Raw genomic sequence first — 57,671 nt, forward strand, 5'->3', positions numbered from 1 at the left:
GACTTCCAGAATCTGCCGTCAAGGGTTAATTACGCTTTTGTTGCAGAAGATGGTTTTTTAGCAATAAGACGGGGAATTCGGCGCGTCACCGGTGGTATACGCAGGACCAGAAGCAGCGCCCCTATAGATGCATAGATAGCCCACTCCTTGAGATCTGCCCGCACGATCCACAGCATATGCAGCAAACCAAGCCCGAGAATCACGTAAACCAAACGATGCAGTTTCTTCCAGCGCACACCAAGGCGACGCTGGCTGTATCGGTTGGAGGTGACTGCCAGCACCAATAGAGAAAGGAATCCCAAGGTACCCACAATAATGTAAGGCCGCTTCCGTAGCTCAACCCCCAACTGCGACCAATCCAACCCAAGGATAAACACGCAGTAAGCAGCGAGATGCAAAACCACATAGGCAAAGCACCACAATCCCAGTTGCCGTCGCACGGCGATCCACCCCGCCCAACCACTGAGCTTCTGCAACGGTGTCATACCCAGGGTTATTAACAACAGAATCAAGGTGCCAAGCCCGAGCCGATCCATCAGCACCTTGCCCGGGTCAGGTCCCAGCGCAAAGCTCCAGGCCTCGTACAGCCAGAACAGCGGCCACACCGCCGCTGCTATAAAGACGCCGATGCGCCAGATCGGATAGCGCATCAATAGTTCTTCCGCAGATCGAGGCCCGTATAAAGAGAAGCGACTTCATCGGCGTAGCCGTTGAACATTTGTGTCTCACGCACATTGGGACTGAACAGCCCGCTGGGCAACCGCCGCTCCCGCGCCTGGGTCCAACGCGGATGGTCGACGGTAGGATTCACATTTGCGTAAAACCCATACTCACTCGCGGCAATACTTTGCCAGGTGGTTTTCGGCTGCTCGCTGACCAGGCTGATGCGTACGATCGACTTGACGCTCTTGAATCCGTACTTCCACGGCACCACCAACCGCAACGGCGCGCCGTTCTGGTTCGGCAGCTCCCGCCCATACATGCCCACCGCAAGGATCGCCAGGGGATTCATCGCCTCATCCAATCGCAGCCCTTCTACATAAGGCCAGTCGATCAAGGCGAAGTTGGACCGCTGCCCCGGCATGCTCTTGGGATCCTGCAGGGTTTCAAAACGGATGTACTTGGCGTTCGAGGTCGGCTCGACGTGCTTGAGCAGTTCCGATATAGGGAACCCTATCCACGGAATGACCATCGACCACGCCTCTACGCAGCGCAGTCGATAGATTCGCTCTTCCAACTGATAGGGCTTCATGAAGTCTTCAAGCGCATAGCGCCCAGGTTTGGCGACCTCACCATCTATCACCACACTCCACGGCTCAGTCTTCAGAGACCCGGCATTGGCTGCAGGGTCGCCCTTATCCGTACCGAACTCATAGAAGTTGTTGTAGTGGGTTGCGTCCTTGAAAGGGGTGATGGCCTCGTCCTTGACGGTAATCGCCTGCCATTTGGTACCCGGGAGCTTTTCGGCAAACCAGCCAGGTGCATTGCCCGGCTCGACATCGGCATAACGTGCCGCATCATCCGCACTGGCCCAACGCGGCAGGCTGCTGGCAGCCAGGCCGGCAAGCGCACCACCGAGCAAGCTGCGGCGAGAGAAATAGAGGGATTCAGGCGTGACATCCGATTCTTGGCAATCAGACGCTTTGGGAAACTTGATTAACATGGCAACTCCGCAGCTTTGGAGGACAGATGCACCAATAGACTGCGGAGTATGGGGGAAATTACATTAAGGCAACGTTTTGCGCTGACGAAGATGCAGAAGGTACTGCACCGGGCCGGACGCGGCATACACAAGGAAAGCCAGCAGCAGGATTCGCGGCGGATCACTGAAGACCACGGCAAACACCAGCACCACTGCCAGGATAGCCACAAACGGCACACGCCCTTTGAGATCCAGCTCCTTGAAGCTGTTGTACTTGATATTGCTGACCATCAGCATGCCGGCCGCCGCAACCATCAAGGCCACCAGGAACGACATCTTGGAACCCTGGATACCGTAGTCGCTGAATGCCCAGACAATACCGGCTACCACACCCGCCGCAGCCGGACTGGCCAGGCCAATGAAGTAGCGCTTGTCGGCAGTCCCCACCTGGGTATTAAAGCGCGCCAGACGCAATGCCGCGCCCGCCACATAGATGAAGGCAACCATCCAGCCAACCTTGCCCATATCACCCAGCGCCCAGGCAAATGCGAGCAACGCCGGCGCCACACCGAAGGCAACCATGTCCGACAGCGAGTCATACTCGGCGCCAAAGGCACTCTGGGTGTTGGTCATCCGCGCAACCCGGCCATCCAGGCCATCAAGGACCATGGCGACGAAGATCGCTATCGCGGCAAAACCAAAGTACTTGCTGGCCCCGGCCGCATCGCCGGCCGCCAACGCACTCTGGGCACTCATGGAATTGATGATGGAGTAGAACCCCGCGAACAGGTTCGCAGTGGTGAACAGATTGGGCAGAAGATAGATGCCACGATGCCGGACTTTACGGCCTTCAGCATCGTGCCCTTCTTCGACATGTTCATCGATCGGTAGCAGGCTTTCGGCGTCAGAGGCCTGGTTTGGCTCTTCGGGACGTTCGCTCATGGACTTTACCTTGCAACGGTGTGAAAAATTTCGACAGAAACTTGCGGCGAGTGTTCGCCCGCAAACGATGCAGCTTTATACCAGAACCTGCCCCGCAAACGAAAAAACGCGGCCTAAGCCGCGTTTTCCCTTGATCCGTACGACTTAGTTTTTGGCTTTGTCGACGATCTTGTTGGCACCGATCCACGGCATCATGGAGCGCAGTTGCTCGCCGATGATCTCGATACCGTGAGCGGCGTTGTTACGACGCTTGGCGGTCATCGAAGGGTAGCCGGTTGCACCTTCGCTGATGAACATTTTGGCGTATTCGCCGTCCTGAATACGTTTCAGGGCGTTGCGCATGGCCTGACGGGACTCGGCGTTGATCACTTCCGGGCCAGTCACGTACTCGCCGTATTCGGCGTTGTTGGAGATCGAGTAGTTCATGTTGGCGATACCGCCTTCGTACATGAGGTCAACGATCAGCTTCAGTTCGTGCAGGCATTCGAAATAGGCCATTTCCGGCGCGTAGCCAGCTTCAACCAGGGTTTCGAAACCGGCTTTGACCAGCTCAACGGTACCGCCGCACAGAACGGCTTGTTCGCCGAACAGGTCGGTTTCAGTCTCGTCCTTGAAGGTGGTTTCGATGATGCCGGTACGACCGCCACCCACGCCAGCAGCGTAGGACAGTGCGACGTTCTTGGCGTTGCCCGAGGCGTCCTGGTAGATCGCGATCAGGTCAGGGATACCGCCGCCTTTGACGAACTCGGAGCGCACGGTGTGGCCCGGTGCTTTCGGCGCGATCATGATCACGTCGAGGTCGGCGCGCGGCACAACCTGGTTGTAGTGGATCGCGAAGCCGTGGGAGAAGGCCAGGGTGGCGCCCTTCTTGATGTTCGGCTCGATTTCGTTCTTGTACAGCTCGGACTGGAACTCGTCCGGGGTCAGGATCATGACCAGGTCGGCAGCAGCGACAGCAGAAGCAACGTCAGTCACTTTCAGGCCGTGGGCTTCAGCCTTGGCAACAGTGGCCGAGCCTTTGCGCAGGCCAACGGTCACGTCAACGCCGGAATCTTTCAGGTTGCACGCTTGGGCGTGGCCCTGGGAACCGTAGCCGATGATGGCGACTTTTTTGCCCTGGATGATCGACAGGTCACAATCTTTATCGTAATAAACTTTCATGAGGTTCCTCTATATATCCAGGCCGTTTAAGGCCATTCGCTAAATTTGAGTTAGATGCTGAGTACTTTGTCGCCACGAGCAATCCCGGTGACGCCACTGCGTACAGTTTCCAGAATCGAGGCCGTCCCGATCGACTGGATGAAGCTGTCCAGCTTGTCGCTTGTACCGGTCAGTTGAACGGTATAAACGCTGGCGCTCACATCGACGATCTGCCCGCGATAAATGTCGGTAGTGCGCTTGATCTCGGCCCGTTGTGCACCCGTAGCCTTGACCTTGACCAGCATCAGCTCACGCTCGATGTGGGCACTCTCCGACAAGTCGACCAGCTTGACCACTTCGATCAGCTTGTTGAGGTTCTTGGTGATCTGCTCGATCACCTCATCATGGCCAACGGTGGTCAACGTCAGACGCGACAAGGTCGGGTCTTCGGTCGGCGCCACCGTCAGGCTTTCGATGTTGTAGTTGCGTTGCGAAAACAGTCCGACCACACGTGACAGAGCGCCCGGTTCGTTCTCCAGAAGCAGGGAGATAATGTGCCGCATGATTAGGTACGCTCCGTCTTGTTCAGCCACATATCGCGCATGGAGCCGTCTTTGATCTGCATCGGGTAGACGTGCTCGCTGGTGTCGACCTGAATATCGAGGAACACCAGGCGGTCCTTCATGGCGAACGCCTCTTCCATCATCGGCTTCAAATCCTTCAGATCGGTGATGCGCATGCCGACATGGCCATAGGCTTCAACCAATTTGACGAAGTCAGGCAGAGACTCCATGTAGGAATGGGAGTGACGGCTGCCGTAGCTCATGTCCTGCCACTGGCGAACCATGCCCAGTACACCGTTGTTCAGGCAGACGATCTTCACCGGCAAGCCATATTGCAGGCAGGTCGACAGTTCCTGGATGTTCATCTGGATACTGCCTTCGCCGGTGACGCACGCAACGTCAGTATCCGGAAAGCTCAGCTTCACACCCATGGCCGCAGGGAAACCAAAGCCCATCGTGCCCAGGCCACCGGAGTTGATCCAGCGGTTAGGCTTGTCGAACTTGTAGTACTGCGCCGCGAACATCTGGTGCTGGCCCACGTCGGAGGTCACAAAGGCATCGCCCTTGGTCACTTCGCACAGGGTTTCGATCACGGTCTGTGGCTTGATGACGCTGCCATCACCCTTGTCGTAAGGGAACAGGCCGCGATCACCGCGCCACTCGTCGATCTGCTTCCACCAGCTGGCAACGGAATCCTTGTTCGGGGCTTCGCCGATTTCCTTCAGCGCAGCGACCATTTCGGTCAGCACGCTTTCCACAGGACCAACGATAGGCACGTCGGCCTTGATGGTCTTGGAGATGGATGCCGGGTCGATATCGATGTGGATGATCTTGGCATTCGGGCAGAACTTGCTCGCGCCATTGATCACCCGGTCATCGAACCGCGCACCGACGGCGAGGATCACGTCAGCATGGTGCATGGCCAGGTTGGCGGTGTAGCTGCCGTGCATGCCGAGCATGCCGACGAACTGACGGTCCGAACCCGGGAACGCGCCAAGGCCCATCAAGGTGTTGGTGACTGGCAGGTTGAGCAGCTTGGCCAGTTCGGTCAGCGGTGCAGAACCGCCGCCCAGAATCACCCCACCACCCGAATAGAGCACCGGACGCTTGGCCGCCAACAGCATTTCTGCCGCCTTGCGGATTTGCCCCGAGTGCCCGCGAACGGCCGGGCTGTAGGAACGCAGCTTGGCTTTCTTCGGGAAGATGTATTCGAATTTTTCCGCCGGGTTGGTCATGTCTTTCGGGATATCGACCACCACAGGACCCGGGCGACCGGACTGTGCGAGGTAGAACGCCTTCTTCATGACTTCCGGGATTTCCGAGGCATGCTTGATCATGAAGCTGTGTTTCACGATCGGCCGGGAAATACCGATCATGTCGGTTTCCTGGAATGCATCGGTACCGACCATGGTGCTCGCCACCTGGCCGGAAATGATCACCATCGGGATGGAGTCCATATAGGCCGTCGCGATGCCGGTAATGGCATTGGTCGCGCCAGGGCCGGAAGTCACCAGTACCACACCGGCTTTACCGGTGGCACGGGCGTAACCGTCAGCCATATGGGTAGCAGCTTGTTCGTGGCGAACCAGGATGTGGGTAACAGCCGGTTCCTTGAACAGTGCGTCGTAGACATGCAGCAGAGCACCACCTGGGTACCCGTAGATATAGTCGACGCCTTCGTCACGCAAAAAGCGGACGAGCATCTCACCGCCAGATAAAAGCTCCACGTTGTTCACCTCTAAAACGCCAGAATACCGTCCGTTAAAAACCGACGGGTCTTAATAGGTTTACTTCTCAGCAGAGCATGAGCGACGGTGGTCGCCGACTACGTCAGCACTGACTGAGCAAGTATTGGGAGCGTCCCAAGTGTTGCGGGATTTTCCCACCCAGCGCGAGGTAACGCGTTGCGGGTGTAACAGGTCGGCGCGGGTATGCGCCTCATGATCTGCTGAGTGGGTCTGCTTCTGGCAGTCCCTCTACAGCGGACTTTGGATTCTTCTGTTTCAGCCCCTCCAAGTCAAGCAATAATTGCGCTTTTTTCCAACTAAGCGCATGAGAACGTAGAAGAAAGGGGCTTGAGGAGGGATAAAACTCGCCTGAATGGCGCAAAGCGGTAGAAATATGCGCAAGACTGCCGGAAAAACCGGCAGCCAGGCAATTAACGAGCGTCGACGATCAGTTGATCGAACTTTTTCAGCGCAGTCCGCAGGCCAAGGCTCTCAAGTGGCCGATCGGCGTAAACCATCTCGGCCATCTCCAGAATCCCCGACGCATTGGGCAATGGCAGGTCCTGTTCGAGGATTTGCTTCATCCGTGTCAGGAAAATCCATTGCAGCCACTGGTGAAAGTCCAGTGTGTCGACGGAAAACGGCTCAACACTGCTCAAGGCTTCAGCACTGGGGGACACTTCGTCCCACCAGCCCTGCAAGCGCAGTTCGCGCTCGATCAACAACAACTGTTCGGCAATCGCCGGAAAGCGTGCATCCATCAGAGGCTTACCTTGGCTTTTTGCCGAGCCTGGGCGGCGCCGGCAGCATCGCCTTGCTTCTCGCGGGCATCACCGATCAAGCTCCACAGGCTGGCCTGCAGGTCTGGACGGCCATTGGCCAGGGTCAGGCCGCGGCGGGCAAATTGTTCAGCTTGTGGGGCATCGCCCTGGGCCATGCGAACCTGAGCCAGGCGGTATAGCACTTGCGGTTCACGCGGTGCCACGCGCTGGGCGCGCTCGAGGCTCGACGACGCGCCGTTCAAATCGCCACCCGACTGCTGCTGTTGGGCAGTGGTGAGCAACGCCAGCACCGGGCCATCCAACTGCTCATCGGCTGACAGACCGCCGGCACTGCTGGCGGAAGGAATTCCACTCGGCGTCGACGGCATGTTGTAGGTGCCCTGGTTGATCGGTGCCGTTTGAATCGGCGTGGCGTCGATCGGGCCCGATGTACTTGGGCCTGGGGTCCACGGCTGAGTACTGATCGGAGCCGAGGTGGCAGCACCGCCACCCGGGATCATCACCACTACACCAGAGTCCTGAGGCACGGCTTGCGCCTGGGGCCGGACCTGGGCAGGGCGGTTGGTAACGGTTTGGCGGAAGCCGCCGTTGGCCGAGATCCGGTCGTTGTTGGACACCGTTGTACTGGAGTCCACCACCGGAATAGAGCCCCGCTCCACGCTGGCGCAACCACCGAGCAATGCCAAAACTGTAATAGCTGGAATCAACAACTTGTTCACGTGAAACCCTCTTTGCTTAATTCATCCAGCCCTTGACCCAATCCATCACCGATTCAGCACTGGCGGGCGCACTGGCTCCGCAGGCTGCACCGGGTGGTGGCTCGCTGCCGCGAATATACGGCATCTGCACCGCGCCCGGACAGTTGGCATCGGAACCCTGGCCGGTGTGCGGATCGATCCAGGCCTGGACGATATTGTCCGGCTGCGGCATGTTCAGCGGCAGTGGATCGGCCTTTTTCATGAAACTGGTCCATACCTGCAACGCGCCGGTAGCACCGGTAAACGGCGTCTTGCCGTTGTCATCACGCCCCAGCCAAACCACTGCCAGCAGGTCCTGGCTGAACCCTGCGAACCAGCTGTCCCGCGAATCGTTACTGGTACCGCTCTTGCCGGCCAGTGTCAGGTTGGCCGGCAGCACGTTGTAGGCCGAGCGTCCGGTACCTTCGCGCATCACGCGCTGCATGGCGTTCTGGATGAGGTAGATCGAGGCCGGGTCAAAGCGTTGCTGAATCTGGAACGGATAACGCTTGAGCGGTTCGCCTTCGGCCGTCAACACGCTCCGGATCCCACGCATCGGCGTATTGAAGCCACCGTTGGCCAGGGTCTGGTACATGGTCGCCACTTCCATCGGGCTCATCGCACCCGCACCCAACAGCATCGATGGGAACGCCGGGAACTCACGTGTGATGCCCAACCGGCCGAGCGTCTTGAGCACGTTCGGCACGCCCAGTTCAAGGCCGAGGCGGGAAGTCGAGATGTTGTAGGAATGCGCCAAGCCCTGGTACAGGAAAATCGTACCGTGGGAGCGACGATCAAAGTTATGCGGCGTCCACATCTGGCCATCAGCCCCTTTGACCGACAGCGGGTCATCGGACAGCCAACTGGTCAGCGTGTACTTGCTCGGTTTTTCCAGCGCGGTCAGGTACACCGCCGGCTTGACCAGCGAGCCAATCGGCCGCACCGCGTCCAGCGCCCGGTTGAACCCGGCAAAGCTGGCCTGGCGACTGCCGATCATGGCCTGGACTTCGCCGGTTTCCGGGTTGGTCACCACCATCGCAGCCTCGACGTCGTCAGAGCCTTTACGACCTGTCAGGCGTTTGAAGGTGTCATTGACCGACGCTTCGGCCTTCATCTGCAGGATCGGGTCGAAACTGGTGAAGATCCGCAGGCCTTCTTCAGTCAAGTCTTCGTCGCGGTAGTCTTCACGCAGTTGGCGTTTGACCAGGTCGATAAAGCCCGGGAAGGAGCTGTCGGCGAGCTTGCCGCGGGTGGTTACACCCAGTGGCATTTTCTTCGCGGCGGCCACTTGTTCAGGGGTGGCGACACCTTGCTGCTCAAGTACATCCAGCACCAGGTTACGGCGCTCCAGCGCCCGCTCCGGGTTGCGACGCGGGTTGTAGTAGGACGGCCCCTTGACCATGCCCACCAGCAGCGCCACCTGGTGCAACTTCAGCTCGGACAACGGCTGGCCGAAGAAGAACTGGCTGGCCAGACCAAAACCGTGGACGGCACGCTGACCGTCCTGGCCAACGAATACTTCATTGAGGTACGCCTCAAGAATTTCCTGCTTGCTGTAGTGCAGCTCCAGCAGCATCGCCATCATGGCTTCGGTCAGCTTGCGGGTCAGGCTGCGCTCGTTGGTCAGGTAGAAGTTCTTGACCAATTGCTGTGTCAGCGTACTGCCGCCCTGGGTCATCTTGCCGCCCGAGGTGTTGACCCAGATGGCGCGCGCGATGGACTTCGGTGATACGCCCCAGTGGCTGTAGAAATCCCGGTCTTCGACGGCGATCAGAGTATCCAGCAGGTAAGGCGGCACCTGATCGATCTTGATCAGGATGCGGTCTTCCAGGTTTTTCGGATAAATCCCACCGATCATTAAGGGTTCCAGGCGCACCACCGGCAACTTCGAGCCGTTGAGCGAGGACAGTTCGGCTACGTAGTCGCCAGAGAAACGCACGCGCACCGGCTGGGGTTTTTCCAGGCCTTCATAGAACTGGAAGCCGCGGGTGTTCAGGTCAACCGTGTTGCCGCTGACGGCAGCGGCGCCGGGGCCATTGCTCACGGGTTCGCGGCGATAGCCCAGGGCATCGAGCTCGGTGAGGAAGTCATCCTTGCTCAGCTTCTGGCCGCTGAACAGTTCCAGCGGGCGCGCGTAGACCTTGGCCGGAATGGTCCAGCGCTTGCCGGAGAACTTCTCCTGGACCACGGCATCGAGGTAAACCGCGAAGCCGGCGATCACGACAAGCCCTACCAGGCTGAGCTTAAGCGCCCAGCCCAGCCAAGGGCGCAGGCCGCGGGAAGGAGGTTTTTTACGGGAACGGGGAGATCGGGTACGAGTCATGGCGGCGGATTATACGCACTTTATTGATGACCAACATGAGCCGGACAGCGGTTTGCACGACCGCCTGTAGGAGCCATAATGCCCGCCATGAATTTTCCCAGACTCTGAAGGATCGCCCGTGAGCCAGTCCCTGATTGCTGCCCTGCAAAACCCGGCCCTGTTTCCCCATCCGGTGGATCAGTTCCAAGTCATCGAGACCCATATTTCCTGGGTCCTGCTCACTGGGCCCTATGCTTACAAGATGAAGAAGCCGGTGAATTTCGGTTTCCTCGATTTCACCACCCTGGAAGCCCGCGGCCACTTCTGCAATGAAGAGCTGCGCCTCAACCAGCGCCTGACCGATGATTTGTATCTTGAAGTGTTGCCGATCACCGGCAGCGCCGAGGCACCGCAGTTGGGCGGCGACGGTCCGGTGGTCGACTACATGCTGAAAATGCGCCAGTTCCCGCAAAGCCAACTGCTCAGCACTCTGCAGGCCAACGGCGAACTGACCAGCGCGCACATCGACGAAATGGCCAGGCAGATCGCGCATTTTCACCTGAATGCCCCGAAAGTCCCGGCCACTAACTCTGCTGGCACGCCGCACGATGTCATGGCACCGGTGCTGCAGAACTTCGAGCAGATCCGTCCGTTCCTCAGCGACAAGGCCGACCTGGCACAACTGGACGCCTTGCAGGCCTGGGCCGAAAGCAGTTTCGAGCGTCTCAAGCCGCTGTTTGAACAACGCAAGCTCAATGGCTTCACCCGCGAATGCCACGGTGATATCCACCTGGGCAACGCCACGATGATTGATGGCCACGTGGTCATCTTCGACTGCATCGAGTTCAACGAGCCGTTCCGCTTCACCGACGTGTATGCCGACACCGGCTTTTTGGCGATGGACCTGGAAGACCGCGGCCTCAAGAGCCTGGCACGACGCTTCATCAGCCAGTACCTGGAGCTGACCGGCGACTATCAAGGCCTGGAAGTACTGAACTTCTATAAAGCCTACCGCGCCCTGGTACGCGCGAAGATCGCGCTGTTCAGCATGCCTTCCGAGGCGGATGCGGTGCAGCGCGCTACCACCCTGCGCCAGTACCGCAACTACGCCAACCTGGCAGAAAGCTACAGCACCATCCCATCGCGCTTCCTGGCCATCACCCATGGCGTATCGGCCGTTGGCAAAAGCCATGTATCCATGCGCCTCGTAGAAGCATTGGGGGCGATTCGCCTGCGTTCGGACGTAGAGCGCAAGCGCCTGTTCGGCGAGCAGAAGGTCGAGAACACGCCGCAGGCCGGGATCTACGCCGCAGACGCCAGCGCCGCGACCTACGCGCGCCTGAACGAAATCGCCGACACCGTACTGCGCGCCGGTTTCCCGGTGGTATTGGACGCGACCTTCCTCAAGCGAGAACAACGCGACGCGGCGGCCAAGATCGCCGAGGCCACCGGCGCGCCATTCCTGATCCTTGACTGCAATGCGCCACCGGCGGTAATCGCCGCTTGGCTGGCACAACGTCAGGCGGACAAGAACGACCCTTCCGACGCTACCCTGGCCATCATCGAAGAACAGCAGGCCACCCGTGACCCGCTCAGCGCCGAGGAGTTGCTGCTCAGCAAACGCGTGGAGACCAATGAAAGCGGGACCCTGGACGCATTGGTGGCACATATTCGCCAGCGTCTGCCGGGGCTGTAAGAAATATTTCTTGGTCGTGCAGCCTTCCGGGGCTCACGGCCGAGAAATAGTGGCACTATAATGGCGCCATAATTCCAACACGGGAGTCGCCATTGTGAGCCAGCCGAAGCTACTTGATACCCCGCTGTACGCGCTTCTGCATAAAGATGATATCCGCGGCTTCAACCAGGAGCGTCCGAAAGACGGCACCATCGATATGCGCGGTGGCGACTTTCGCGGCCTGGACCTGCGCGACCTGAATGCCGAGGGCGTGGATTTCACCGACGCTTATTTCCGCTCCGCCGACTTGCGCGGCCTGGATTTGCGCGACTGCCCCCTGGAAGGCGCGAGCCTGGCGCATGCCCAGATCTCCGGCACTTATTTCCCCCCTGAGTTAAGCGCCGATGAGATCCTGATGTCCGTCAATTTCGGCACACGCCTGCGCTACCGCACTCGCTAAACCGCTACATCGGCTCCCGGCTACGCACAGGGCGTACCGGGGGCTTCACCCTTTCCTACGCTAAAACCCCCGCCTGCCTTAGAAGCTTTTAGGTCGTTGCCGACCAAAGAACTACGCTTTTCCTACTGAGCGCTACACTCCTTTCAGGCTTGCCTGGTCACGATACCCACCGAACCATTCGGCCGTCGCAAGGAGGCTTGATGAATGATGAGCTGCAACACCTGAAAAACCTTGGCAAGACGTCGGCGCAATGGCTGCATGCGGTGGGCATCCACAGTGCGTCCGACCTACGCCGCCTGGGGGCAGTCGACGCGTACCGTGCCGTACGCACCCGCGGTTTCAGGGCATCCAAAGTGTTGTTGTATGCTATTGAAGGCGCGCTGATGGATGTGCACTGGAATGACATTCCCGTTGAACGCAAGGAAGCTTTAAATCGTCAATTGGACGCTCTGACCGCACGCCAAAAGAATTGAGACGCCAACTTGCACCCGCGTTTACGGGGATTCCAAGCAGAAGTTTGAGGAAATTCGCAGAGGCCGCAAAAACAAATGTTGACTCTCAAATGAGAATCGTTATGATTATCACAACTGGTCGCGAGATCAGCCGATAACTGAAAGACCATTGGTTCGGACTCTCAGATTATCTCCTCATCAGGCTAATCACGGTTATTTGACCCGGCTCTTGCCGGGTCTTTTTTTGCCCATAAAAAACTGCGGCGATTTTCAGCGGGCAATGATCAACGGATGGCCGCGCTCCGGATGCGGCTGCACCAACACATCCAGCCCGAATACCGCCTTCAGCGGCTCAGGCCGCAACACCTGTGCCGGTGTGTCCAACGCATGGGGCCGGCCATCCTCCAGCAACAGGATGCGATCACAGTAGCGCGCCGCCAGGTTCAGGTCGTGAAGGATCACCAGCACCGCCGCGCCACGGTCGGCAAAGCGCCGGATCGCCTGCAAGGTGGTGTGCTGGTGCAGCGGGTCAAGCATTGACGTCGGCTCATCCAGCAACAAGGTCTGCCCCGCTTCACCCGGCCATAGCTGCGCCAGCACCCGTGCGAGGTGCACACGCTGCCGCTCGCCGCCCGACAACGCCAGATAGCTGCGCCCGCTCAAATGGCTAACGTCGGCAGCCTGCAAGGCAGCATTGATGATTTCATCGTCACGCACCCGGCCCGTCTGATGAGGCAAGCGCCCCATGCCCACCACCTCTTCGACGCGAAAGGCAAAGTCCAGGGTCGAGGTCTGCGGCAACACCGCCAGCCGCTGGGCACGCTGCGCTCCGCCCCAGTCTTTCAACTCACGCTGATCCAGCCACACACGGCCTTGGTCGGGCTGCAACTCGCCGCATAACGCACCGAGCAATGTACTTTTTCCCGCACCGTTGGGGCCCAATACGCCGAGCACTTCTCCTGGCAACAGGTCCAGGGTGATGTCCGCCAGCACAGTTTTGCGCCCACGGCAGATCTGCAGGTCTTCTACTCGCAGCATCAGGCGCGCCCTCGTAACAACAGGTAGAGGAAAAACGGCGCACCGATAAACGCGGTAACAATGCCGATCGGTAATTCCGCCGGCGCCAAGGCCAGGCGCGCCACCAGATCGGCAAACAACAGCAAACTCGCCCCCGCCAGCACCGAGGCTGGCAGCAGCACCCGATGATCCGGCCCCGCCAGCAGGCGTACCAGATGCGGCACCACCAGCCCGACAAAGCCGATCATCCCCGCAGCCGCCACGGCCGCGCCCACGCCCAGCGCGGTGCAGAACACCAGTTCGCGCTTGAGGCCTTCAACATCAATGCCCAAGTGACTGGCTTCCGACTCACCCAGCAGGAGTGCATTCAGCGCCTTGGCCCGGCGCGGCAGCCACAGTGCTACGCCGGCGCTGACCAGCAGCAGCGGCCATAAGCGCGAGTAGCTGGCGCCATTCAGGCTGCCCAGGTTCCAGAACGTCAGGGTGCGCAAGGTAGCGTCATCTGCCAGGTAGGTGAACAGGCCCACCGCCGAACTGGCGAGCGCCGTCAGGGCGATACCCGCCAGCAACATGGTCGCGACGTTGGTTTGGCCGTTGCGCCGCCCCAGGCGATAGACCAGCGCTGTTACCCCCAAACCGCCGAGGAAGGCACACAACGACAGCAGATAAGGCCCGAGTGCATCCGGCAAACCGCCAAAAAACGAACCACCGACAATCGCAATCGCCGCGCCCAACGCTGCACCGCTGGAAACCCCGACCAAGCCGGGATCAGCCAATGGATTGCGAAACAGCCCCTGCATTGCAACGCCTGAAAGTGCCAGAACCCCACCGACGGCCAAGCCCAGCAACGTACGCGGCAGGCGAATCTGCCCGAGGATCAACTCCGCCTGCTCCAGGCCTTGGGCCTCGATTGGCACACCCATCAAGCGTAAGGCTGCCCGCAGTGTGTCCATTAACGGCAAACTCACCGGCCCCAGGGCCAATGACAACCAGATCGCCAATACACACAGCAGACTCAAGCCGATAAAAAGGGTTCGCGGTTTAACCAGAGTGGTCATGGGGCGGTATTAGCCTGAGACGGATAGAACCCGGCAGACAGCCTCACCAGGCTTTGCGGCAAGCGTGGCCCAAGCCCACCCACCAGCAGCGTCGGGTCCAGTTCATAGACGCGTCCATTCTTGGCCGCTGGCGTCGAAGCCAGGATCGGGTTTTCCTTGAACAACGCGGCGCGGGCCGCATCCCCGGTCAAAGCGCGATCGGCAAACACCAGCACCTCAGGATTGAGCCCCGCCAGCGACTCTACGGAAAACGGCTTGTAACCATCGTGGGTCGCCAGGTTGTGGCCGCCGGCCTGCTGCAACATCCAGTCAGCCGCCGTGTCTTTGCCCGCAATCAGCGGTTTGCCGCCGGCATGTCCCAGCAGCAACAGCACTCCAGGCGCCTTTTGAGTGGCCTGGGCCTTGGCCACCCAGTTCTTTTGTTGGTCAAGTTGTTGCTGATAGTCACTGAACAGTTCTGCAGCCTTCGCTTCGTTACCCAGCAGCTTGCCCAAATGCTGAAGGTTGCCCTGCAGCGTCGGCAGATCCGGCTCGGCTGAAAACAGCTCCACTTTCACACCGGCATTGCGGATTTGCGCCAACACCGGTGGCGGCCCCATTTCCTCGGTGCCCACCAGGATTTGCGGGCGCAGGCTCAGAATGCCTTCCGCCGACAACTGACGCTGGTAACCAATGCTCGGCAACGCCTTGAGGGATTCCGGATGCTGGCTGGTGGTATCCACGCCCACCAGCTTTGACTCACCGCCCAGGGCCGTCACCCATTCCGACAACGCACCACCGGCGCTGACCCAGCGTTGTGGCAGTTCAGAGGCCTGGGCCCCAGCGTTGACCAGCAGTCCGACAACGAGCGCGATAGCACTGGCACTCAGGCGCATAAAAGGGTTTCCTTCCAAGGGGTGAGCCCGCTGAAACACTCGCAATGTGACAGATCAAGGCTGCCCGACATCGTACAGAGCGCCCAGTCAGCTTACGGGCGAAGCCGGCATTTGATAATTGTTTGCATTTGCACGTCAAGCACCGGGCTCTGCGGCAAAAACCAGGATAGCCTTGCAGCCCGCAAACGGCGGCACTTAAGGATCGATATGAAGTTTCTCTGCGCCTCCAGCGAACTCGCACCCAACGCCAGCCTCGGTTTCGATATCGACGGCCGCAAGCTGTTTGCCGTGCGCCGCGAAGGCATTGCCTACTTCTATATCAACCGCTGCCCACATCGCGGGGTGCCGCTGGAATGGCAGCCGCACCAGTTTCTCGACCCCAGCGCCAGCCTGATCCAGTGCGCCACCCATGGCGCGCTGTTCCTGATCGAAAGCGGTGAGTGCGTCGCCGGCCCTTGCGCCGGCCAGAGCCTGACAGCCCTGCCCGGCCGCGAGGACGAACAAGGCCTGTGGGTACAACTCTAGTCGCCGAGCAATACTTCCAGCCGGCGATCGACGCAGATTTCCTCTGACGTCACTCGCACGCCATAGGCCAGCACCTCGACGCCCGCCGCCTTGGCCTCACGCAACGCTGCCGCGTAACCGGCATCAATTTCTTCGGCAGGACGCACCGCATCGATCCCCGAGAGGTTGACGCAGTACAACTGCACTGCCCGTACACCCTCACGCGCCAGATGCGCCAGCTCACGCAGATGCTTGGCACCGCGCTGGGTCACGGCATCGGGAAACGCCGCCGTCGAGGTCCCGTCAAACCCGAGGGTGACGCTTTTGACTTCGACATATGCCACGCCCGCCGGGTAGTCCAGGCGGAAATCGATCCGGCTGTTTTCCTGGCCGTAGGCGACTTCGCGTTTCAAGGCAGTAAAGCCATTGAGCTCGGTGATAACCCCCGCGCGCAGCGCTTCTTCAACCAACTGATTGGCCCGCGCCGTGTTCACACACGCCAGGCGCCCTTGTGGGGTTTCGCTGATTTCCCAGGTGCCTGGCAGCTTGCGCTTGGGGTCATTGGAGCGGCTGAACCAGACCTGGCCACCTTCCACCATGCAGTTGAACATCGAGCCGGTGTTCGGGCAGTGAATGGTCAACAACTCGCCGGTAACGGTTTCGATATCGGCGAGAAAACGCTTGTAGCGGCGGATCAGCCGGCCTTCTTCAAGGGGAGGATTAAAGCGCATCAGCCTTGCCAACTCCGCAGGCCGCGGGCAATCCGTTCAACGGCTTGCTGTAGGCGATCAAGGTTTTGCGTGTAGGCAAAACGCACATGGTGACCGGCTTGATAACGGCCGAAATCCAGGCCCGGCGTGAACGCAACGTGCTCGGTTTCGAGGAAGTGCCGGCAGAACGCGAAGGCATCGCCGCCGAATGCGCTGATATCGGCATACAGGTAGAACGCGCCTTCCGGCTCCACGGCAATACCGAAACCCAACTCGCGCAACGCTGGTAGCAGGAAGTCGCGACGCCGGCCAAACTCGGCCCGGCGATCTTCAAGAATGTTCAATGTTTGCGGGGTGAAGCAGGCCAGGGCCGCATGCTGGGCCATGCTCGGCGCGCTGATGTAGAGATTCTGCGCCAGTTTCTCCAGCTCACCCACCGCAGCAGGCGGCGCCACCAGCCAGCCCAGGCGCCAGCCGGTCATTCCGAAATACTTCGAAAAACTATTTAGAACGAAGGCTTCATCGTCAACTTCCAGCACGCTGGCGGCATCGGTGCCGTAGGTCAGGCCGTGGTAGATCTCATCCACCACCAAATGCCCATTGCGCGCCTTGATGGCGCTCGACAACCCCGCCAACTCGTCCCGCGTCAGGATGGTGCCGGTAGGGTTGGCAGGCGACGCGACCAACGCGCCCACGCTGTCCTGATCCCAATGGCGCGCCACCAGGTCGGCGGTCAGTTGATAACGCACCTCGGGGCCGACCGGGACCAGTTGGGCCGCGCCCTCCACCAGCCGCAGGAAGTGGCGGTTGCAGGGGTAGCCTGGGTCTGCCAGCAGCCAGTGCTTGCCAGGATCCACCAGCAGGCTGCTCGCCAGCAACAAGGCTCCCGAGCCGCCGGGAGTAATCAGAATTCGCTCGGGATCGATGCTCAACCCGTAGCGCTGCTGGTAGAAACCGCTGATGGCTTGCCGCAACTCCGGCAGCCCGCGGGCCGCGGTATAGCGGGTCTTGCCATTGGCCAGCGCCGCCTGCCCGGCCTTGATGATGGGCTCGGCGGTGGTGAAGTCCGGCTCGCCGATTTCCAGGTGAATCACGTCGTGACCGGCGGCCTGCAATTCATTGGCCCGCGCCAGCAACGCCATGACATGGAAAGGTTCGATAGCGCGGCTGCGCGCACTGTAGGGCTGAGCCATTAGCCTTCCTTAACTCTGAGGACAAACCCCGATTCTACCCAACCCGCCGCGCAAAACCTGCTCTATTGCCCCAAGACATGTAGCAAGCACGGCAAGCAACTACCTGCAAAACAGCTAAAATCAACATTCGAGACCGTACAAGCCCGCCCTGCTGGGGCCTGCGGCGGTTTGCAAGCCTCAGGAGACGGTGCCTCGACAACCGGGAGTGGCGCACCCCGAATCTATCTGGTAAGTTCGCCCGCTTGCAGCCGCAGGGCCGGCAGGTGTCGGTGATGTTGCAATCCTGCGCAATGGATTAGAAGAGTGAGAGGCGGTCCATTCATGCCCACCCAAGCAAAGCAACAGAGCATCAGCGGCTTCCAACCCTACGTCGAGGCGAAGGGTGAGGAATACATGGGCAAGCCCATGCGCGAACACTTCTCCAAGATCCTGAAGCAGTGGAAACAGGACTTGATGCAAGAGGTTGACCGTACCGTTGACCATATGAAGGACGAAGCGGCCAACTTCCCGGACCCGGCAGACCGTGCCAGCCAGGAAGAAGAGTTCGCCCTTGAACTGCGCGCCCGTGATCGCGAGCGCAAGCTGATCAAGAAGATCGACAAGACCCTGCAACTCATCGAAGACGAAGAGTACGGCTGGTGCGAGTCCTGCGGCGTCGAGATCGGTATTCGCCGCCTGGAAGCGCGTCCTACCGCCGACCTGTGCGTGGACTGCAAGACCTTGGCTGAAATCAAGGAAAAACAGGTCGGCAAGTAATCATTGCCGGGCTGAACAAATGGGGCGTGCGAACGCCCCATTTTTGTTTCTGGCGTTTGCTGGTTTTCCAGTAATATCCGGCCCATGACAGCCTCCTCCTATATCGGGCGTTTCGCCCCCACGCCCAGCGGACACCTGCACTTCGGTTCCCTGGTCGCCGCCCTCGCCTCCTACCTCGACGCCCGTGCCAACCAAGGCCGCTGGCTGATGCGCATGGAAGACCTCGATCCGCCACGGGAAGAGCCCGGCGCCCAGGCCGCCATCCTGAATGCCCTGGAACGCTATGGTTTTGAATGGGACGGGGAGTTGGTCCGACAAAGCGAGCGGCACGATGCCTACGCTGACGTGCTCAACCGCCTGTTCAATCACGGCCTGGCCTACGCCTGCACCTGTTCGCGCAAACAACTGGAACCCTACAACGGGATTTATCCCGGCCTGTGCCGCAATGCCGGGCATGACCAGCAAGATGCTGCCATTCGTCTGCGGGTGCCGGAGTTGGAGTACCACTTTACCGACCGTGTACAAGGCGAATTCCGACAGCATCTGGGTCGCGACGTAGGCGACTTCATCATCCGCCGTCGCGACGGCCTGTATGCCTACCAACTGGCGGTAGTCCTCGATGATGCCTGGCAAGGTGTGACCGACATCGTGCGTGGCGCCGACCTGCTCGACTCCACGCCACGCCAACTGTATCTGCAAGAATTGCTGGGCCTGCGCCAACCGCGTTACCTGCATGTGCCGTTGATCATCCAGCCGGACGGTAACAAGCTGGGCAAATCCTACCGCTCACCGCCCTTGACCACTGACCAGGCCACGCCTTTGCTGTTAAGAGCACTGCGCGCCCTGGGCCAGCCGGCGGGCGACGAACTGCACCACGCCAGCCCACGGGAACTGCTGGATTGGGGCATTCAACACTGGGATGCCACACAGATCCCGCGCACACTCACGCTGGCCGAAGCGCAATTGCGCTGAAGGCGCTTGCAGCTTGCGAGCCATCCGTTACCATCGCCGCAGTTTTTCAATCAGAGGCCAACATGTACATCTATCGATTGGTCCTGCTGCTGGTCGTCGGGATCTACCTGTTTTCTCCCGCCATCATGGATTGGTGGATCGACGCCACAGGCGCCTGGTACCGGCCCTATCTGCTTTGGCTGATTCTGATCGTCGTGACTTTCATCCTGCAGAGCCAAAAAGATGCCGATGAGCTTTAGCCTGACCGAGATGCTGCTGATCAGCGCCGCCTACCTGGCCGCGTTGTTCGGGGTAGCCTGGATCAGTGAACGTGGGATGATTCCGCGGGCGATCATTCGCCATCCGTTGACCTACACCTTGTCGTTGGGCGTGTACGCGAGTGCCTGGGCGTTTTATGGCACCGTGGGCCTGGCCTATCAGTATGGATACGGCTTTCTTTCGAGTTATCTCGGGGTGTCCGGCGCGTTCTTGCTGGCGCCGGTGCTGTTGTATCCGATCCTGAAAATCACCCGCACCTATCAGTTGTCGTCCCTGGCCGACCTGTTTGCGTTCCGTTTTCGCAGTACCTGGGCCGGTGCGCTGACCACGATTTTCATGCTGATCGGCGTGCTGCCGTTGCTGGCATTGCAGATCCAGGCCGTGGCCGACTCCATCAGCATCCTCACCCGCGAGCCGGTGCAACACCGCGTGGCATTGAGCTTCTGCGCGCTGATCACTCTGTTCACGATTTTCTTCGGCTCACGGCATATCGCCACCCGTGAGAAACATGAAGGACTGGTGTTTGCGATCGCGTTTGAATCGGTGATCAAGCTGATCGCCATCGGCGGTGTCGGTCTGTATGCGTTGTATGGCGTATTCGACGGCCCGCAACAGCTGGAACTGTGGCTGCTGCAAAACCAGACCGCCCTGGCCGCACTGCACACGCCGTTGCAGGAAGGCCCATGGCGCACGCTGCTTTTGGTGTTCTTCGCCTCGGCGATTGTGATGCCGCACATGTACCACATGACCTTCACCGAAAACCTCAACCCGCGCTCGCTGGTCAGCGCCAGCTGGGGCTTGCCGCTGTTCCTGCTGTTGATGAGCCTGGCGGTGCCGCTGATCCTGTGGGCCGGCCTGAAACTTGGCGCCACCACCAATCCCGAATACTTCACGCTGGGCGTGGGTATTGCCGCCAACAGCAAATCCCTCGCATTGCTGGCCTATGTCGGCGGATTATCGGCCTCCAGCGGGCTGATCATCGTCAGTACCCTGGCGCTGTCGGGGATGGCGCTGAATCACCTGGTGCTGCCGCTCTACCAGCCGCCGGCCGAAGGCAATATCTACCGCTGGCTGAAATGGACCCGCCGGGCCCTGATCGTCGCGATCATCATGGCCGGCTATGGCTTCTACCTGTTGCTGGGTGCAGAACAGGACCTGGCCAACCTGGGCATCGTTGCCTTCGTTGCCACCTTGCAGTTCCTGCCGGGCGTGCTGTCGGTGCTGTACTGGCCGACCGCCAACCGCCGAGGCTTTATCGCCGGTTTGCTCGCCGGGATCCTGGTATGGACCGTGACCATGCTGCTGCCGCTGGTGGGCAACCTGCAGGGCTTCTACATCCCGCTGCTGAACATGATCTACGTGCTGGATGACACCAGTTGGCACATGGCGGCAATCGCCTCGCTGGCGGCCAACGTGCTGATGTTCACCCTGATCTCGCTGTTCACCAACGCCAGCCCCGAAGAAACCAGCGCCGCCGAAGCCTGCGCAGTGGACAACGTACGTCGCCCGCAACGCCGCGAACTGCACGCCGCCTCACCCCAGGAATTCGCCACGCAACTGGCCAAGCCGCTGGGCGCCAAGGCCGCACAAAAGGAGGTCGAGCAGGCCCTGCGCGATCTCTACTTGCCGTTCGACGAGCGCCGGCCTTATGCCCTGCGCCGCCTGCGGGACCGTATCGAAGCCAACCTTTCCGGCCTGATGGGCCCGAGCGTGTCCCAGGACATGGTCGAGACCTTCCTGCCCTACAAGGCCGGCGGTGAAAACTACGTGACCGAAGACATCCACTTCATCGAGAGCCGGCTGGAGGATTACCACTCCCGCCTCACCGGCCTTGCCGCCGAACTCGATGCCCTGCGCCGCTATCACCGCCAGACGTTGCAGGAACTGCCGATGGGCGTCTGCTCCCTGGCCAAGGATCAAGAGATCCTGATGTGGAACAAGGCCATGGAAGAGCTCACCGGCATCGCCGCCCAACGTGTGGTGGGCTCGCGCCTGAACACCATTGGCGACCCGTGGAAAGAATTGCTCCAGGGCTTCATCAACCTGCCCGACGAACACTTGCACAAACAGCACCTGGCGCTGGATGGCCAGACCCGCTGGCTCAACCTGCACAAGGCCGCCATCGACGAGCCACTGGCGCCCGGCAACAGCGGCCTGGTGCTGCTGGTGGAAGACCTGACCGAAACCCAGATGCTCGAAGACAAGCTGGTGCACTCCGAGCGCCTGGCCAGCATCGGGCGCCTGGCCGCGGGTGTGGCCCATGAAATCGGCAATCCGATCACCGGTATCGCCTGCCTCGCGCAAAACCTGCGGGAAGAGCGCGAAGAAGACGGCGAAATCATCGAAATCAGCGGGCAGATTCTCGAGCAGACCAAGCGTGTTTCGCGCATCGTGCAGTCGCTGATGAGCTTTGCCCACGCGGGCGCCCATCAGAATCACGACGAAGCGGTGTGCCTGGCCGAAGTGGCCCAGGATGCCATTGGGCTGCTGGCCTTGAACCGGCGCAATTTCGAAGTACAGTTCTTCAACCTGTGCGACCCGGAACACTGGGTCGACGGTGATTCACAACGCCTGGCCCAAGTGCTGATCAACCTGCTGTCCAACGCCCGCGACGCATCGCCGGCCGGCAGCGCAGTACGGGTCAAGAGCGAGGCTTTCGAGCACACGGTCGATCTGATCGTCGAGGACGAAGGCAGCGGCATTCCACAGAACATCATGGATCGATTGTTCGAACCCTTCTTCACCACCAAGGATCCGGGTGAAGGTACCGGTCTGGGCCTTGCACTGGTCTATTCCATCGTTGAAGAGCATTATGGACAAATCACCATCGACAGCCCGGCTGACACCGAAAGCCAACGCGGCACCCGTATTCGGGTGACCTTGCCGCGTCATGTCGAAGCGACGTCCGCTGTGAACTGAGACCGTCGAGAGAGTTGAATCAATGCCGCACATTTTGATCGTCGAAGACGAAACCATTATCCGCTCTGCCTTGCGTCGCCTGCTTGAACGTAATCAGTACCAGGTCAGCGAAGCCGGCTCGGTGCAGGAAGCCCAAGAGCGTTTCAGCATTCCCACGTTCGACCTGATCGTCAGTGACCTGCGTTTGCCAGGCGCCCCCGGCACCGAGCTGATCAAGCTCGGCCAAGGCACTCCGGTGCTGATCATGACCAGCTACGCCAGCCTGCGCTCGGCCGTGGACTCCATGAAGATGGGCGCGGTGGACTACATCGCCAAGCCCTTCGACCACGACGAAATGCTCCAGGCCGTAGCGCGCATCCTGCGTGACCGTCAATCGGCCAGCAGCGCACCGGCTGAACGCCCGGCAGCGGGCAAGGCCGCCAATGGTTCTGAAAAACCCGGCATTGATAACAGTAACGGCGAAATCGGCATCATCGGCTCCTGCCCACCCATGCAGGACCTTTACAGCAAGATCCGCAAAGTGGCGCCAACCGACTCCAATGTACTGATCCAGGGCGAGTCCGGTACCGGTAAAGAACTGGTGGCCCGTGCCCTGCACAACCTGTCCAAGCGCGCCAAGGCACCGATGATCTCGGTGAACTGCGCGGCGATTCCCGAATCCCTGATCGAATCCGAATTGTTCGGCCATGAAAAAGGCGCCTTTACCGGCGCCAGCGCTGGCCGTGCGGGTTTGGTTGAGGCCGCCGACGGCGGCACGCTGTTCCTCGACGAGATTGGCGAACTGCCGCTGGAAGCCCAGGCACGCTTGCTGCGGGTACTCCAGGAAGGCGAAATACGCCGCGTCGGTTCGGTACAGTCGCAAAAGGTCGACGTACGACTGATTGCGGCCACTCACCGTGACCTGAAGAGCCTGGCCAAGATTGGCCAGTTCCGTGAAGACCTTTATTACCGCCTGCACGTGATCGCTCTCAAACTGCCGGCCCTGCGTGAGCGCGGCGCTGACGTCAACGAAATCGCCACGGCCTTCCTGGCGCGCCAGAGTGCGCGCATCAACCGTACCGACCTGAAGTTTGCTGCCGATGCCGAGCAGGCGATTCGTCACTACTCCTGGCCGGGTAACGTGCGGGAGCTGGAAAACGCGGTAGAGCGTGCGGTGATTCTGTCGGAGAGCCCGGAAATTTCCGCCGAGCTGCTGGGGATCGATATCGAGCTCAGCGACCTGGATGATGATGACTTCATCGGTTTGCCACCGCAGCAAGGTGGCGGCAGTAACAACAGCCACGAGCCGACGGAAGATTTGTCACTGGAAGATTACTTCCAGCATTTCGTGCTGGAGCACCAGGACCACATGACCGAGACCGAACTGGCGCGCAAACTGGGCGTCAGCCGTAAATGCCTGTGGGAACGGCGCCAGCGCCTGGGTATCCCGCGGCGCAAGACCGGGGTTGCCAGCGAAAGCTGAGTGGGTCGCCCCCACAGGTAACACCCGCAGATGTGAAAAAACTGTTACCGCTGATTTTTCACGTAACAAAAGCCGGGGCTTACGGTAACGAAGCCCCGGCTTTTTTTCGCCTACAAAAAACCCGAAAACGCCCCAAACCCCTTATTTTGCTGGGCCTCGCAAAAGTTGGCACGCACCCTGCTATATGCTTAGTACAAAAACAATAACAAGCAAATGTACAAGACAATAAAAATAAGACGAATCGACTCACGCATAACAAAAACAACACGGCGGAGGCGCAGCTAACTGATTCTTTTGGAGAGGCGTTGCATTTGGGGCTTGCCCCGCAACCAGGCCGAGAACAACAAAAACTGCCCTAAGGCAGAGCCTGAACTGGTTGGATCGTAGATCAGCAACACAGCGACCAAAGCAATCCGTTTGCTCTTGGCTCCCGATTGGGAGTGTCATGAAGGTGAAGCTTCATGGCGAGGGCGATCAACAAAAACAAGAAGCCCGAAACCAATAATAAAAATAGAGCACGCAACTACTTCTGGGGGAGCTTCGGCTCCCCTTGTAGTTTCTGCGATTTGGCACTTGCCACCCTTCTTTTAAGCTTCTGGCTCAAGCCTTGCAGCTAGTTCCTACACCATCCCCTGACTAAATGCTAGAATCCCGGCCCATCATGCGGTCATTCTTCGTTATGGCCGAACATTCCTTCAAACAGTGCATCCCATGCTGAAGAAGTTGTTCCAGTCATTCCGTTCTCCCTTGCGTCGTACGCAACACAAACGCAGCACGCCTGAAGTGCTCAATAGCAGCCAGCATTCGCTGCAACGCGCCCAGTTCAGCCGTTATGCGGTGAACATCGTCGAACGTTTGCAGAACGCCGGCTACCAGGCCTACCTGGTTGGCGGTTGCGTGCGCGACATGTTGCTCAATATCACTCCCAAGGATTTCGACGTCGCCACCAGCGCCACGCCGGAACAAGTGCGTGCCGAATTCCGCAATGCGCGGATCATCGGCCGGCGCTTCAAGTTGGTGCACATCCACTTTGGTCGCGAGATCATCGAGGTCGCGACCTTCCGCGCCAACCATCCGCAAAACGATGAAGAAGAAGACACTAACCAGTCTTCCCGCAACGAAAGCGGGCGCATCCTGCGGGACAACGTCTACGGCACCCTGGAAGAAGACGCGCAGCGCCGCGACTTCACCATCAATGCCCTGTATTACGATCCGGTCAGCGAGCGCATCCTCGATTACGCCAATGGCGTACACGACATCCGCAACAACCTGCTGCGCCTGATCGGCGACCCGACGCAACGCTACCAGGAAGACCCGGTGCGCATGCTGCGGGCCGTGCGTTTCGCCGCCAAGCTGAACTTCGGCATCGAGAAGCACACGGCCGCGCCGATTCGCGACCTGGCGCCGATGCTGCGGGAAATCCCCTCGGCCCGGTTGTTCGAAGAGGTGCTCAAGCTGTTCCTCTCCGGCTATGCTGCCGACACCTTCGAAATGCTGGTAGACCTGCAGTTGTTCGACCCACTGTTCCCGGCCAGCGCCGAAGCACTGGAGTACAACCCTACCTACACCCACACGCTGATCAGCGAAGCCTTGATCAACACCGACCTGCGCATCAAGCAGAACAAACCGGTAACCCCGGCGTTCCTGTTTGCCGCCCTGTTGTGGCCAGCGCTTCCAAAACGCGTCATGCGCTTGCAAGACCGTGGCATGCCGGCAATTCCGGCCATGCAGGAAGCCGCTCACGAGCTGATCGCCGAGCAATGCCAGCGCATCGCCATCCCGAAACGCTTCACCATGCCGATCCGCGAGATCTGGGACATGCAGGAGCGCCTGCCACGCCGCAGCGGCAAACGCGCCGATCTGCTGCTGGACAACCCGCGCTTCCGTGCCGGCTATGACTTCCTGCTGCTGCGCGAAAGCGCCGGCGAGCAGACCGACGGCCTGGGAGAATGGTGGACCGACTACCAGGACGCCAACGACAGCCAGCGCCGCGAGATGATCAAAGAGCTCAGCAGCAAAGGTGAAGCCACCGGCGATGGCCCGAAAAAACGTCGCCGCAGCAGTGGCAGCAAGCGCAAACGCAGCGCTGGCGATTCATCGAGCGCGTCGGGCGAGTAAGCACGTGGAACGTATCTACGTAGGCATGGGCAGCAACCTGGCTGCCCCTGAACAACAATTGCGCGACGCCATCGAGGCCCTCGCGCAATTGCCGGACACCACGCTGGCGGGCGTCTCCGCCTTCTATCAAAGTGATTCCCTGCTCCCGGGCCAGCCGCGCTATACCAATGCGGTCGCGGCCCTGGACAGCGCCCTGGCACCACTGGAACTGCTCGATGCGCTGCAAGCCATCGAGAATGACCAGGGCCGCGAGCGTCTTGAGCGTTGGGGCCCGCGCACCCTGGACCTGGATATCCTGGTGTTTGGCGACCGGCTGATCGATGAGCCGCGCCTGAAGGTGCCGCACTATCAAATGCACCTGCGTGCATTCGTGCTTTACCCGCTGGCAGAACTGGCCCCGGCCAGCCTGCAACTGGCCGATGGCCGCCTGCTCGGCGACCTGCTGGATGCCTGCCCGTTTGTCGGCCTGGAACGCCTGGCGCCTGCTGAATCGCATCAGTAACAGCGGTAACACCACCGCCGTAACAATGCGGTAACACATCCAATTGACTTCCAGAGTCCTCCTCACGACTATAGGCGTCCCGCTGCCGCCTACCCGGCGCTAAAGGGCGCAATCCAGGCCTTATAAGCACTGATCCTTAAGAAAGTGCGCCTGTATAAACGAAGACTCACGCGCGTTACTCGCTGTTTCCAAGCGCCTGAATGAGGACCCTTTTCATGCCAAACGTTACCCTGAGCACCTTGCAGAGCCTCAAGCTCAAAGGTGAAAAGATCACCATGCTGACCTGCTACGACGCCACTTTTGCCCAGGCCAGCAGCCAGGCAGGAGTTGAAGTGTTGCTGGTGGGGGACTCCCTGGGCATGGTTCTACAAGGGAATGACAGCACCCTGCCCGTCACCAATGATGAAATCGCTTACCACACGGCCTGCGTCAAGCGCGGCAACGAAGGCGCCTTCATCATTGCCGACCTGCCCTTCATGGCCGATGCCACCATCGAACAGACCCTGACCAACAGTGCTCAACTGATGCGTTCCGGTGCACACATGATCAAGGTTGAAGGTGCCGCCTGGCTCGCCGAGTCGATTCGTTTGCTGGCTGAACGCGGCGTGCCGGTTTGCGCGCACATGGGCCTGACGCCACAGTCGGTGAATATCCTCGGCGGCTACAAGGTACAAGGCCGCGGCGAAGCCCAGGCGCGCCAGATGCGGGCCGATGCCATCGCCCTTGAACACGCCGGGGCGTGCATGATTCTGCTCGAATGCGTGCCAAGCGAGCTGGCAGCGGAAATCACCCAGGCCGTTAAAGTACCGGTGATCGGTATCGGCGCCGGTTCTGCCACAGACGGCCAGGTATTGGTACTGCATGACATGCTGGGCCTGTCCCTTACCGGCCGCGTGCCCAAGTTCGTGAAGAACTTCATGGCGGGCCAGGACAGTATCCAATCAGCCCTCGCCGCCTACGTCAGCGAAGTCAAAGCCGTCACCTTCCCGGGCGCCGAACACGGATTCTCCGCATGAACACCGTCAAGACCGTGCGCGAACTGCGCGCCGCCGTCACCCATGCCCGCAGTGCGGGCAAGCGCATCGGCTTCGTGCCCACCATGGGCAACCTGCACAGCGGCCATGCCACGCTGGTCACCAAGGCTGCGCAACAAGCGGACTTCGTGGTGGCGAGCATTTTCGTCAACCCGCTGCAATTTGGCGCCGGCGAAGATCTGGACAAGTACCCGCGCACCCTGGCGGCTGACCAGGAAAAGCTGCTTCAAGCCGGTTGCAACCTGTTGTTCGCCCCGACCGTCGAGGAGATGTACCCCGACGGCATGGCCGGCCAGACTCGCGTCAGCGTGCCGCAACTGTCCGAAGGCCTGTGCGGCGCCAGCCGGCCCGGGCATTTTGAAGGCGTGGCCACGGTGGTCAGCAAGCTGTTCAACATGGTCCAGCCGGACCTGGCGATCTTTGGCCAGAAGGACTACCAGCAACTGGCGGTGATTCGCGCCATGGTCCATGACCTGAACATGCCGATCCAGATTATCGGCGAGCCGACCGTGCGCGCCGACGACGGCCTTGCGCTGTCGTCGCGCAATGGTTACCTCACCGACGAGCAGCGCGCGATCGCACCGGTGCTGTACCGCAGCCTCAGCCAGATCGCCGCCGCCATTGAAGCGGGCGACCGCGACTTCGCCAAACTGCGCGCCGCACAGGTCCAGCAGATCGAAGCGGCAGGTTTTCGCATGGACTACCTGGAGGTTCGCCAGGGCCTGCACCTGCGTCCGGCCACCGCCGAAGACAAGGACCTGGTGATCCTGGTCGCCGCCTACCTGGGCGCCACCCGGCTGATCGACAACCTGCATCTGCACCTGAACTGACCCCGCCGCACACCCCGCCTGTTGCACTGCCTGATCGGCCGGTATAAAAAAGTACCGGCCACAGCGCAGACAAAGCCAAGACAGATCGACACGCTAGGTTTAATGTATTCGCCCTACGCTCTTCGTTGGCGTTGACCGGAGCCTGTCATCTTCACAAAGACAGGACATTCCCGGCTTTCAAGTGTCCTAAAAGCAGTCCCAGCAATAAAAAGGAAACCCGCAGCGATGGCGTACTACCGCACTCCTCATGACGTTACCGCTCTGCCCGCCTGGCAAGCGCTCAATCAACATCGCCAAGCCATGCAGGATTTCAGCATGCGCGAAGCCTTTAATGCCGATCCCCAGCGCTTTACCCAGTTCACCTTGAGCAGCTGCGGACTTTTCCTCGATTACTCGAAAAACCTGATCACCAGCGAAACCCGCGACCTGCTGGTAGGCCTGGCCAAGGAAGTCGACCTTCAGGGCGCGATCAAGTCGCTGTTCAACGGCGAGCCGGTCAACTCCTCCGAAGGCCGCCCGGCGCTGCACACCGCACTGCGTCGCCCGGTGGGTGACAAGCTGTCGGTCAACGGCGTGAACATCATGCCGGACGTGCACAAGGTGCTGAACCAGATCACTGACCTGGTCGGCCGCATCCACGACGGCCTGTGGCGTGGCTACACCGAGAAGCCGATCACCGACGTGGTGAACATCGGTATCGGTGGCTCGTTCCTCGGCCCGGAGCTGGTGTCTGAAGCGCTGTTGTCCTACGCCCACAAAGGCGTGCGCTGCCATTACCTGGCGAACATCGACGGCAGCGAGTTCCACGAGCTGACCATGAAGCTGCGCGCCGAGACCACGCTGTTCATCGTCTCGTCAAAATCCTTCAACACCCTCGAAACCCTGAAAAACGCCCAGGCCGCCCGCGCCTGGTACCTGGCCCAGGGTGGCTCGGAAGCCGAGCTGTATCGCCACTTCATCGCCGTATCGAGCAACAACGCGGCGGCCGTGGCCTTCGGTATCCGCGAAGAGAACATTTTCCCGATGTGGGACTGGGTGGGCGGTCGTTACTCGCTGTGGTCGGCCATCGGCCTGCCCATCGCGCTGGCCATCGGCATGTCCAACTTCAAGGAACTGCTGTCCGGCGCCTACACCATGGACCAGCATTTCCAGACCGCTCCATTCGAGGCGAACATGCCGGTGCTGCTCGGCCTGCTGGGCGTGTGGTACGGCAACTTCTGGGGCGCGCAGAGCCACGCAATCCTGCCGTACGATCACTACCTGCGTAACATCACCAAGCACCTGCAACAGCTGGACATGGAATCCAACGGCAAGAGCGTGCGCCAGGACGGTACGCCGGTTTCCACCGACACCGGCCCGGTTATCTGGGGCGGCGTAGGCTGCAACGGCCAGCATGCTTACCACCAGCTGCTGCACCAGGGCACCCAACTGATCCCGGCCGACTTCATCGTGCCGATCGTCAGTTTCAACCCGGTCTCCGACCACCATCAGTGGCTGTACGCCAACTGTCTGTCCCAGAGCCAGGCCCTGATGCTCGGCAAGACCCGCGCCGAGGCTGAAGCCGAGCTGCGCGACAAGGGCATGGACGAAGCCGAAGTGCAGAAGCTGGCACCGCACAAGGTGATCCCGGGCAACCGTCCGAGCAACACCATTGTGGTTGAACGCATCAGCCCTCGCCGTCTTGGCGCACTGGTGGCGATGTATGAACACAAAGTGTTCGTGCAAAGCGTCATCTGGGGCATCAACGCGTTCGACCAGTGGGGCGTGGAGCTGGGCAAGGAGCTGGGCAAAGGCGTCTACAACCGCCTGACCGGCACCGAAGAACAGCCTGCGGACGATGCGTCCACCCAGGGGTTGATCAACTACTTCCGCGGCCGTCACCGCGGTTGATGGTATCGGCACTACAATGAGGGTCTGAACCTGCGGGAGCGGACCCTTGTAGGAGCTGGCTTGCCAGCTCCTACGAGGGTCGCAAAGCTCCCCTCTTGTCGCAAAAAACAAGAATAAGGATCCCTCATGTTCGATATCAGCACGTTCCCCGCCGCCGATGCCGTCCGCCGGGCTGCGCAACTCAGTCAAGAGGACTACCAGCGCCTCTACCGCCAATCCGTCGAGCAACCCGATACGTTCTGGGCCGAACAGGCCAAGCGTTTTCTCGACTGGAGCACGCCCTGGCAGACCGTCCAGAAATCCGACATCAAGACCGGCGCCGCGCAATGGTTTGCCGGAGGCCAACTGAACGTCAGTTACAACTGCATCGACCGTCACCTCGCGCAACGCGCTGATCAGCCGGCCTTCATCTGGGAGGGCGATGATCCTGCGACGTCTTCCAAAATTACCTACCGCCAGCTCCACCAAAACGTCAGCCGCCTGGCCAACGTGCTGAAAAGCCGTGGCGTAAAGAAAGGCGACCGCGTGTGTATCTACATGCCGATGATTCCCGAGGCGGCCTACGCGATGCTGGCCTGTACGCGGATTGGTGCGGTGCATTCGGTGGTGTTTGGCGGATTCTCGCCGGACGCCCTGCGCGACCGCATTCTCGACGCCGATTGCCACACGGTGATCACCGCCGATGAAGGCGTGCGCGGCGGCAAGCCGGTGGCGCTGAAACAGAATGTCGACAAGGCTCTGGCCAGTTGCCCGGGTGTCAGCACGGTACTGGTGGTGCAGCGCACTGGCGCGGCAGTCAATTGGACTGAAGGGCGCGACCTCAAGTATCAACAGGCCCTGGATGCAGCCAGCGACGACTGCCCGCCCGAGCCGATGGATGCGGAAGACCCGCTGTTTATCCTCTACACCTCCGGCAGCACCGGCAAACCCAAAGGTGTGTTGCACACCACCGGCGGTTACCTGCTGCAGGCTGCGATGACCTTCAAGTACGTGCTCGATTACCGTGACGGCGAAGTGTTCTGGTGCACCGCCGATGTCGGTTGGGTCACCGGCCACAGCTATATCGTGTACGGGCCACTGGCCAATGGTGCGACCTCGCTGATGTTTGAAGGCGTGCCGAGCTACCCGGACAGCTCGCGGTTCTGGCAGGTGATCGACAAACACAAGGTCAACATCTTCTACACCGCGCCGACCGCGTTACGCGCGCTGATGCGGGAAGGCCACGGCCCACTGGAAAACACTTCCCGCGCCAGCCTGCGTCTGCTGGGCAGTGTCGGCGAGCCAATCAACCCGGAAGCCTGGGACTGGTACTTCAATGCCGTGGGCGAACAACGCTGCCCGATTGTCGACACCTGGTGGCAGACCGAAACCGGCGGCATCATGCTCAGCCCGCTGGTCAGCGCCCAGCGGATCAAGCCTGGCTGCGCCACCCAGCCGATGTTTGGCGTGGTGCCGGTGCTGCTCGATGAGCAAGGCAAGGAAATCAGTGGCGCCGGCAGCGGCGTGCTGGCGATCAAATCCAGCTGGCCGGGGCAGATCCGCAGCGTGTACGGCGACCCTCAGCGGATGATCGACACCTATTTCAAACCCTACCCCGGCTGCTACTTTACCGGCGACGGCGCGCGGCGCGACGAGGACGGTGACTACTGGATCACCGGCCGCATCGACGACGTGATCAACGTTTCCGGGCACCGCATCGGCACCGCCGAAGTCGAAAGCGCCCTGGTGCTGCATGATCAGGTCGCAGAAGCCGCGGTGGTCGGTTATCCACACGACGTGAAAGGCCAGGGCATCTATGCCTTCGTCACGCCCATGAATGGCGTCGAGCCCGACGACGCGCTGAAAAAACACCTGCTGGACCTGGTCAGCAAGGAAATCGGCAGCTTCGCCAAGCCCGAGCTGATTCAATGGGCGCCGGCCTTGCCGAAAACCCGCTCAGGCAAGATCATGCGGCGGATCCTGCGCAAGATTGCCTGCAACGAGCTGGACAGCCTGGGAGATACATCCACACTGGCCGACCCGAGCGTGGTGGACGGCCTGATCGACAAGCGCCTCAACCGCTAGGAACCCATGGAATTCATTCGCAGCCGCATCGAAAACCAGCTGATGAGCCTGACCGGCTTGTCGCTGGGCCAACTCGACCTGGAGAACCCCAAGGGCGATCCGGGTCTCTTTGGGCCGAACTCGGTGAGCTGGAAGGTCCATGGCGACTTCAGCAGCATGTTGATCGGCGGCATCAGCGCGTTGATGTTGCAGGCATTGCACCCGCTGGCGTTGGCCGGCGTGTGGGACCACTCGAACTTTCGGCAGGACATGCTGGGGCGGTTACGACGCACCTCGCAGTTCATTTCCGGCACCACGTTTGGTTCGCGGCGTGACGCCGAATGGCTGATCGAGAAAGTGCGCACCATTCACCTGCAAGTGGTCGGCCATGCACCGGACGGCCGACCGTATGCCGCCAGTGATCCCGAGTTGCTGACCTGGGTGCATGTGGCGGAGGTCAGCAACTTTCTCGCGGCCCACCTGCGTTATCGCAACCCGGATTTATCTGCGAGGGATCAAGACCGGTACTACAGCGAAATCGCCCTGGTGGCCGAGCAATTGGGCGCGCGCCATGTGCCGCGTTCGCGCCAGGAAGTTTCCGATTACCTTGAGCGTATCCGCCCGCAACTGCTGTGTGACCAGCGCAGCCACGAAGTCCTGCGCCTGCTGCTCAATGCGCCGTCTCCCAGCACCCTGGCCAAGCCGTTTGGCTCGCTGATGATGCAGGCCGGTATCGACCTGCTGCCGGACTGGGCCAGCGACATGCTCGGGCAGAAGCAAAGCCCGATCCAGCGCCAGATGATTCGTGCCGGGGTCAGGCGCAGCGCGCCGTTGTTGCGCTGGGCCATGCGCAATGGTTCGGTGCAGCGGGCCCACAGGCGAATGGGCCTGCTGGAGCCATAACTGTTAAACTCCCGCGCCCCAATTACTCTGCAAGGCGCGCACTATGTCTTCCTTGAATCAGGCGCTGCGCGCCGCCCTCGATCATCGCCAGGACCTGCTCGCCGAGTTGCATGCACAAGGTACCGATTGCTATCGCCTGTTCCACGGCAGCCAGGAAGGCGCCGGCGGCCTGACGATCGACCGCTACGGCCCGCAACTGCTGGTGCAGAGTTTTCACCAGTCGCTGGAAAGCGACGACCTGTTGCACCTGCATCAAGCAATCAACCAGCACCTGGGGCTTGAACTGCTGCTGGTCTACAACGACCGCTCCCGGGGCAACTCGCGCATCGACCGTGAAGACACGGTGTACCGCGCCGAGCCCGCAGCCCTGGAAGATCTGGTCGGCCACGAATGGGGCCTCAATTACCGCGTGCGCGGCCGCCATGCCGGGCAAGACCCGCTGTTGTTCCTGGACCTGCGCAACACCCGTGGCTGGGTCAAGGCACACAGCGCCGGCAAAAGCGTGCTGAACCTGTTTGCCTACACCTGCGGCGTAGGCCTGAGCGCCGCTGCCGGTGGCGCTCGTGAGGTGTGCAACCTGGACTTTGCCGGGGGCAACCTGGCGGTCGGTCGCGAAAACGGCCAGCTCAACCCGCAATTGCCGACGATGGAATTCATCCAGTCCGACTACTTCCCGGCAATCCGCCAGCTGGCCGGCCTGCCCATCAGCCAGCGTCGGGGGCAGAAGCTGCCGAGTTACCCGCGCCTGGAGCAGCGTCAATACGATCTGGTACTGCTCGACCCACCCGCCTGGGCCAAGAGCGCCTTCGGTACCGTCGACCTGCTGCGCGACTACCAGAGCCTGCTCAAGCCGGCGCTGCTGGCCACGGCCGACAACGGCGTGCTGATCTGCTGCAACAACCTGGCGAAAGTCGGCATGGACGACTGGCGTGACCAGGTCCTGCGCTGCGCGGAAAAGGCCGGGCGCCCGGTGCGCGACTGGCAGGTCATGACACCCGGCGCAGACTTCCCGTCCCACGACCAGCAACCACCGCTGAAGACCCTGATCCTGCAACTGTAGGACTTGTCCCAAAAGGGCCAGGGCGCAGTAATAAAGGCCCGGCTCTTCGGAACCGTAAACCCGTGCCATACTCCAAGGCACTCTTGATTGACATAGATGGCGTCACATATGCCCAAAGGATTGATTCGCGCCGCTGGCGCCTTGCTGACCGCCCTTGCCCTGTACAGCTTGCTGGGCTTCCTGATTCTCCCCGGTATTGCCCTTCGCGTGGCCAACCAACAGTTGGCCAACTACGCCACGGTGCCGGCGCGTGTCGAGCGTATCGAGCTCAACCCGTTCAGCCTCGAACTGACCGTGTGGGGCCTGAATATCGGTGAGCCGGGCAAGGAGCAAGTGGCCTTTGAACGCCTCTATGCCAACCTGCAGATCGACAGCCTGTGGACCCGCGCCCTGCACCTGGCCGACGTACAACTCGACAAGCCCAAGACCGAGCTGCTGTTCGACAAATCCGGCCAGCTCAACCTGGCGCAGCTGTTCAAACTCCCGGCCAGCGAACCGACACCAACCGATCCGAACGCCAAGCCATTCCCGCTGCGCATCGATAACATCAAGCTGGCAGGCGGCTATGTGCACTTCCAGGATTTGCGCCCGAGCGAGCCGATCGAGTTTCTCTACGACAAACTCGATTTCGAGCTGAAAAACCTCAGCACGCTGCCCGATGACAACGCCGACATGACCCTGGTGGCAGCCGGCCCTGAAGGCGGCCAGATCGACTGGACCGGCAACTTCAGCCTGATCCCGATCGCCTCCGAGGGCAAACTCAAGGTTACCGACGGCAAGATGAAAGTCTGGTGGCCGTATGTACGTGATGCGGTGCCGCTGGTTCTGGAAGACGGCATCCTCAACTTCAGCACCGACTACAAGCTGAGCCTGGCCAAGGAAACCGAGCTGAACCTGACCAACGTCGCCCTGAGTGTCGCGCCGTTTGCGATCAAGGCACCGGATGGCCGGCCGCTCGCGCGCCTGCAGAAGCTGGACGTCAGCGAAACCACCGTGGACCTGGCCAAACAGCAAGTGATCGTCGGCAAGATCCGCAGTAATAAACTCGAAACCTGGGCCGCCCTTGAAGCCGACGGCCAGCTGGACTGGCAGAAGCTGTTTGCCAGCCAACCGAGCAAACCTGCAACTGCACCCGCAGCCGAGCCAGCCACCGCACCCGCTACCGCCGACTCGCCAAAACCTGCACCGGCAGCGCCGAGCAAGCCTTGGCAAGTGCTGCTCAAGGACGTGCAGCTGCGCGACTATCAAGTGCATCTGGCTGACCGCTCGGCCAAACCGGCAGTCGCCCTGGAAGTCGGGCCGCTGAACCTTGACCTGCAGGGTTTCGACAGCCTTAACCAGAGCCCTTTTACCCTCAAGCTCGATACCGGCGTAGGCAAACAAGGCAAGCTCGAGGCGACCGGCCAGGTCAACCTGAGCCCGGTCAGCGCCAAGCTGAAAGTGGACACCAAAGACATCGACCTGCGCGTCGCCCAGTCGTATATCAGCCCGTTTATCCGCCTGGAACTGCGTAGCGGCATGCTCGGCAGCAACCTCGACGTGAACCTGAAAAGCACCGCCCCCCTGGCATTCCAGGTGACCGGCCGGGCCCAGGTCGACCAGTTGCACACCCTGGACACCATGAAGACCCGGGACTTCCTCAAGTGGCAGCGCCTGGTGCTGGAAGGCGTGAATTATCAACATGGCGACAGCCTGTCGATCGACAAGGTCAACCTGTTGCAGCCCTATGCGCGCTTCATGATCAACGATGACCGCACCACCAACATCGATGACCTGCTGATCCCGCAGCCGGCCAACAGCCCCGGCAAGTCCGCGGCGAAACCTGCGGCCAGCAAAGAGAAGCCCCTGGGCATTCATATTGGTCAAATTGCGATCAACGACGGCTCGGCCAACTTCGCCGACTTCAGCCTGACCCCGAACTTCGCCACGGCCATCCAGCAGCTCAACGGCCAGATCGGCACCATTGACAGTCGCCAGGCCAAACCGGCGAGCGTCGACGTCAAGGGCAAGGTTGACCGTTATGCACCGGTCACCATCAAGGGCAGCGTGAATCCGTTTGACCCGATGGCCGCACTGGATATCGCCACCAGCTTCAAACGCGTCGAACTGACCACCCTGACGCCATACTCGGGCAAGTTTGCCGGGTTCCGCATCCGCAAGGGTCGGCTCAACCTTGACCTGCATTACGTCATCACCAAGGGCCAGTTGAAGGCCGAAAACAAGGTGGTGGTCGAGCAACTGCAACTGGGTGAGAAGGTCGACAGCGCCGACGCCGTGGACCTGCCGATTCGCCTGGCGATAGCCCTGCTCAAGGACTCCGACGGCAAGATCTCGATCGAACTGCCGGTGACCGGCGACTTGAACAACCCTCAGTTCAGCGTCATGCCGATTGTCTGGCAGACCCTGCGCAACCTGGTAGTGCGTGCGGCCACGGCGCCATTCAAGTTCATTGGCGGCCTGATCAGCGGTGGTGGTGCTCAAGACCTTGGCAACGTGTCGTTTGCGGCAGGCTCCAGCGAACTGAGCAAGGATTCCCAGTCGGCCCTCGACAGCCTGGCCAAAGCCCTCAAGGAGCGCCCTGCGCTGCGCCTGGAGATCGAAGGCACCGCCGCTGCCAGCAGTGACGGCCCGCTTTTGGCCGCACAACGGCTGGAACGCGAATACCAGTACAACTACTACAAGATCCTCCAGCGCCGTGGCGACAAGGTGCCGGCCCAGGCGTCGCTGCTCGAAGTACCGGAAAAGGAAAAGGCGCCGCTGCTGGAAGGCATCTACCGCACCCGCCTGAAACAACAGCCTCCGGCCGAATGGAAAGACCTGAGCAATGACGAGCGCACCGCCAAGCTGCGGGACGGTGTGATCAAGTTCTGGAGCGGCAGTGACGTGTTGCTGCGCCAACTGGGCCAGGACCGCGCCAGCGCGATCAAGGACTACCTGGTAGACAAGGCGCAGCTGGAAGATGAGCGGGTCTACTTTATCGATGCAAACCTTGGGGAAGCAGAGAAAGATGGTCGGGTGGTAACACCGATGCATCTGGATGCCGAATAAACCGGCACCCGGTGAGCACCTGTGGCGAGGGGGCTTGCCCCCCGTTGGGCTGCGTAGCGGCGCCAATGAGGGCGTCGCGGTCATTCAGGCGGATCACCGTAGTCATACCAAGGGGCCGCTACGCAGCCCAACGGGGGCAAGCCCCCTCGCCACAAGAGCCGCGCTGACCTCCCCACTTTTCTACCCACAATAGAACAGGCCCCGACACAAGTGCCGGGGCCTGTAATGACCACATCCGTGTGGTCGGTCGCATGAACCTGTGAGGTGCATTGAGCGGATATCTAACTCGCTCGTGGCCGCCTCCGCCTAGCTCAGGCGATTCGTTAAGCGTTACTCTGCTTTCAGGCCGTCGGCCGATACAGCTTTAACGCCTTTGATTTTCTTGGTGATGTTCACCGCGGTAGTTTTCTGCGCTTCAGTCACTGCGACGGTCGACGACAGGGAAACTACACCTTTGTTGGTTTCGACTTTGATGTCGGTGCCAGGAATACCTTTCTCGGTTACCAGGTCAGCTTTCACTTTGGTGGTGATCCAAGTGTCCGAGGTGGACTCTTTGGCACCAGCAGCTGCGCTTTTGGTTTTGTCGACGTTATCAGCCTTGGTAGCGCCGCCAGCCATCAGGCCGTCAGCCGAAACTGCGGTTACGCCTTTGATTTTCTTGGTGATCGCTACAGCAGTAGCTTTCTGAGCGTCGGAGATAGCAACTGTCGAGGACAGGGAAACCACACCTTTGTTGGTCTCAACCTTAATGTCCGAACCAGGAATACCTTTCTCGGTCAGCAGGTCAGCTTTGACTTTGGTGGTGATCCAGGTATCCGAAGTGGACTCTTTAGCCTTGGTGACTTCACCGGCCGCCAGCGTCATAGGGGCTTGGGAAGTCTGAGCAAAGGCTACGTTAGCACCCATGGCCAGGGTCAGAGCGGTAGCAGTAGCGAGAGCGAACTTCTTCATACGAGTAACTCCTGTTTTATTAAAAGTCTGCAGTACGTAAACCTTGATGCTGCAGCGTTAACAGGGGTATTGCAGACAGTGTGCCAACTCGATGCGACCAATTAAATCCTTATAAAACAATACGTTATGAAAACAGGTGATTTTCGGAATCGTGCAACTTGCATGAAGACGAACGTGCCTGCATGCAAGTTGCGGCTTTTGGGGTATGGCTAAACGCCTGATTTCGCGACACTTTCCCGCAGGCATAAAAAAAGGACTCCGAAGAGTCCTTTTTCAGCTTGCAGCGACGGGGTGATTAAACGCCCGAAGCCTTGGCTGCTGCTACGTCCTTGATGGACAGCTTGATACGGCCGCGGTTGTCCACGTCCAGTACCAGCACTTCCACTTCCTGGCCTTCTTTCAGGATGTCGGTCACTTTCTCAACGCGAGCATCGCTCAGCATGGAGATGTGAACCAGACCGTCCTTGCCCGGCAGGATGTTGACGAATGCGCCGAAGTCGACGATGCGCTCAACCTTACCGACGTAGATCTTGCCGATCTCGGCTTCAGCAGTGATACCCAGCACGCGCTGACGTGCCGCTTCAGCCGCTTCCTTGGTTTCGCCGAAGATCTTGATCGAGCCGTCGTCTTCGATGTCGATCGAAGCCTTGGTCTCTTCACAGATCGCACGAATGGTCGCGCCGCCTTTACCGATAACATCACGGATTTTGTCGGTGTCGATTTTCATCGCGATCATGGTCGGAGCATTTTCCGACAGTTCGGTACGGGACTGGCCAATGATCTGGTTCATCTGACCGAGGATGTTCAGGCGCGCTTCCAGGGCTTGGCCCAGAGCGATTTCCATGATTTCTTCGGTGATGCCCTTGATCTTGATGTCCATCTGCAGCGCGGTAACACCTTTGGCGGTACCGGCTACTTTGAAGTCCATGTCGCCCAGGTGGTCTTCGTCGCCCAGGATGTCGGTCAGGATGGCGAACTTCTCGCCTTCTTTAACCAGGCCCATGGCGATACCGGCAACCGGTGCCTTCATCGGAACGCCGGCATCCATCAGAGCCAGGGAAGCGCCGCAGACCGAAGCCATGGAGCTGGAACCGTTGGACTCAGTGATTTCCGACACAACGCGAATGGTGTACGGGAACACGTCGGCGGCAGGCAACATGGCTGCAATCGAACGACGGGCCAGACGGCCGTGACCGATTTCGCGACGACCAGCGCCACCCATGCGACCACACTCACCTACCGAGAACGGAGGGAAGTTGTAGTGCAGCATGAACGGGTCTTTTTTCTCGCCTTCCAGGGTGTCCAGCAGCTGTGCGTCACGGGCAGTACCCAGTGTTGCAACAACCAGTGCCTGGGTTTCGCCACGGGTGAACAGGGCCGAACCGTGGGTTTTTGGCAGAACGCCGACTTCGATGTTCAGCGGACGTACGGTGCGGGTGTCGCGGCCGTCGATACGTGGCTTGCCGTTAACGATGTTTTCGCGAACGGTGCGGTATTCGATTTCGCCGAAGGCTGCTTTGACTTCGCTGGAAGAAGGCTGGCCTTCTTCACCGGAAAGCTTGGCAACAACCTGGTCCTTCAGTTCACCCAGGCGAGCGTAACGGTCGGCCTTGATGGTGATGGTGTAGGCGTCGGAGATAGCGGTGCCGAACTCGGAGCGGATAGCGCCCAGCAGTGCGGTAGCTTCTGGCTGAGGAGCCCAGGTCCAGGTTGGCTTGGCAGCTTCAGCGGCCAGTTCCTTGACAGCGTTGATCACAACCTGGAACTCGTCGTGAGCAAACAGTACAGCGCCCAGCATCTGGTCTTCGGTCAGCTCTTTGGCTTCCGATTCAACCATCAACACGGCTTCCGAAGTACCGGCAACGACCATGTCCAGGCTCGAAGCTTTCTGCTGTTCGTAAGTCGGGTTCAGCAGGTAGCCGGTGCTTTCGTGGAATGCAACACGGGCAGCGCCGATCGGGCCATCGAAAGGAATACCGGAGATGGCCAGGGCCGCCGAGGTACCGATCATCGCAGCGATGTCCGGATCGGTCTTCTTGCTGGTGGAAACGACGGTGCAGACAACCTGCACTTCGTTCATGAAGCCTTCTGGGAACAGCGGACGGATCGGACGGTCGATCAGTCGGGAAGTCAGGGTTTCTTTCTCGGAAGGACGGCCTTCACGCTTGAAGAAACCACCAGGGATCTTACCTGCAGCGTAAGTCTTTTCCTGGTAGTGAACGGAAAGAGGGAAGAAGCCTTTGCTTGGGTCAGCGGTCTTGGCGCCTACAACGGTCACCAATACGGTGACGTCGTCGTCAACGGTAACCAGCACTGCACCGGAGGCTTGACGGGCGATACGGCCTGTCTCGAGGGTAACGGTCGACTGACCGAACTGGAATTTTTTGATAACCGGGTTCACGGTGTCCTACCTTCTTTGTGGCTCTTGGGGAACTTGTCTTCTTGCGAAATTCTTGGGCAATGTCGGGAATCGGCCCAACGCCTGTCCAGGGTAAAACGTGTATCCAGATAAAACTTGAGGCTGGAAGCCTGCCATGGGCCAGCGGGAAACCCACTGACACACGACAGCCAACCAACCTCTAGCGCAATCGCTTATTAGCGACGCAGACCCAGGCGACCGATCAGAGTCTGATAACGACCCAGATCCTTGCCTTTCAGGTAGTCCAGCAGCTTACGGCGCTGGTTTACCATGCGGATCAGACCACGACGGGAGTGGTGATCTTTACCGTTGGCCTTGAAGTGACCTTGCAGCTTGTTGATGTTGTGGGTCAGCAGTGCAACTTGCACTTCTGGCGAACCAGTGTCACCAACAGCTTGCTGATAGTCAGCAACGATTTGTGCTTTTTCTTGAACGTCGAGAGCCATGAGGCAATCCTTTTTTCAGGAAACCACCCAAAGGGCAGTTTCAACAGGCCAGGGACAAATCCCTGTATCTAAAAATGAGTAGTGACCATGCCTGCTAACAGCCACCCTCGTTCCAGTTTGAGTAAAAGCTACTGCGCTTTTACCACAAACTGGTTTCGGTCATTCTGACCGAATCAGTCGACGCGGCGCGATGCGCCCGTCTTCGCTCACTTCACCGATACCGATAAAGCGACCGTTGTGATCTTGTACCCGCACCATGCCGAACTTCGGGGCATCCGGTGCACGTACCGGCTGGCCGTTAAGCCAGTAGAACGCGCTGTGCTCCGAGAAGTGCAGCAATGGCCAATCCAGTAAACCGCTGTCCGATGGCATCAGGAAGCGATCAACCGCTTCGTTGCCGCCTTCGGCATGCACTGCTTCCAGCTCTTCCAGCGTGACCGTCTGGGCCAGAGTGAAAGGGCCTGCCTGGGTGCGTCGCAGTTCTGCAACGTATGCGCCACAGCCTAGTTGCTCACCGATATCTTCCACGAGGGTACGGATATAGGTGCCTTTGCTGCAGTCCACCGCCAACCGGGCAGTGTCGCCTTCAGCGGCGAGCAATTCCAAGCGCGCAATAGTAACAGAACGCGGTTCGCGCTCCACCACTTCCCCTGCACGTGCCAGCTTGTAAAGAGGCTGGCCATCACGCTTGAGAGCCGAGTACATCGGCGGTATCTGACTGATTTGCCCACGAAAAGCAGGTAAGGCAGCTTCGATATCAGCACGACCAACGGTCACCTCGCGGACCTGCAAAACATCACCTTCGGCGTCTGCCGTGGTGGTGGTCTTGCCCAGTTGCATCAGGGTCTCGTAGCCCTTGTCGGAATCGAGCAGGTATTGCGAAAACTTGGTGGCCTCGCCGAAGCACAACGGCAACACGCCGGTGGCCAAGGGGTCGAGGCTGCCGGTGTGCCCTGCCTTCTCGGCATTGAGCAGCCAGCGAACCTTCTGCAACGCCGCATTGGAGGTAAAACCAATGGGCTTGTCGAGCAGAATGATGCCGCTGACATTACGACGGATACGTTTGACCTGAGCCACCGATTACTCCTTGGCGTCTTCAGGCGTGGCGGATTCCGGGTGCTGATTGTCTTCAGCCACGGCCCGCTCGATCAGTGCCGACAGGTGCGCGCCACGCACGACGCTTTCGTCGTAGTGGAAGTGCAACTGAGGAACGCTGCGCAGCTTCATTTCACGGGCCAACTGCATACGCAGGAAACCTGCGGCGGAGTTGAGCACCTTGATGCTTTGCGCGATTTCTTCGCTGTTGTCCTGGCCCATCACGGTGATGAAGATCTTGGCGTGACCAACGTCACGGCTGACTTCAACGGCGGTGATGGTGACCAGGCCAACACGTGGGTCTTTTACTTCACGACGGATCAGCTGTGCCAGCTCACGCTGCATCTGATCGCCGATACGTTGGGTACGGCTGTATTCTTTTGCCATGTCTTGTTACCTGTTGCTGCCACACGGTGAAACCCGTGGGGTCTGAAAGCGGCAAACGCCCGGCCTGACAAAAGCCAGACCGGGCGTTGCGTTTAGAGTCCGGACACAGCGCCGGGCATTTGCATGCCCGGGCGCTGCGTGGCCCTTGAAGTACGCGAGTTAGAGGCTGCGAGCAACCTGGACCTTCTCGTAGACTTCGATCTTGTCACCCGCCTTGACGTCGTTGTAGCTCTTGACGCCAATACCGCATTCCATGCCGGCACGTACTTCGGAAGCGTCATCCTTGAAGCGGCGCAGGGATTCCAGCTCGCCTTCGAAGATAACGATGTCTTCACGCAGTACACGGATTGGACGGTTACGGTGCACAACACCTTCGATAACCATGCAACCGGCGATCGCGCCGAATTTCGGCGAGCGGAACACGTCACGCACCTCGGCCACACCCAGGATGTTCTCCCGGACGTCGCTGCCAAGCATGCCGGTGAGGGCTTTCTTGACGTCTTCGATGATGTCGTAGATGACGTTGTAGTAACGCATGTCCAGGCCTTCCTGCTCGACGATCTTCCGTGCGCCAGCATCGGCACGCACGTTGAAGCCGAACAGTACAGCGTTGGAGGCCAGCGCCAGGTTGGCATCGGATTCGGTGATACCACCGACACCGCCGCCGACCACACGCACTTGCACTTCGTCGTTACCCAGGCCATTCAAGGCGCCGTTCAACGCTTCGAGGGAACCACGAACGTCAGATTTGAGGACGATGTTAAGCGTCTTCTTCTCTGCCTGGCCCATGTTCTCGAAGATGTTTTCCAGCTTGCCGGCGTGAGCACGGGCCAGCTTGACTTCGCGGAACTTGCCTTGACGGAACAGAGCCACTTCACGGGCTTTCTTCTCGTCCGACAGCACGCTCATCTCGTCGCCAGCGTCCGGGGTACCGTCCAGGCCGAGGATCTCGACAGGGATGGAAGGACCGGCTTCCTTGATTGGCTTGCCGTTCTCGTCGAGCATGGCACGTACACGGCCATAGTTCGAACCGACCAGGACCATGTCGCCTTGGCGCAGGGTACCGTCTTGAACCAGAACGGTTGCAACCGGACCACGACCCTTGTCGAGACGCGATTCAACCACAACACCACGACCCGGGGCCGATGGAGTTGCTTTCAGTTCGAGAACTTCGGCTTGCAGCAGGACAGCTTCGAGCAGTTCGTCTACACCGGTACCGACTTTCGCCGAAACCGAGACGAATGGCGTATCACCGCCCCACTCTTCGGAAGTCACGCCGTGAACCGACAGTTCGCTACGGATGCGATCGAGATCGGCGCCCGGCTTGTCGATTTTGTTCACTGCAACAACCAGAGGAACACCAGCGGCTTTAGCGTGCTGGACAGCTTCAATGGTCTGCGGCATTACGCCGTCGTCCGCTGCAACTACCAGGATCACGATGTCAGTCGCCTTGGCACCACGGGCACGCATGGCGGTAAACGCGGCGTGACCAGGAGTGTCGAGGAAGGTGACCATGCCGCGTTCGGTTTCAACGTGGTATGCACCGATGTGCTGGGTGATGCCGCCGGCTTCGCCTGCAGCTACCTTGGCACGACGGATATAGTCGAGCAGCGAGGTCTTACCATGGTCAACGTGGCCCATTACGGTCACGACTGGCGCACGGGAGAAAGTCTCGCCTTCAAACTTCAGGGACTCGGCCAGGGAATCTTCCAGGGCGGTGTCGCTGACCAGGGTCACTTTGTGGCCCAGCTCTTCAGCAACCAGTTGGGCAGTTTCCTGGTCCAGTACCTGGTTGATGGTCGCTGGGGTACCCAGTTTGAACATGAACTTGATGATTTCAGCAGCCTTGACCGACATCTGATTGGCGAGGTCGCCAACAGTGATGGTCTCGCCGATCTGCACGTCACGCACGACAGGGCCGGTTGGGCTCTGGAAACCGTGGGCGTTGCGCTTCTTCAGCTTGGCCTTGCCGCGACCACCGCGACGGAAGCTGTCGCTTTCTTCGTCGGTAGTACGTGGGGCAACGCGTGGCGCTGGCGCCTTCTCTTTGACCGAAGCACGATGTGGAGCGTTTTTGCGCTCACCATCGCCACTGCCACGACGATTGTTATCGTCGGCACGTGGTTTGTCCGGGCGGCGAGGTTCTTCGCGTTTGCGAGCGTCGGCTGCAGGAGCTGGCGCGGCGGCAACCGGAGCGGCCTCACGAACAGCTTCAACAGGCGCGCTAGGCGCGGCAACGGCCTCAGTGTTAGCAGGTTGCGCAGCAGCAGGCTGGCGACGCGCTTCTTCTTCGGCGCGACGCTTGGCTTCTTCTTCAGCCTTCTGACGAGCAGCATTTTCTACTGCGCGACGTTCTTCCAGTTCGCGTTTGCGCTCGGCTTCGATTTCTTCCGGGCTGCGCTGTACGAAGACTTTCTTCTTGCGTACTTCAACGCTGATGCTCTTGCTGCCAGCAACACGCAGGGTGCTGGTGGTTTTGCGCTGCAATGTAATCTTGCGCGGTTCTTCCACTTTCGCCTTGTGGCTGCTCTTCAAGTGAGTCAGCAAAGACTGCTTCTCACTATCGCTCACACCTTCATCGGCGGCGGTGTGCGGCAGACCTGCCTCACGCATCTGCTGCAACAGGCGCTCTACCGGTGTTTTGACCTCATCGGCCAGTTGTTTCACCGTGACTTGCGTCATGCACTTCTCTCCTCAGGCCGCGCCTAATTACTCGAACCAATGGGCTCGGGCGGCCATGATCAACTTGCCGGCACGATCATCGTCAATGCCGTCGATGTCGAGCAGGTCGTCAATAGACTGCTCGGCCAGGTCTTCGCGGGTAATTACGCCGCGCACCGCCAGTTCCATCGCCAAATCCTTGTCCATACCCTCAAGCGAGAGCAGGTCTTCGGCCGGATGGGCGTCTGCCAGCTTTTCCTCAGTAGCGATGGCTTTAGTCAACAAACGATCCTTGGCCCGAGCGCGAAGCTCGTTGACGGTGTCTTCGTCAAAGCCGTCGATGTTGAGCATTTCTTCCAACGGTACGTAGGCAATCTCTTCCAGGCTGGTGAAGCCTTCATCTACCAGCACCTGTGCCAGGTCTTCGTCGACTTCCAGCTCGTCGATGAAGTTGCGCAGGATGTCACCGGTTTCTGCTTGCTGCTTAGCCTGGATGTCCGATTCGGTCATCACGTTCAGGGTCCAGCCGGTCAACTGGCTGGCCAAACGTACGTTCTGACCACCGCGACCGATGGCCTGAGCCAGATTGTCTGCGCCAACGGCGATGTCCATTGCATGGGCATCCTCGTCAACGATAATTGCCGCCACTTCAGCAGGCGACATTGCGTTGATCACGAACTGCGCAGGGTTATCGTCCCACAGGACGATGTCCACACGCTCACCGCCCAATTCGCCCGACACTGCCTGGACGCGCGAACCGCGCATACCAATGCAAGCGCCTTGCGGGTCGATGCGTTTGTCCTTGGAGCGGACCGCGATCTTGGCGCGTGAACCCGGATCGCGGGACGCAGCCATGACTTCGATCAGGCCTTCGGCAATTTCCGGCACTTCGATGCGGAACAGCTCGATCAGCATTTCCGGCGCGGTACGCGACAGGATCAACTGAGGGCCGCGGTTCTCGGTGCGGATTTCCTTGAGCAGCGCACGCAAGCGCACGCCAACCCGGAAAGTTTCGCGGGAAATGATGTCTTCGCGGGCCAGCAACGCTTCAGCGTTGTTACCCAGGTCGACGATCACGTTGTCGCGGGTGACTTTTTTCACGGTGCCGGAGATGATTTCCCCCAGGCGCTCGCGATAAGCGTCAACGACTTGAGCGCGCTCGGCTTCGCGGACCTTCTGCACGATGACTTGCTTGGCAGTCTGTGCAGCGATGCGGCCGAACTCGATGGATTCGATCTTTTCTTCGACGACATCACCGACCTGGGCGCCCGGATGCGTTTCAGCAACCTTGCTCGGCCAGGTTTCGATGGCCGGATCATCAAGATCGGCTTCTTCGACGACCGTCCAGCGACGGAAAGTCTCGTAGGCACCGGTGTGGCGGTTGATTTCCACACGCAGATCAACTTCGTCTTCAAAACGCTTTTTGGTAGCAGTGGCCAGGGCCAGCTCCAGCGCTTCAAAAATCACGTTTGCCGGTACGCCCTTTTCATTGGATACCGACTCAACAACCAGCAGTACTTCTTTGCTCATCGTACGCCTCGCCTTTCGCAAGCCATTGGATCCGCGGGATCCGCGTCTCAGTCAAAACTGGGAATAATGTTGGCCTTGTCGATCATATCGATCGGCAACAGGAACTCATGGTCTTCTACCTGCACCACGACGTCCTGCTCTTCTACACCGCGCAGAAGGCCCTGAAAGTTGCGTCGCCCTTCAAAGGGAGAGCGCAGCTTGATCTTCACTTGTTCACCGGCAAATTTTGCAAACTGATCAATAGTGAACAGTGGGCGTTCCATGCCAGGCGAGGAAACTTCGAGGGTGTATTCAACGGAGATCGGATCTTCAACATCCAGGACACCGCTGATCTGACGGCTGACAATGGCACAATCGTCCACCAGCACGCCGCCCTCTTTATCGATATAAACGCGCAACATTGAGTGGCGACCTTGAGCCGAAAACTCAATACCCCAGCATTCATAGCCTAGGGCCACGACCACCGGGGCCAACAAGGCCTGCAACTCTTCTAGCTTGCTCGACACCTGAACCCCCTCGTGCATGTATGTGCATGCTGTGCAAAATAAAAAAATGGGCGAAACGCCCATCCTTGAAACGCCGTCGAACAGCGGCGTTGAAAGTGTCCAGCTAACAAAAAGCCCCTTAAAAGGGGCTCCGCTAAAACTGGTTGCGGGGGCCGGATTTGAACCGACGACCTTCGGGTTATGAGCCCGACGAGCTACCAGACTGCTCCACCCCGCGACAAAGCTGGGGCGGAAGTATACGACCGATCCCTTACAGGGTCAATGTAACCTTCCACCTACAAGAAAGCCCGCAACAGCGGGCTCTCCTGATAATTGGTACCGAGAAGGGGACTCGAACCCCTACACCCTATGGGCACAACCACCTCAAGGTTGCGTGTCTACCAATTCCACCACCTCGGCAATACAGCGTTTACAACCTTCTTACTTCTGCTCTTGAGCTGGAGGTACGTCAGTCGCTGGAGTAGCCGACTTTTGCTCTTGAAGCACCGGGACATCATCAGAAGCCGGTTTTGCTTTTGGTACTTCCAACACTGCTGGGTTTGGGAGACCTACTTGAGTCAGCACATGAGCTTTCTCTTTAGCAAAGTAACCTAACCCCAAGCTGGTTATGAAGAAACCGGCGGCAAGTATAGCAGTAAACTTACTAAGAAAGGTAGAGGAACCTTGGCTTCCGAACACAGTATTTGAAGCACCTGCCCCGAAAGACGCACCAGCGTCCGCACCTTTACCCTGCTGCAGCAAAACCAGAGCAACTACGCCCAGTGCACCCAGCAGATGAAAAACAACGATGACTGTTTCCAGCATTTTTTCAGTTTCCCGCGGCGCGACAAATCGCACCGAACTCATCTGCATTCAGGGAAGCCCCACCAATGAGCCCCCCATCGATATCCGGCATGCCGAACAGTTCGACCGCATTGGCCGCCTTCACGCTGCCGCCGTATAGAAGCCGCACACCTCGTGCGACCTCAGAATTCTCTGCCGCCAACTGCGCGCGGATGGCTGCGTGCACATCCTGCGCCTGTTGCGGCGAAGCAGTCAGCCCGGTGCCAATGGCCCAGACCGGCTCGTAAGCAATTACTGCATTTGCAAAGGCACCGACTCCCAGCTCCTCGATGATGCTGCCCAGCTGACGCCCGACAACCTCAAGAGTTTTACCGGACTCACGCTGCTCAAGGGTCTCCCCTATGCACAACACCGGAACCAAGCCGCAAGCCTGTGCCGCCGCGAATTTGCGATTGAGTGTCCCATCACGCTCGCCCATGATCTGGCGGCGCTCGGAGTGCCCAACAAGCACCAGGGAGCAACCCGCATCAACCAGCTGACTCGGTGCAATCTCACCGGTCAACGCACCTTGCATGGATTCCACCGCAGAGTTCTGCGCGCCGACCTGGATCGACTTGCCTTTCAAGCCATCAATCACTTGATTGATATACAAGCAAGGCGGGAATACCGCGACATCAACACCGCTAGGCAAGGCCAAATGACGAAGGCCATTGATCAGCTCAGCGACACTGGCGCGGGTACCGTGCATCTTCCAGTTACCAGCTACCATAGTGCGACGCATGCTGTACCTCGTCGGTCAAAGTGGGCGCAGATGTTACCCAACCACATCATCACTGGCAAGCCGAATTCAGGCGCAAACTTCAGTTACCAGTTTTGCCAGCTCTTCGGCATAGCCGCGAACCTGTGTTTCGTCCTCGCCCTCGACCATTACACGCACCAAAGGCTCGGTACCCGACTTGCGCAGCAAGACCCGGCCACGCCCCGCCATGGCGGCAGTCACGCGCTCACTGGCCTCTTTGACAGCCGGATGCTCGATAGGGTTGTCACCGCCTGCAAAGCGCACGTTGAGCAGCACTTGCGGGCACTTGCGCAACGCCTGCCGCGCCTGGGCCAGGCTTTCTTCACGGCGACGCAGCGCCAGCAGCACCTGCAGCGCCGCAATGATCGCATCCCCGGTAGTCGTGTGCTGGAAGCAGACGATATGACCGGAATTTTCGCCACCCACCTGCCAATTACGCTCCAGCAGGTCGGCAATCACGTAGCGGTCACCGACATTGGCGCGCACAAACGGGATCCCCAGATCTGCCAGGGCCAGCTCCAGGCCAAGATTGCTCATCAAGGTACCGACGACGCCGCCTTGCAGCTTGTTACGCTCATGCAGGTCACGGGCGATGATGAACAACAGGTCGTCGCCATCGACGATCGCGCCAGTGTGGTCGACCATCAATACGCGGTCGCCATCACCATCGAACGCGATGCCCAAGTCGGCATGCTCAGCCAGGACAGCCGCCTGCAACTGCCCCATGTGGGTTGAGCCGCAGTTGTCGTTGATGTTCAGGCCGTTCGGCTGCGCCGACAGTACAGTAACGTCTGCGCCAAGCTCCTTGAACACACTCGGTGCGACTTTGTACGTCGCGCCGTGGGCGCAGTCGATGACGACCTTCAACCCGGCAAAATTGGTGCTGCTAGGCACGCTGCTTTTGCAGAATTCGATGTAACGGCCGGAAGCGTCGTTAATCCGCGATACCTTGCCCAGCTTGCTCGATTCGACGACGGTCATCGGCGCATCCAGCAACTCTTCGATCATGTGCTCGATCTCATCCGGCAGCTTGGTGCCCTGGCCCGAGAAGAACTTGATGCCATTGTCATCGTGGGGATTGTGCGAAGCGCTGATCACGATACCGGCTTCAGCATGAAAGGTACGCGTCAGGTAAGCGATCGCCGGCGTAGGCATCGGCCCCAACAGCATCACATCAGCGCCGGCAGCAGACAGACCTGCCTCCAGCGCAGACTCAAACATATAACCCGAGATACGCGTGTCCTTACCCACCAGGATACGGCAGGCCCCCATGCTGCGGAACGCCATGCCGGCGGCCCAGCCCAGCTTGAGCATGAAATCGGGAGTAATCGGGAATTCGCCGACCCGACCGCGAATGCCATCGGTGCCAAAATACTTTTTAGTCATAAGTGCTCCATCATTCTTATTCGGCTGATTCAACCGCTGCGATCATCCGCACTACATCTATCGTCTCGGCCACGTCATGCACGCGCAAGATGCGCGCACCCTTGACCACGGCAAGTGCCGCAAGTGCCAGGCCGCCATGCAGCCGCTCACCCACCGGACGATTCAACGCCAGACCTATCATGCTCTTGCGCGAAACCCCGACCAACAAGGGGCGACCAAGGGCATGCAGGGATTCCATATGCTTGAACAGGCTTAAATTGTGCTGCAAGGTCTTGGCAAAGCCAAATCCCGGGTCGAGGATTATCCGCTCGGGAGCAATCCCCGCCGCCGCGCATTGAGCCATGCGCTCGGCAAGGAAGCCTTTCACTTCACCGACCAGATTGTCGTAATGCGGGTCGTCCTGCATCGTGCCCGGCTCGCCAAGCATATGCATCAGACAAACCGGCAGCCCCGTCGCGGCGGCCGCATCCAGAGCGCCATCGCGCTGCAAAGAGCGCACATCGTTGATCAACCCTGCACCCAGCCGCGCAGTTTCGCGCATAACGGCAGGGGTCGAGGTGTCGACAGAGATGATGACGTCCAGTTCTTGATGGATGCGCTCGACAATCGGAGCAACCCGCTCCAGCTCCTCCAGGGGAGAAACTGCGCGCGCGCCGGGCCGGGTTGATTCGCCACCGACGTCAATCAGAGTCGCACCGGCAGCCACCATCGCTTCCGCATGGCGCAACGCAGCATCAAGCTGACTGAAGCGACCACCATCGGAAAAGGAATCAGGGGTTACATTAAGAATGCCCATAACGTGTGTATGGGCCAAATCAAGAACCCGGCTGCCGCAAGGCAACCGGGTCGAGGACAACGCAGAAGTCATTTCAAACCTTAATGGTCAGCAGCCGGGCCGCCGATCGGGGCTTCAGGGCGTTCGTTCTGTACCACTGGCGGCGTGCCCGAAGTACCCGAACCACCTTCCCAATCGCGAGGCTCGCGAGGCGTACGACCGGCCATGATGTCGTCAATCTGCTCGGCATCAATGGTCTCGTACTTCATCAGGGCATCAGCCATGGCGTCGAGCTTGTCGCGGTTGTCGGTGAGGATCTGCTTGGCCGTGCCGTAGCACTGGTCAATGATGCTGCGCACCTCGGAGTCGATCAGCTTGGCTGTCTCGCCGGAGAAGCTGGCAGCTTGACCACCACCACCGCGACCCAGGAATACTTCGCCTTCTTCCTCGGCATACATCAAAGGACCGAGTTTCTCCGACAGACCCCACTTGGTCACCATGTTCCGTGCAATCTGGCTGGCACGCATGATGTCGTTGGAGGCACCGGTGGTAACACCGTCGAAGCCCAGGGTCATCTCTTCGGCGATCCGGCCGCCATACAGCGAGCAGATCTGGCTGATCAAGGCACGCTTGGAGAGGCTGTAGCGATCCTCTTCCGGCAGGAACATGGTGACGCCCAGCGCCCGGCCACGAGGAATGATCGATACCTTGTAGACCGGGTCATGCTCAGGCACAACGCGACCAACAATGGCGTGACCGGCTTCATGATAAGCGGTGTTCTGCTTCTCTTTCTCGGACATGACCATGGATTTGCGCTCGGCGCCCATCATGATCTTGTCTTTCGCCAGCTCGAACTCCTTCATTTCGACGATGCGCTTGCCGGTACGGGCGGCAAACAGCGACGCCTCGTTCACCAGGTTGGCAAGGTCGGCACCGGAGAAGCCTGGAGTACCACGGGCAATCACGGCCGGAGCCACGTCGTCGCCCATTGGCACTTTGCGCATGTGCACTTTCAGGATCTGCTCACGACCACGGATGTCTGGCAACCCGACAACGACCTGACGGTCAAAACGGCCCGGACGCAGCAAAGCGGGGTCGAGTACGTCTGGACGGTTGGTTGCAGCGATCACGATGATGCCGTCGTTCATTTCAAAGCCGTCCATCTCAACCAGCAACTGGTTAAGCGTCTGCTCACGCTCATCATGACCGCCGCCCATGCCGGCGCCACGATGACGACCAACGGCGTCGATTTCATCGATGAAGATGATGCACGGAGCGTGCTTCTTGGCCTGTTCGAACATATCGCGAACACGGCTGGCACCTACACCGACGAACATTTCGACGAAGTCGGAACCGGAAATGGTGAAGAAAGGTACTTTGGCTTCGCCGGCAATGGCCTTGGCCAACAGGGTTTTACCGGTACCTGGCGGGCCAACCATCAGCACACCGCGAGGAATACGGCCACCCAGGCGCTGGAACTTGCCCGGATCGCGCAGGAATTCAACCAGTTCGCCCACTTCTTCCTTGGCTTCGTCGCAACCGGCAACGTCAGCCAGGGTGGTTTTCACCTGATCTTCGGAAAGCAGGCGTGCCTTGCTCTTGCCGAAGCTCATCGGCCCGCCCTTGCCTCCCGCACCACCTTGCATCTGGCGCATGAAGAACATGAACACGGCGATAATCACCAGTATCGGGAAGCTGGCCACCAGGAGCTGGGTCCAGATGCTCTGCTGCTCAGGCTGCTTGCCTTCAACAACCACGTGGTTATCCACCAGGTCGCCGATCAGGCCGTTGTCCTGAATTGCCGGACGGATGGTCTTGAAGCTGTCGCCATCGTTGCGCTTGCCGGTAATCACGTAGCCATCAACTGCTACGCGCTCGACCTTGCCATCCTTAACTTGCTGGATGAAGTCGGAATAGTTGAGGGTCTGCGGCTCGTTAGGGCTGGAGAAGTTGTTCATCACCGTCACGAGGACAGCCGCGATGATCAACCACAGGATCAGATTCTTTGCCATATCGTTCAATTAACTACCCTCTGAAGCAAGCTCCGCTACTGGCGCGTGCTTCGCATGATATTCACCGGCCTAACTTACTACATTACCTACAACTCTGGCAGGCGCCGTCTGTAACCCTTTGTGAAACTTTGACTACACAATATTCGTAAAGCTTCGTGACGAAAGCGATATAAAAAAACCTATCGCCTCCGTCAAATTTCTCAAAAACGCTCTTCACTGGCAGCGCCTTCAATGCCACGGAAGCCGCGACCCAGCAAATACTGCTCGCGAGACCTGTCCCGGGAAGAGTCAGGCTTGCGTGTCTGTACCTTGTCGAACAGTTTGCGGATGTTCTTGTGATACTCGTCGAAGCCTTCACCCTGGAAGACCTTGACCAGGAAGTCACCACCCGGACGCAGTACCCGTCCTGCCAGGTCCAGTGCCAATTCGCACAGGAACATGGCTCGCGGCATATCAACAGCCGGTAATCCACTCATATTGGGGGCCATATCGGAAATCACAAGGTCTACCTGCGAATTTCCGACGGCCTCAAGGATCTGTGCCAGCACTTCGTCCTGGGTAAAATCGCCGTGAACAAAGGTCACGTCAGGGATGCTGTCCATTTCCAGGATGTCGGAAGCGATCAAACGGCCTTGTCCACCAATCAGACGACTGGTCACCTGGGACCAGCCACCCGGGGCGGCACCCAGGTCGATAACGCTCATGCCAGGACGGATCAACTTGTCCTTTTCCTGGATCTCCAGCAGTTTGTAGCTGGCCCGGGAACGGTAGCCATCCTTTTGCGCCATTTTGACGTAAGGGTCGTTGAAATGCTCTTGCAGCCACTTAAGGCTAGTTTTGGAACGGGCCACGGGCCACCTCGAAAATAAAACGGGTCGTGATTAACTGGGCGGTCCCGGACTCGCTCGGGTAAACTGGCCGCCGCTTTTTACAAGATCAGACGCAGGGGTCAGATTATGCCGCTCACTCAAGAGCAGAAGAAACAGTACAAATCCATTGGCCACCATCTGAAACCAGTTTTGATTGTGGCTGACAACGGTTTGACTGAAGGTGTGTTAGCCGAACTTGAACGCGCATTGGGCGATCACGAGCTAATCAAGATCAAGGTCAGCATCCTTGATCGCGAGGCGCGCCTGGCAGCTATTGCAGAACTGTGCAAGGCTGGCAAAGCGGACCTGGTTCAGGTCATCGGCAAGATGGCGCTGCTGTATCGCAAGAACTTCAGCGCCAACAAGCAACTGTCGAACGTACACCGCTTCAAGTGAAACAAGGGTCACGGGCGTGCTTCGCACGCCCTGCCACTCCATCCTGGCGCCGGCTGTACAACCAGCACCAACCCGGAAAACCCTAGCACAAGATAGCTGAACAGCTGCCAGCGCAACGCCTCCGGCAGAAAGATACGCACCACGCAAAACATTGCGCACGCATACAGCGCCATCAACAGCAGTTGCCCGCGAATATCCCGCCACAGACTCCCCAAGCCTTCGGCCTTGATCAGCACCAGCGCCTGAAGCGTCACGCACGCTGCTGCAAAACCTACCAGCAACGCGCTTAATAATCCGCTGACCTCATCGATCAGCAACGGTGCCAGGCCAATCAGGCCCAGCGCCGGCAGCACACCAATATGTAACAGCCATAGGCCGCCAACCCAAAGCATCTGGGCAAACTGCCAAAGCATGGCGCCCGCACGAAGCGGGCGCCGTCTTTCAGATGTGACGAACTTCGACAATCTCGTACTCGATCACGCCACCAGGCGTCTTGACGGCCACCACGTCACCCTCTTCCTTGGCAATCAAGGCGCGGGCCAGCGGCGAACCGACGGAGATCTTGCCGAGTTTGAAGTCGGCCTCGTCTTCACCCACGATGTGGTAAACCACGCTTTCGTCAGTCTCGACGTTGGCGATTTCCACGGTGGTGCCGAAAATCACCTTGCCGGTATGCGGGATAGTCGTGACGTCGATAACCACCGAATTCTGCAGGCGGCCTTCGATGTCACGGATCCGCGCCTCGACCATACCTTGCTGCTCGCGGGCAGCATGGTATTCAGCGTTTTCCTTCAGGTCACCCAATTCCCGGGCCGTACCGATGTCCTGGCTCAGCTTTGGACGGACGACCTTGGTCAGGTGGGCGTGCTCTTCTTCCAGGGCTTTTGCGCCCTGGACGGTCATTGGGTATTTGATCATGCCTTCAATCCTGCGTGTAGATCCTGCAAGCGACGCACGGTTTTTTCAGGACCGAACTTCAGCGCTTCGCAGATAGCTTCGCCAGCAGCAATGGTGGTGGTGCAGTAGATCTTGTGCTGCAAGGCGTTACGACGAATGGAGTAGGAGTCCGCGATCGACTGGCGACCTTCGGTGGTGTTGATGATCAGGGTGACTTCGTCATTCTTGATCATGTCGACCACGTGTGGACGGCCTTCCGTCACCTTGTTCACGCGACGCACTTTCAGGCCGGCAGCCTCGATCAGCTTGGCGGTCCCGGCAGTGGCCACGACTTCGAAGCCCAAGTTGATCAGATCACGGGCCACACCTGCAACCAGCGGCTTGTCATCATCGCGCACGCTGATGAACGCAGTACCGCCGGTAGGCAGCACTTCGCTGGCGCCCATCTGGGCTTTGGCGAACGCTTCACCGAAGGTATCGCCCACGCCCATCACTTCACCGGTGGACTTCATCTCCGGGCCCAGGATCGGGTCCACACCAGGGAATTTGGCGAATGGGAACACCGCCTCTTTCACACTGTAGAAGTTCGGAATGATTTCCTTGGTGAAGCCGATTTCCTTCAAGGTCTTACCGGCCATCACACGGGCAGCAATCATTGCCAGGGAAACACCGATGCACTTGGAAACAAACGGCACGGTACGCGAGGCGCGCGGGTTGACTTCGATGACGTAGATGTCTTCGCCTTGCAGCGCCAACTGTACGTTCATCAGGCCGACCACGCCCAGTTCCAGCGCCATTTTCTTGACCTGTTCGCGCATCTCGTCCTGGATGTGTGCAGGCAGCGAGTATGGCGGCAGCGAGCAAGCGGAGTCACCGGAGTGAACGCCAGCCTGTTCGATGTGCTGCATGATCGCGCCGATCACCACGTCGGTGCCGTCGCAGACCGCATCCACGTCCATCTCGATGGCGCAGTTGAGGAAGTGGTCCAGCAGCACCGGGCTGTCGTTGGACACTTTCACCGCATCACGCAGGTAGCGCTTGAGTTCGTCTTCTTCGTAGACGATTTCCATCGCCCGGCCGCCCAGCACGTAGGACGGACGCACCACCAGCGGGTAACCAATCTTGCTGGCCGCGCGGATCGCTTCGTCTTCGCTGCGCACAGTGGCGTTTGGCGGCTGACGCAGGTTCAGGCGCTCAACCATCTGCTGGAAGCGCTCACGGTCTTCGGCGCGGTCGATAGCGTCAGGGCTGGTACCGATGATCGGCACGCCAGCAGCTTCAAGTGCGCGAGCCAGTTTCAACGGGGTTTGGCCGCCGTACTGGACGATCACGCCTTTTGGCTTCTCGACACGGCAGATTTCCAGTACGTCTTCCAGGGTTACCGGCTCGAAGTACAGACGGTCGGAAGTGTCGTAGTCAGTAGAAACAGTTTCCGGGTTGCAGTTGACCATGATGGTCTCGTACCCGTCTTCGCGCAGGGCGAGAGCGGCGTGTACGCAGCAATAATCGAACTCGATGCCTTGGCCGATACGGTTTGGACCGCCGCCCAGGATCATGATCTTGTCGCGGCCCGACGGCGCGGCTTCGCACTCTTCCTCGTAGGTGGAGTACATGTATGCGGTGTCGGTGGCGAACTCGGCCGCACAGGTATCAACGCGCTTGTAGACCGGGAAGATGTCCAGCTTGTGGCGATGGGTGCGCAGGTTCTTCTCGGTCACGCCCAGCAGCTTGGCCAAACGCATGTCGGAGAAGCCTTTGCGCTTGAGGCGGAACATCAGGTCGCGGTCGATGGAGGACAGACCGAGGGTCTTGACCTTCTCTTCTTCCTTGATCAGATCTTCGATCTGCACCAGGAACCACGGGTCGATCATGTTCATGCCGAAGATGTCTTCGACGGTCATGCCGGCGCGGAAAGCATCGGCCACGTACCAGATACGCTCGGCACCCGGCACGGTCAGCTCGCGCTTGAGCACGCTCATGCTTTCCGGGTTGCTCAGGTCGAGCTTCTCGTCCAGGCCGCAAACGCCCACTTCCAGGCCGCGCAGGGCTTTCTGCAGGGACTCCTGGAAGGTCCGGCCGATGGCCATGACTTCACCGACCGACTTCATCTGAGTGGTCAGGCGGGCGTCGGCTTTCGGGAATTTCTCGAAAGCGAAGCGTGGCAACTTGGTGACGACGTAATCGA

50 protein-coding genes and 2 tRNA genes (1 of these 52 running past the window's edge) are annotated in these 57,671 nt (G+C 59.5%); 19 read left to right on the top strand and 33 right to left on the bottom strand.

Going from position 1 to position 57,671, the window contains the following annotated elements:
* Positions 1 to 29: 29 nt before the first annotated feature.
* The 9 genes from msrQ to mrcB form a co-directional block, all read right to left on the bottom strand.
* Positions 30 to 650 carry a protein-methionine-sulfoxide reductase heme-binding subunit MsrQ gene (gene msrQ / locus HX821_RS28245; RefSeq protein WP_177021513.1) on the bottom strand — a complete coding sequence of 207 codons (621 nt, stop codon included), beginning with the start codon at positions 648 to 650 and terminating at the stop codon, positions 30 to 32.
* Positions 650 to 1,663 (bottom strand): protein-methionine-sulfoxide reductase catalytic subunit MsrP, encoded by a 1,014-nt coding sequence (gene msrP / locus HX821_RS28250; RefSeq protein WP_003212121.1) that lies wholly within the window; start codon positions 1,661 to 1,663, stop codon positions 650 to 652. Before msrP ends, msrQ begins: the two co-directional genes overlap by 1 nt.
* Positions 1,664 to 1,726: 63 nt before the next feature.
* Positions 1,727 to 2,584, bottom strand: coding sequence for a CDP-diacylglycerol--serine O-phosphatidyltransferase (gene pssA / locus HX821_RS28255; RefSeq protein WP_003212123.1), 858 nt, complete (start codon positions 2,582 to 2,584; stop codon positions 1,727 to 1,729).
* Between the two features lie 144 nt (positions 2,585 to 2,728).
* Positions 2,729 to 3,745: a ketol-acid reductoisomerase gene (ilvC, locus tag HX821_RS28260; RefSeq protein ID WP_177037043.1), complete on the bottom strand. Its 1,017-nt coding sequence runs from the start codon at positions 3,743 to 3,745 to the stop codon at positions 2,729 to 2,731.
* Between the two features lie 50 nt (positions 3,746 to 3,795).
* Complete coding sequence (gene ilvN, locus HX821_RS28265) at positions 3,796 to 4,287, bottom strand: acetolactate synthase small subunit (protein ID WP_003176102.1); 492 nt, start codon at positions 4,285 to 4,287, stop codon at positions 3,796 to 3,798.
* Between the two features lie 2 nt (positions 4,288 to 4,289).
* Positions 4,290 to 6,014, bottom strand: a complete 1,725-nt coding sequence (locus HX821_RS28270; RefSeq protein WP_008436892.1) for an acetolactate synthase 3 large subunit — start codon at positions 6,012 to 6,014, stop codon at positions 4,290 to 4,292.
* A gap of 431 nt (positions 6,015 to 6,445) precedes the next feature.
* Entirely contained in the window at positions 6,446 to 6,775 is a 330-nt protein-coding gene (locus HX821_RS28275; RefSeq protein ID WP_003212129.1) for a YqcC family protein, read from the bottom strand.
* Positions 6,775 to 7,515, bottom strand: a complete 741-nt coding sequence (locus tag HX821_RS28280; protein WP_177037045.1) for a hypothetical protein — start codon at positions 7,513 to 7,515, stop codon at positions 6,775 to 6,777. Before HX821_RS28280 ends, HX821_RS28275 begins: the two co-directional genes overlap by 1 nt.
* Before the next feature lie 16 nt (positions 7,516 to 7,531).
* Entirely contained in the window at positions 7,532 to 9,856 is a 2,325-nt protein-coding gene (mrcB, locus tag HX821_RS28285) for a penicillin-binding protein 1B (protein WP_102604517.1), read from the bottom strand.
* Positions 9,857 to 9,974: 118 nt separating this feature from the next.
* Here mrcB and HX821_RS28290 point away from each other — a divergent pair, with 118 nt between their 5' ends.
* From HX821_RS28290 to HX821_RS28300, 3 genes are all read left to right on the top strand, one after another.
* Positions 9,975 to 11,531: a bifunctional aminoglycoside phosphotransferase/ATP-binding protein gene (locus HX821_RS28290; protein ID WP_177037047.1), complete on the top strand. Its 1,557-nt coding sequence runs from the start codon at positions 9,975 to 9,977 to the stop codon at positions 11,529 to 11,531.
* A 94-nt stretch (positions 11,532 to 11,625) separates the two neighbouring features.
* Positions 11,626 to 11,970 (top strand): pentapeptide repeat-containing protein, encoded by a 345-nt coding sequence (locus HX821_RS28295; RefSeq protein WP_008436884.1) that lies wholly within the window; start codon positions 11,626 to 11,628, stop codon positions 11,968 to 11,970.
* A gap of 200 nt (positions 11,971 to 12,170) precedes the next feature.
* Positions 12,171 to 12,443 carry a TfoX/Sxy family protein gene (locus HX821_RS28300; RefSeq protein ID WP_003212140.1) on the top strand — a complete coding sequence of 91 codons (273 nt, stop codon included), beginning with the start codon at positions 12,171 to 12,173 and terminating at the stop codon, positions 12,441 to 12,443.
* Between the two features lie 249 nt (positions 12,444 to 12,692).
* Here the strand turns inward: HX821_RS28300 and HX821_RS28305 are convergent, their stop codons facing one another.
* The 3 genes from HX821_RS28305 to HX821_RS28315 are packed head-to-tail and all read right to left on the bottom strand — an operon-like array spanning position 12,693 to position 15,372.
* Positions 12,693 to 13,460: a heme ABC transporter ATP-binding protein gene (locus HX821_RS28305; RefSeq protein WP_134325723.1), complete on the bottom strand. Its 768-nt coding sequence runs from the start codon at positions 13,458 to 13,460 to the stop codon at positions 12,693 to 12,695.
* Positions 13,460 to 14,497 carry an iron ABC transporter permease gene (locus HX821_RS28310; protein ID WP_003212144.1) on the bottom strand — a complete coding sequence of 346 codons (1,038 nt, stop codon included), beginning with the start codon at positions 14,495 to 14,497 and terminating at the stop codon, positions 13,460 to 13,462. Before HX821_RS28310 ends, HX821_RS28305 begins: the two co-directional genes overlap by 1 nt.
* Positions 14,494 to 15,372: a hemin ABC transporter substrate-binding protein gene (locus tag HX821_RS28315; RefSeq protein WP_102368088.1), complete on the bottom strand. Its 879-nt coding sequence runs from the start codon at positions 15,370 to 15,372 to the stop codon at positions 14,494 to 14,496. Before HX821_RS28315 ends, HX821_RS28310 begins: the two co-directional genes overlap by 4 nt.
* Positions 15,373 to 15,579: 207 nt before the next feature.
* Here HX821_RS28315 and HX821_RS28320 point away from each other — a divergent pair, with 207 nt between their 5' ends.
* Positions 15,580 to 15,897 (top strand): Rieske (2Fe-2S) protein, encoded by a 318-nt coding sequence (locus tag HX821_RS28320; RefSeq protein WP_003212149.1) that lies wholly within the window; start codon positions 15,580 to 15,582, stop codon positions 15,895 to 15,897.
* Here HX821_RS28320 and sfsA read toward each other — a convergent pair.
* Positions 15,894 to 16,607, bottom strand: coding sequence for a DNA/RNA nuclease SfsA (sfsA, locus tag HX821_RS28325; RefSeq protein WP_177037049.1), 714 nt, complete (start codon positions 16,605 to 16,607; stop codon positions 15,894 to 15,896). The genes HX821_RS28320 and sfsA overlap by 4 nt on opposite strands.
* A complete protein-coding gene (locus HX821_RS28330; protein WP_008436881.1) occupies positions 16,607 to 17,779 on the bottom strand; it encodes a pyridoxal phosphate-dependent aminotransferase in 1,173 nt (390 codons plus the stop codon). Before HX821_RS28330 ends, sfsA begins: the two co-directional genes overlap by 1 nt.
* 321 nt (positions 17,780 to 18,100) lie before the next feature.
* Here HX821_RS28330 and dksA point away from each other — a divergent pair, with 321 nt between their 5' ends.
* From dksA to HX821_RS28400, 14 genes are all read left to right on the top strand, one after another.
* Positions 18,101 to 18,535: an RNA polymerase-binding protein DksA gene (gene dksA, locus HX821_RS28335; RefSeq protein ID WP_003212154.1), complete on the top strand. Its 435-nt coding sequence runs from the start codon at positions 18,101 to 18,103 to the stop codon at positions 18,533 to 18,535.
* A gap of 84 nt (positions 18,536 to 18,619) precedes the next feature.
* On the top strand, positions 18,620 to 19,507 hold the full coding sequence (gluQRS, locus tag HX821_RS28340; protein ID WP_177037051.1) for a tRNA glutamyl-Q(34) synthetase GluQRS: 888 nt from the start codon (positions 18,620 to 18,622) through the stop codon (positions 19,505 to 19,507).
* Between the two features lie 62 nt (positions 19,508 to 19,569).
* Positions 19,570 to 19,746, top strand: coding sequence for a hypothetical protein (locus HX821_RS28345; protein WP_003176118.1), 177 nt, complete (start codon positions 19,570 to 19,572; stop codon positions 19,744 to 19,746).
* Positions 19,730 to 22,684 carry a sensor histidine kinase gene (locus HX821_RS28350; protein ID WP_023659379.1) on the top strand — a complete coding sequence of 985 codons (2,955 nt, stop codon included), beginning with the start codon at positions 19,730 to 19,732 and terminating at the stop codon, positions 22,682 to 22,684. Before HX821_RS28345 ends, HX821_RS28350 begins: the two co-directional genes overlap by 17 nt.
* 22 nt (positions 22,685 to 22,706) lie before the next feature.
* Positions 22,707 to 24,146, top strand: a complete 1,440-nt coding sequence (locus HX821_RS28355) for a sigma-54 dependent transcriptional regulator (protein ID WP_003212159.1) — start codon at positions 22,707 to 22,709, stop codon at positions 24,144 to 24,146.
* 711 nt (positions 24,147 to 24,857) lie between these two features.
* The gene (locus tag HX821_RS28360) at positions 24,858 to 26,264 is read left to right on the top strand and encodes a polynucleotide adenylyltransferase PcnB (protein WP_003212161.1); all 1,407 of its coding nucleotides are present in this window, start codon (positions 24,858 to 24,860) and stop codon (positions 26,262 to 26,264) included.
* 4 nt (positions 26,265 to 26,268) lie between these two features.
* Positions 26,269 to 26,766, top strand: a complete 498-nt coding sequence (gene folK, locus HX821_RS28365; protein WP_177037053.1) for a 2-amino-4-hydroxy-6-hydroxymethyldihydropteridine diphosphokinase — start codon at positions 26,269 to 26,271, stop codon at positions 26,764 to 26,766.
* A gap of 215 nt (positions 26,767 to 26,981) precedes the next feature.
* Positions 26,982 to 27,782: a 3-methyl-2-oxobutanoate hydroxymethyltransferase gene (gene panB / locus HX821_RS28370; RefSeq protein WP_177037056.1), complete on the top strand. Its 801-nt coding sequence runs from the start codon at positions 26,982 to 26,984 to the stop codon at positions 27,780 to 27,782.
* Complete coding sequence (gene panC / locus HX821_RS28375; protein WP_003212166.1) at positions 27,779 to 28,630, top strand: pantoate--beta-alanine ligase; 852 nt, start codon at positions 27,779 to 27,781, stop codon at positions 28,628 to 28,630. The genes panB and panC overlap by 4 nt, the downstream gene beginning before the upstream one ends.
* Before the next feature lie 225 nt (positions 28,631 to 28,855).
* Entirely contained in the window at positions 28,856 to 30,520 is a 1,665-nt protein-coding gene (gene pgi / locus HX821_RS28380; RefSeq protein WP_003212168.1) for a glucose-6-phosphate isomerase, read from the top strand.
* Positions 30,521 to 30,646: 126 nt separating this feature from the next.
* Positions 30,647 to 32,584 carry an acetate--CoA ligase gene (gene acs, locus HX821_RS28385; protein WP_177037058.1) on the top strand — a complete coding sequence of 646 codons (1,938 nt, stop codon included), beginning with the start codon at positions 30,647 to 30,649 and terminating at the stop codon, positions 32,582 to 32,584.
* Between the two features lie 6 nt (positions 32,585 to 32,590).
* On the top strand, positions 32,591 to 33,466 hold the full coding sequence (locus tag HX821_RS28390) for an oxygenase MpaB family protein (RefSeq protein WP_177037060.1): 876 nt from the start codon (positions 32,591 to 32,593) through the stop codon (positions 33,464 to 33,466).
* A gap of 43 nt (positions 33,467 to 33,509) precedes the next feature.
* Positions 33,510 to 34,526 carry a class I SAM-dependent rRNA methyltransferase gene (locus tag HX821_RS28395; RefSeq protein WP_177037062.1) on the top strand — a complete coding sequence of 339 codons (1,017 nt, stop codon included), beginning with the start codon at positions 33,510 to 33,512 and terminating at the stop codon, positions 34,524 to 34,526.
* Between the two features lie 108 nt (positions 34,527 to 34,634).
* Positions 34,635 to 37,574 (top strand): DUF748 domain-containing protein, encoded by a 2,940-nt coding sequence (locus tag HX821_RS28400; protein ID WP_003212176.1) that lies wholly within the window; start codon positions 34,635 to 34,637, stop codon positions 37,572 to 37,574.
* Between the two features lie 330 nt (positions 37,575 to 37,904).
* Here the strand turns inward: HX821_RS28400 and HX821_RS28405 are convergent, their stop codons facing one another.
* The 16 genes from HX821_RS28405 to rlmE all read right to left on the bottom strand — a co-directional run bounded on the left by HX821_RS28405 (position 37,905) and on the right by rlmE (position 54,175).
* The gene (locus HX821_RS28405) at positions 37,905 to 38,525 is read right to left on the bottom strand and encodes a BON domain-containing protein (protein ID WP_003212178.1); all 621 of its coding nucleotides are present in this window, start codon (positions 38,523 to 38,525) and stop codon (positions 37,905 to 37,907) included.
* A gap of 295 nt (positions 38,526 to 38,820) precedes the next feature.
* A complete protein-coding gene (gene pnp, locus HX821_RS28410) occupies positions 38,821 to 40,926 on the bottom strand; it encodes a polyribonucleotide nucleotidyltransferase (protein ID WP_003212180.1) in 2,106 nt (701 codons plus the stop codon).
* Between the two features lie 194 nt (positions 40,927 to 41,120).
* Positions 41,121 to 41,390: a 30S ribosomal protein S15 gene (gene rpsO, locus HX821_RS28415; protein WP_003177875.1), complete on the bottom strand. Its 270-nt coding sequence runs from the start codon at positions 41,388 to 41,390 to the stop codon at positions 41,121 to 41,123.
* 159 nt (positions 41,391 to 41,549) lie between these two features.
* On the bottom strand, positions 41,550 to 42,467 hold the full coding sequence (gene truB / locus HX821_RS28420) for a tRNA pseudouridine(55) synthase TruB (RefSeq protein ID WP_003212182.1): 918 nt from the start codon (positions 42,465 to 42,467) through the stop codon (positions 41,550 to 41,552).
* Positions 42,468 to 42,470: 3 nt separating this feature from the next.
* Entirely contained in the window at positions 42,471 to 42,872 is a 402-nt protein-coding gene (rbfA, locus tag HX821_RS28425; protein WP_003212184.1) for a 30S ribosome-binding factor RbfA, read from the bottom strand.
* A gap of 159 nt (positions 42,873 to 43,031) precedes the next feature.
* Positions 43,032 to 45,554, bottom strand: a complete 2,523-nt coding sequence (gene infB / locus HX821_RS28430; protein ID WP_003212186.1) for a translation initiation factor IF-2 — start codon at positions 45,552 to 45,554, stop codon at positions 43,032 to 43,034.
* A 27-nt stretch (positions 45,555 to 45,581) separates the two neighbouring features.
* Entirely contained in the window at positions 45,582 to 47,063 is a 1,482-nt protein-coding gene (gene nusA, locus HX821_RS28435) for a transcription termination factor NusA (RefSeq protein ID WP_003212187.1), read from the bottom strand.
* 47 nt (positions 47,064 to 47,110) lie between these two features.
* Complete coding sequence (rimP, locus tag HX821_RS28440; protein WP_003235029.1) at positions 47,111 to 47,569, bottom strand: ribosome maturation factor RimP; 459 nt, start codon at positions 47,567 to 47,569, stop codon at positions 47,111 to 47,113.
* A 140-nt stretch (positions 47,570 to 47,709) separates the two neighbouring features.
* A tRNA-Met gene (locus HX821_RS28445) sits at positions 47,710 to 47,786 on the bottom strand.
* Between the two features lie 96 nt (positions 47,787 to 47,882).
* A tRNA-Leu gene (locus HX821_RS28450) sits at positions 47,883 to 47,968 on the bottom strand.
* A 21-nt stretch (positions 47,969 to 47,989) separates the two neighbouring features.
* Positions 47,990 to 48,373, bottom strand: a complete 384-nt coding sequence (gene secG / locus HX821_RS28455) for a preprotein translocase subunit SecG (RefSeq protein WP_026078118.1) — start codon at positions 48,371 to 48,373, stop codon at positions 47,990 to 47,992.
* A gap of 4 nt (positions 48,374 to 48,377) precedes the next feature.
* On the bottom strand, positions 48,378 to 49,133 hold the full coding sequence (tpiA, locus tag HX821_RS28460) for a triose-phosphate isomerase (RefSeq protein ID WP_003212194.1): 756 nt from the start codon (positions 49,131 to 49,133) through the stop codon (positions 48,378 to 48,380).
* A gap of 66 nt (positions 49,134 to 49,199) precedes the next feature.
* The gene (glmM, locus tag HX821_RS28465) at positions 49,200 to 50,537 is read right to left on the bottom strand and encodes a phosphoglucosamine mutase (RefSeq protein WP_003212196.1); all 1,338 of its coding nucleotides are present in this window, start codon (positions 50,535 to 50,537) and stop codon (positions 49,200 to 49,202) included.
* A 16-nt stretch (positions 50,538 to 50,553) separates the two neighbouring features.
* Positions 50,554 to 51,405, bottom strand: a complete 852-nt coding sequence (gene folP, locus HX821_RS28470) for a dihydropteroate synthase (RefSeq protein ID WP_102368079.1) — start codon at positions 51,403 to 51,405, stop codon at positions 50,554 to 50,556.
* 8 nt (positions 51,406 to 51,413) lie between these two features.
* Positions 51,414 to 53,324: an ATP-dependent zinc metalloprotease FtsH gene (gene ftsH, locus HX821_RS28475; protein ID WP_008436840.1), complete on the bottom strand. Its 1,911-nt coding sequence runs from the start codon at positions 53,322 to 53,324 to the stop codon at positions 51,414 to 51,416.
* A gap of 200 nt (positions 53,325 to 53,524) precedes the next feature.
* Positions 53,525 to 54,175 (bottom strand): 23S rRNA (uridine(2552)-2'-O)-methyltransferase RlmE, encoded by a 651-nt coding sequence (gene rlmE, locus HX821_RS28480; RefSeq protein WP_003212203.1) that lies wholly within the window; start codon positions 54,173 to 54,175, stop codon positions 53,525 to 53,527.
* Between the two features lie 105 nt (positions 54,176 to 54,280).
* On the opposite strand from rlmE, the gene yhbY reads away from it, so the two are divergent.
* Positions 54,281 to 54,589, top strand: coding sequence for a ribosome assembly RNA-binding protein YhbY (gene yhbY / locus HX821_RS28485; protein WP_003212205.1), 309 nt, complete (start codon positions 54,281 to 54,283; stop codon positions 54,587 to 54,589).
* A gap of 8 nt (positions 54,590 to 54,597) precedes the next feature.
* Here the strand turns inward: yhbY and HX821_RS28490 are convergent, their stop codons facing one another.
* The 3 genes in view from HX821_RS28490 to carB are tightly spaced (at most 28 nt apart) and all read right to left on the bottom strand, a layout consistent with a single transcriptional unit that may run on beyond the window.
* On the bottom strand, positions 54,598 to 55,002 hold the full coding sequence (locus HX821_RS28490; protein WP_003212207.1) for a hypothetical protein: 405 nt from the start codon (positions 55,000 to 55,002) through the stop codon (positions 54,598 to 54,600).
* Between the two features lie 28 nt (positions 55,003 to 55,030).
* Complete coding sequence (gene greA / locus HX821_RS28495) at positions 55,031 to 55,507, bottom strand: transcription elongation factor GreA (RefSeq protein ID WP_003212209.1); 477 nt, start codon at positions 55,505 to 55,507, stop codon at positions 55,031 to 55,033.
* Positions 55,504 to 57,671 carry the 3' portion of a carbamoyl-phosphate synthase large subunit gene (gene carB, locus HX821_RS28500; protein ID WP_003212212.1) on the bottom strand. 1,054 nt of this gene lie beyond the right edge of the window, so 2,168 of the gene's 3,222 nt are visible here — the last part of the coding sequence; the start codon falls outside the window, past its right edge — the gene reads right to left on this strand; the stop codon is at positions 55,504 to 55,506. The genes greA and carB overlap by 4 nt, the downstream gene beginning before the upstream one ends.

The organism is Pseudomonas sp. B6001, assembly GCF_013386015.1.
In the GTDB taxonomy this organism is placed as follows: Bacteria; Pseudomonadota; Gammaproteobacteria; order Pseudomonadales; family Pseudomonadaceae; genus Aquipseudomonas.

Bases quoted from the DNA above. Each gene is read 5' to 3' on its own strand.
- msrP (WP_003212121.1), bottom strand. From the start codon at position 1,663: ATGTTAATCAAGTTTCCCAAAGCGTCTGATTGCCAAGAATCGGATGTC.
- HX821_RS28320 (WP_003212149.1), top strand. From the start codon at position 15,580: ATGAAGTTTCTCTGCGCCTCCAGCGAACTCGCACCCAACGCCAGCCTC.
- panC (WP_003212166.1), top strand. From the start codon at position 27,779: ATGAACACCGTCAAGACCGTGCGCGAACTGCGCGCCGCCGTCACCCAT.
- HX821_RS28390 (WP_177037060.1), top strand. From the start codon at position 32,591: ATGGAATTCATTCGCAGCCGCATCGAAAACCAGCTGATGAGCCTGACC.
- ilvC (WP_177037043.1), bottom strand. From the start codon at position 3,745: ATGAAAGTTTATTACGATAAAGATTGTGACCTGTCGATCATCCAGGGC.
- HX821_RS28395 (WP_177037062.1), top strand. From the start codon at position 33,510: ATGTCTTCCTTGAATCAGGCGCTGCGCGCCGCCCTCGATCATCGCCAG.
- yhbY (WP_003212205.1), top strand. From the start codon at position 54,281: ATGCCGCTCACTCAAGAGCAGAAGAAACAGTACAAATCCATTGGCCAC.
- HX821_RS28350 (WP_023659379.1), top strand. From the start codon at position 19,730: ATGCCGATGAGCTTTAGCCTGACCGAGATGCTGCTGATCAGCGCCGCC.
- rpsO (WP_003177875.1), bottom strand. From the start codon at position 41,390: ATGGCTCTCGACGTTCAAGAAAAAGCACAAATCGTTGCTGACTATCAG.
- secG (WP_026078118.1), bottom strand. From the start codon at position 48,373: ATGCTGGAAACAGTCATCGTTGTTTTTCATCTGCTGGGTGCACTGGGC.
- gluQRS (WP_177037051.1), top strand. From the start codon at position 18,620: ATGACAGCCTCCTCCTATATCGGGCGTTTCGCCCCCACGCCCAGCGGA.
- HX821_RS28310 (WP_003212144.1), bottom strand. From the start codon at position 14,497: ATGACCACTCTGGTTAAACCGCGAACCCTTTTTATCGGCTTGAGTCTG.
- HX821_RS28300 (WP_003212140.1), top strand. From the start codon at position 12,171: ATGAATGATGAGCTGCAACACCTGAAAAACCTTGGCAAGACGTCGGCG.
- acs (WP_177037058.1), top strand. From the start codon at position 30,647: ATGTTCGATATCAGCACGTTCCCCGCCGCCGATGCCGTCCGCCGGGCT.
- pssA (WP_003212123.1), bottom strand. From the start codon at position 2,584: ATGAGCGAACGTCCCGAAGAGCCAAACCAGGCCTCTGACGCCGAAAGC.
- HX821_RS28345 (WP_003176118.1), top strand. From the start codon at position 19,570: ATGTACATCTATCGATTGGTCCTGCTGCTGGTCGTCGGGATCTACCTG.
- HX821_RS28330 (WP_008436881.1), bottom strand. From the start codon at position 17,779: ATGGCTCAGCCCTACAGTGCGCGCAGCCGCGCTATCGAACCTTTCCAT.
- HX821_RS28355 (WP_003212159.1), top strand. From the start codon at position 22,707: ATGCCGCACATTTTGATCGTCGAAGACGAAACCATTATCCGCTCTGCC.
- tpiA (WP_003212194.1), bottom strand. From the start codon at position 49,133: ATGCGTCGCACTATGGTAGCTGGTAACTGGAAGATGCACGGTACCCGC.
- ilvN (WP_003176102.1), bottom strand. From the start codon at position 4,287: ATGCGGCACATTATCTCCCTGCTTCTGGAGAACGAACCGGGCGCTCTG.
- msrQ (WP_177021513.1), bottom strand. From the start codon at position 650: ATGCGCTATCCGATCTGGCGCATCGGCGTCTTTATAGCAGCGGCGGTG.
- dksA (WP_003212154.1), top strand. From the start codon at position 18,101: ATGCCCACCCAAGCAAAGCAACAGAGCATCAGCGGCTTCCAACCCTAC.
- HX821_RS28405 (WP_003212178.1), bottom strand. From the start codon at position 38,525: ATGAAGAAGTTCGCTCTCGCTACTGCTACCGCTCTGACCCTGGCCATG.
- HX821_RS28490 (WP_003212207.1), bottom strand. From the start codon at position 55,002: ATGCTTTGGCAGTTTGCCCAGATGCTTTGGGTTGGCGGCCTATGGCTG.
- sfsA (WP_177037049.1), bottom strand. From the start codon at position 16,607: ATGCGCTTTAATCCTCCCCTTGAAGAAGGCCGGCTGATCCGCCGCTAC.
- folP (WP_102368079.1), bottom strand. From the start codon at position 51,405: ATGACTTCTGCGTTGTCCTCGACCCGGTTGCCTTGCGGCAGCCGGGTT.
- greA (WP_003212209.1), bottom strand. From the start codon at position 55,507: ATGATCAAATACCCAATGACCGTCCAGGGCGCAAAAGCCCTGGAAGAA.
- HX821_RS28400 (WP_003212176.1), top strand. From the start codon at position 34,635: ATGCCCAAAGGATTGATTCGCGCCGCTGGCGCCTTGCTGACCGCCCTT.
- HX821_RS28360 (WP_003212161.1), top strand. From the start codon at position 24,858: ATGCTGAAGAAGTTGTTCCAGTCATTCCGTTCTCCCTTGCGTCGTACG.
- nusA (WP_003212187.1), bottom strand. From the start codon at position 47,063: ATGAGCAAAGAAGTACTGCTGGTTGTTGAGTCGGTATCCAATGAAAAG.
- ftsH (WP_008436840.1), bottom strand. From the start codon at position 53,324: ATGGCAAAGAATCTGATCCTGTGGTTGATCATCGCGGCTGTCCTCGTG.
- panB (WP_177037056.1), top strand. From the start codon at position 26,982: ATGCCAAACGTTACCCTGAGCACCTTGCAGAGCCTCAAGCTCAAAGGT.
- pgi (WP_003212168.1), top strand. From the start codon at position 28,856: ATGGCGTACTACCGCACTCCTCATGACGTTACCGCTCTGCCCGCCTGG.
- HX821_RS28275 (WP_003212129.1), bottom strand. From the start codon at position 6,775: ATGGATGCACGCTTTCCGGCGATTGCCGAACAGTTGTTGTTGATCGAG.
- HX821_RS28315 (WP_102368088.1), bottom strand. From the start codon at position 15,372: ATGCGCCTGAGTGCCAGTGCTATCGCGCTCGTTGTCGGACTGCTGGTC.
- mrcB (WP_102604517.1), bottom strand. From the start codon at position 9,856: ATGACTCGTACCCGATCTCCCCGTTCCCGTAAAAAACCTCCTTCCCGC.
- glmM (WP_003212196.1), bottom strand. From the start codon at position 50,537: ATGACTAAAAAGTATTTTGGCACCGATGGCATTCGCGGTCGGGTCGGC.
- rbfA (WP_003212184.1), bottom strand. From the start codon at position 42,872: ATGGCAAAAGAATACAGCCGTACCCAACGTATCGGCGATCAGATGCAG.
- HX821_RS28305 (WP_134325723.1), bottom strand. From the start codon at position 13,460: ATGCTGCGAGTAGAAGACCTGCAGATCTGCCGTGGGCGCAAAACTGTG.
- infB (WP_003212186.1), bottom strand. From the start codon at position 45,554: ATGACGCAAGTCACGGTGAAACAACTGGCCGATGAGGTCAAAACACCG.